Source organism: Paenibacillus konkukensis (genome assembly GCF_023523925.1).
Classification (GTDB): domain Bacteria; phylum Bacillota; class Bacilli; order Paenibacillales; family NBRC-103111; genus Paenibacillus_S; species Paenibacillus_S doosanensis.
The window spans coordinates 2535162-2592832 of sequence record NZ_CP027059.1; the positions used below are offsets into that span (position 1 = coordinate 2535162).

At 53.0% G+C, this 57671-nt stretch carries 51 protein-coding genes and 1 tRNA gene (1 of these 52 only partly in view); 14 read left to right on the forward strand and 38 right to left on the reverse strand.

Annotated features, from left to right (window positions below):
- Positions 1-521: 521 nt before the first annotated feature.
- From SK3146_RS10810 to SK3146_RS10835, 6 genes are all read right to left on the reverse strand, one after another.
- Positions 522-836 (reverse strand): hypothetical protein, encoded by a 315-nt coding sequence (locus SK3146_RS10810; RefSeq protein ID WP_249865079.1) that lies wholly within the window; start codon positions 834-836, stop codon positions 522-524.
- Positions 837-1496: 660 nt separating this feature from the next.
- The gene (gene ltrA / locus SK3146_RS10815; protein ID WP_249865080.1) at positions 1497-2789 is read right to left on the reverse strand and encodes a group II intron reverse transcriptase/maturase; all 1293 of its coding nucleotides are present in this window, start codon (positions 2787-2789) and stop codon (positions 1497-1499) included.
- 576 nt (positions 2790-3365) lie between these two features.
- Complete coding sequence (locus SK3146_RS10820) at positions 3366-3758, reverse strand: VOC family protein (RefSeq protein WP_249865081.1); 393 nt, start codon at positions 3756-3758, stop codon at positions 3366-3368.
- Positions 3759-3806: 48 nt separating this feature from the next.
- Entirely contained in the window at positions 3807-4223 is a 417-nt protein-coding gene (locus SK3146_RS10825; RefSeq protein WP_249865082.1) for a YciI family protein, read from the reverse strand.
- 107 nt (positions 4224-4330) lie between these two features.
- Positions 4331-5590: an RNA polymerase sigma factor gene (locus SK3146_RS10830; RefSeq protein WP_249865083.1), complete on the reverse strand. Its 1260-nt coding sequence runs from the start codon at positions 5588-5590 to the stop codon at positions 4331-4333.
- Positions 5587-6000: a YciI family protein gene (locus SK3146_RS10835; RefSeq protein ID WP_249865084.1), complete on the reverse strand. Its 414-nt coding sequence runs from the start codon at positions 5998-6000 to the stop codon at positions 5587-5589. The genes SK3146_RS10830 and SK3146_RS10835 overlap by 4 nt, the downstream gene beginning before the upstream one ends.
- Before the next feature lie 232 nt (positions 6001-6232).
- Here SK3146_RS10835 and SK3146_RS10840 point away from each other — a divergent pair, with 232 nt between their 5' ends.
- Positions 6233-6403, forward strand: coding sequence for a hypothetical protein (locus SK3146_RS10840; protein ID WP_249865085.1), 171 nt, complete (start codon positions 6233-6235; stop codon positions 6401-6403).
- 302 nt (positions 6404-6705) lie between these two features.
- On the opposite strand, the gene SK3146_RS10845 is transcribed toward SK3146_RS10840, so the two are convergent.
- Both SK3146_RS10845 and SK3146_RS10850 read right to left on the reverse strand, forming a co-directional pair.
- The gene (locus SK3146_RS10845; RefSeq protein WP_249865086.1) at positions 6706-7866 is read right to left on the reverse strand and encodes a metal-dependent hydrolase family protein; all 1161 of its coding nucleotides are present in this window, start codon (positions 7864-7866) and stop codon (positions 6706-6708) included.
- A gap of 58 nt (positions 7867-7924) precedes the next feature.
- Positions 7925-9232, reverse strand: coding sequence for an MFS transporter (locus SK3146_RS10850; RefSeq protein WP_249865087.1), 1308 nt, complete (start codon positions 9230-9232; stop codon positions 7925-7927).
- A 237-nt stretch (positions 9233-9469) separates the two neighbouring features.
- Here SK3146_RS10850 and SK3146_RS10855 point away from each other — a divergent pair, with 237 nt between their 5' ends.
- A complete protein-coding gene (locus tag SK3146_RS10855) occupies positions 9470-10126 on the forward strand; it encodes a TetR/AcrR family transcriptional regulator (protein WP_249865088.1) in 657 nt (218 codons plus the stop codon).
- 112 nt (positions 10127-10238) lie between these two features.
- Here the strand turns inward: SK3146_RS10855 and SK3146_RS10860 are convergent, their stop codons facing one another.
- From SK3146_RS10860 to SK3146_RS10875, 4 genes are all read right to left on the reverse strand, one after another.
- Positions 10239-10592, reverse strand: a complete 354-nt coding sequence (locus SK3146_RS10860) for a hypothetical protein (RefSeq protein ID WP_249865089.1) — start codon at positions 10590-10592, stop codon at positions 10239-10241.
- 157 nt (positions 10593-10749) lie between these two features.
- A complete protein-coding gene (locus tag SK3146_RS10865; protein WP_249865090.1) occupies positions 10750-11319 on the reverse strand; it encodes an SF0329 family protein in 570 nt (189 codons plus the stop codon).
- Positions 11320-11709: 390 nt separating this feature from the next.
- Positions 11710-11964, reverse strand: a complete 255-nt coding sequence (locus SK3146_RS10870; protein WP_249865091.1) for a hypothetical protein — start codon at positions 11962-11964, stop codon at positions 11710-11712.
- Between the two features lie 207 nt (positions 11965-12171).
- Positions 12172-12975, reverse strand: coding sequence for a hypothetical protein (locus SK3146_RS10875; RefSeq protein WP_249865092.1), 804 nt, complete (start codon positions 12973-12975; stop codon positions 12172-12174).
- 906 nt (positions 12976-13881) lie between these two features.
- On the opposite strand from SK3146_RS10875, the gene SK3146_RS10880 reads away from it, so the two are divergent.
- Entirely contained in the window at positions 13882-14730 is an 849-nt protein-coding gene (locus tag SK3146_RS10880) for an Rpn family recombination-promoting nuclease/putative transposase (RefSeq protein ID WP_249866264.1), read from the forward strand.
- Between the two features lie 71 nt (positions 14731-14801).
- On the opposite strand, the gene SK3146_RS10885 is transcribed toward SK3146_RS10880, so the two are convergent.
- From SK3146_RS10885 to nrdR, 3 genes are all read right to left on the reverse strand, one after another.
- Entirely contained in the window at positions 14802-15347 is a 546-nt protein-coding gene (locus SK3146_RS10885; protein WP_249865093.1) for a hypothetical protein, read from the reverse strand.
- A gap of 358 nt (positions 15348-15705) precedes the next feature.
- Positions 15706-15778, reverse strand: a tRNA-Ala gene (locus tag SK3146_RS10890).
- A 70-nt stretch (positions 15779-15848) separates the two neighbouring features.
- Entirely contained in the window at positions 15849-16325 is a 477-nt protein-coding gene (gene nrdR / locus SK3146_RS10895) for a transcriptional regulator NrdR (RefSeq protein ID WP_249865094.1), read from the reverse strand.
- A gap of 115 nt (positions 16326-16440) precedes the next feature.
- Between nrdR and SK3146_RS10900 the strand changes: the two genes are divergently transcribed.
- The gene (locus SK3146_RS10900) at positions 16441-16665 is read left to right on the forward strand and encodes an alpha/beta-type small acid-soluble spore protein (RefSeq protein WP_249865095.1); all 225 of its coding nucleotides are present in this window, start codon (positions 16441-16443) and stop codon (positions 16663-16665) included.
- A 64-nt stretch (positions 16666-16729) separates the two neighbouring features.
- Here the strand turns inward: SK3146_RS10900 and SK3146_RS10905 are convergent, their stop codons facing one another.
- From SK3146_RS10905 to polA, 5 genes are all read right to left on the reverse strand, one after another.
- Positions 16730-17308, reverse strand: a complete 579-nt coding sequence (locus tag SK3146_RS10905; RefSeq protein WP_249866265.1) for a lytic transglycosylase domain-containing protein — start codon at positions 17306-17308, stop codon at positions 16730-16732.
- A gap of 2 nt (positions 17309-17310) precedes the next feature.
- The gene (gene coaE, locus SK3146_RS10910; RefSeq protein WP_249865096.1) at positions 17311-17907 is read right to left on the reverse strand and encodes a dephospho-CoA kinase; all 597 of its coding nucleotides are present in this window, start codon (positions 17905-17907) and stop codon (positions 17311-17313) included.
- Between the two features lie 46 nt (positions 17908-17953).
- Positions 17954-18643 carry a sporulation membrane protein YtaF gene (gene ytaF / locus SK3146_RS10915; protein WP_249865097.1) on the reverse strand — a complete coding sequence of 230 codons (690 nt, stop codon included), beginning with the start codon at positions 18641-18643 and terminating at the stop codon, positions 17954-17956.
- Between the two features lie 91 nt (positions 18644-18734).
- Positions 18735-19586 carry a DNA-formamidopyrimidine glycosylase gene (gene mutM, locus SK3146_RS10920; RefSeq protein WP_249865098.1) on the reverse strand — a complete coding sequence of 284 codons (852 nt, stop codon included), beginning with the start codon at positions 19584-19586 and terminating at the stop codon, positions 18735-18737.
- Positions 19587-19604: 18 nt separating this feature from the next.
- Positions 19605-22265, reverse strand: a complete 2661-nt coding sequence (gene polA, locus SK3146_RS10925; RefSeq protein WP_249865099.1) for a DNA polymerase I — start codon at positions 22263-22265, stop codon at positions 19605-19607.
- A gap of 169 nt (positions 22266-22434) precedes the next feature.
- On the opposite strand from polA, the gene SK3146_RS10930 reads away from it, so the two are divergent.
- On the forward strand, positions 22435-23181 hold the full coding sequence (locus SK3146_RS10930) for an HAD family hydrolase (protein ID WP_249865100.1): 747 nt from the start codon (positions 22435-22437) through the stop codon (positions 23179-23181).
- Here SK3146_RS10930 and SK3146_RS10935 read toward each other — a convergent pair.
- The 3 genes from SK3146_RS10935 to SK3146_RS10945 all read right to left on the reverse strand — a co-directional run bounded on the left by SK3146_RS10935 (position 23160) and on the right by SK3146_RS10945 (position 31077).
- On the reverse strand, positions 23160-24980 hold the full coding sequence (locus SK3146_RS10935) for a bifunctional diguanylate cyclase/phosphodiesterase (RefSeq protein WP_249865101.1): 1821 nt from the start codon (positions 24978-24980) through the stop codon (positions 23160-23162). The genes SK3146_RS10930 and SK3146_RS10935 overlap by 22 nt on opposite strands.
- 282 nt (positions 24981-25262) lie before the next feature.
- The gene (locus SK3146_RS10940; RefSeq protein WP_349655218.1) at positions 25263-30752 is read right to left on the reverse strand and encodes an S-layer homology domain-containing protein; all 5490 of its coding nucleotides are present in this window, start codon (positions 30750-30752) and stop codon (positions 25263-25265) included.
- Complete coding sequence (locus SK3146_RS10945; protein ID WP_249865102.1) at positions 30640-31077, reverse strand: hypothetical protein; 438 nt, start codon at positions 31075-31077, stop codon at positions 30640-30642. Before SK3146_RS10945 ends, SK3146_RS10940 begins: the two co-directional genes overlap by 113 nt.
- Before the next feature lie 51 nt (positions 31078-31128).
- Between SK3146_RS10945 and SK3146_RS10950 the strand changes: the two genes are divergently transcribed.
- The 3 genes from SK3146_RS10950 to SK3146_RS10960 all read left to right on the forward strand — a co-directional run bounded on the left by SK3146_RS10950 (position 31129) and on the right by SK3146_RS10960 (position 33280).
- The gene (locus SK3146_RS10950; RefSeq protein ID WP_249865103.1) at positions 31129-31410 is read left to right on the forward strand and encodes an ArsR/SmtB family transcription factor; all 282 of its coding nucleotides are present in this window, start codon (positions 31129-31131) and stop codon (positions 31408-31410) included.
- Positions 31411-31476: 66 nt separating this feature from the next.
- Positions 31477-32670 (forward strand): MFS transporter, encoded by a 1194-nt coding sequence (locus SK3146_RS10955; RefSeq protein WP_249865104.1) that lies wholly within the window; start codon positions 31477-31479, stop codon positions 32668-32670.
- A gap of 151 nt (positions 32671-32821) precedes the next feature.
- Positions 32822-33280: a hypothetical protein gene (locus SK3146_RS10960; RefSeq protein ID WP_249865105.1), complete on the forward strand. Its 459-nt coding sequence runs from the start codon at positions 32822-32824 to the stop codon at positions 33278-33280.
- Between the two features lie 53 nt (positions 33281-33333).
- On the opposite strand, the gene phoU is transcribed toward SK3146_RS10960, so the two are convergent.
- From phoU to SK3146_RS10985, 5 genes are all read right to left on the reverse strand, one after another.
- Positions 33334-33993, reverse strand: a complete 660-nt coding sequence (phoU, locus tag SK3146_RS10965; protein WP_249865106.1) for a phosphate signaling complex protein PhoU — start codon at positions 33991-33993, stop codon at positions 33334-33336.
- Between the two features lie 20 nt (positions 33994-34013).
- Positions 34014-34772 (reverse strand): phosphate ABC transporter ATP-binding protein PstB, encoded by a 759-nt coding sequence (pstB, locus tag SK3146_RS10970; protein ID WP_249865107.1) that lies wholly within the window; start codon positions 34770-34772, stop codon positions 34014-34016.
- A complete protein-coding gene (gene pstA, locus SK3146_RS10975) occupies positions 34759-35634 on the reverse strand; it encodes a phosphate ABC transporter permease PstA (RefSeq protein WP_249865108.1) in 876 nt (291 codons plus the stop codon). Before pstA ends, pstB begins: the two co-directional genes overlap by 14 nt.
- On the reverse strand, positions 35631-36560 hold the full coding sequence (gene pstC, locus SK3146_RS10980; RefSeq protein ID WP_249865109.1) for a phosphate ABC transporter permease subunit PstC: 930 nt from the start codon (positions 36558-36560) through the stop codon (positions 35631-35633). The genes pstA and pstC overlap by 4 nt, the downstream gene beginning before the upstream one ends.
- 289 nt (positions 36561-36849) lie before the next feature.
- The gene (locus tag SK3146_RS10985; RefSeq protein ID WP_249865110.1) at positions 36850-37761 is read right to left on the reverse strand and encodes a phosphate ABC transporter substrate-binding protein; all 912 of its coding nucleotides are present in this window, start codon (positions 37759-37761) and stop codon (positions 36850-36852) included.
- Between the two features lie 247 nt (positions 37762-38008).
- On the opposite strand from SK3146_RS10985, the gene SK3146_RS10990 reads away from it, so the two are divergent.
- Positions 38009-40138 carry a methyl-accepting chemotaxis protein gene (locus SK3146_RS10990; RefSeq protein WP_249865111.1) on the forward strand — a complete coding sequence of 710 codons (2130 nt, stop codon included), beginning with the start codon at positions 38009-38011 and terminating at the stop codon, positions 40136-40138.
- A 307-nt stretch (positions 40139-40445) separates the two neighbouring features.
- Complete coding sequence (locus SK3146_RS10995) at positions 40446-40994, forward strand: MerR family transcriptional regulator (protein ID WP_249865112.1); 549 nt, start codon at positions 40446-40448, stop codon at positions 40992-40994.
- A 273-nt stretch (positions 40995-41267) separates the two neighbouring features.
- Here SK3146_RS10995 and SK3146_RS11000 read toward each other — a convergent pair whose 3' ends face one another.
- Positions 41268-42293, reverse strand: a complete 1026-nt coding sequence (locus tag SK3146_RS11000) for a Gfo/Idh/MocA family protein (protein ID WP_249865113.1) — start codon at positions 42291-42293, stop codon at positions 41268-41270.
- Positions 42294-42391: 98 nt separating this feature from the next.
- Positions 42392-43222, reverse strand: a complete 831-nt coding sequence (locus tag SK3146_RS11005) for an MBL fold metallo-hydrolase (protein ID WP_249865114.1) — start codon at positions 43220-43222, stop codon at positions 42392-42394.
- Between the two features lie 307 nt (positions 43223-43529).
- On the opposite strand from SK3146_RS11005, the gene SK3146_RS11010 reads away from it, so the two are divergent.
- The 3 genes from SK3146_RS11010 to SK3146_RS11020 all read left to right on the forward strand — a co-directional run bounded on the left by SK3146_RS11010 (position 43530) and on the right by SK3146_RS11020 (position 47851).
- Positions 43530-45359: a cache domain-containing sensor histidine kinase gene (locus SK3146_RS11010; protein ID WP_249865115.1), complete on the forward strand. Its 1830-nt coding sequence runs from the start codon at positions 43530-43532 to the stop codon at positions 45357-45359.
- Positions 45352-46173, forward strand: a complete 822-nt coding sequence (locus tag SK3146_RS11015) for a response regulator transcription factor (RefSeq protein ID WP_249865116.1) — start codon at positions 45352-45354, stop codon at positions 46171-46173. Before SK3146_RS11010 ends, SK3146_RS11015 begins: the two co-directional genes overlap by 8 nt.
- Before the next feature lie 352 nt (positions 46174-46525).
- On the forward strand, positions 46526-47851 hold the full coding sequence (locus SK3146_RS11020) for an ABC transporter substrate-binding protein (protein WP_249865117.1): 1326 nt from the start codon (positions 46526-46528) through the stop codon (positions 47849-47851).
- A 147-nt stretch (positions 47852-47998) separates the two neighbouring features.
- Here the strand turns inward: SK3146_RS11020 and SK3146_RS11025 are convergent, their stop codons facing one another.
- The 5 genes from SK3146_RS11025 to SK3146_RS11045 form a co-directional block, all read right to left on the reverse strand.
- Complete coding sequence (locus SK3146_RS11025; protein ID WP_249865118.1) at positions 47999-48445, reverse strand: hypothetical protein; 447 nt, start codon at positions 48443-48445, stop codon at positions 47999-48001.
- A 21-nt stretch (positions 48446-48466) separates the two neighbouring features.
- A complete protein-coding gene (locus tag SK3146_RS11030) occupies positions 48467-49099 on the reverse strand; it encodes an iron-containing redox enzyme family protein (RefSeq protein WP_249865119.1) in 633 nt (210 codons plus the stop codon).
- Positions 49100-49572: 473 nt separating this feature from the next.
- Entirely contained in the window at positions 49573-50436 is an 864-nt protein-coding gene (locus SK3146_RS11035; protein WP_249865120.1) for an alpha/beta hydrolase, read from the reverse strand.
- A gap of 180 nt (positions 50437-50616) precedes the next feature.
- A complete protein-coding gene (locus SK3146_RS11040) occupies positions 50617-52017 on the reverse strand; it encodes a M23 family metallopeptidase (RefSeq protein WP_249865121.1) in 1401 nt (466 codons plus the stop codon).
- A 176-nt stretch (positions 52018-52193) separates the two neighbouring features.
- Positions 52194-52523, reverse strand: coding sequence for a DHCW motif cupin fold protein (locus SK3146_RS11045; protein ID WP_249865122.1), 330 nt, complete (start codon positions 52521-52523; stop codon positions 52194-52196).
- A 592-nt stretch (positions 52524-53115) separates the two neighbouring features.
- Between SK3146_RS11045 and murI the strand changes: the two genes are divergently transcribed.
- Complete coding sequence (gene murI / locus SK3146_RS11050) at positions 53116-53886, forward strand: glutamate racemase (protein ID WP_249865123.1); 771 nt, start codon at positions 53116-53118, stop codon at positions 53884-53886.
- Between the two features lie 100 nt (positions 53887-53986).
- Here the strand turns inward: murI and SK3146_RS11055 are convergent, their stop codons facing one another.
- The 3 genes from SK3146_RS11055 to SK3146_RS11065 form a co-directional block, all read right to left on the reverse strand.
- Positions 53987-55402 (reverse strand): HEAT repeat domain-containing protein, encoded by a 1416-nt coding sequence (locus tag SK3146_RS11055; RefSeq protein WP_249865124.1) that lies wholly within the window; start codon positions 55400-55402, stop codon positions 53987-53989.
- Between the two features lie 248 nt (positions 55403-55650).
- Positions 55651-57141, reverse strand: a complete 1491-nt coding sequence (locus tag SK3146_RS11060; protein ID WP_249865125.1) for a sulfatase — start codon at positions 57139-57141, stop codon at positions 55651-55653.
- A protein-coding gene (locus SK3146_RS11065) for a sulfatase family protein (protein ID WP_249865126.1) crosses the window boundary here: on the reverse strand, positions 57138-57671 show its 3' portion. Its footprint extends 789 nt past the window's final position; 534 of the gene's 1323 nt are visible here — the last part of the coding sequence; the start codon falls outside the window, past its right edge; its stop codon occupies positions 57138-57140. Before SK3146_RS11065 ends, SK3146_RS11060 begins: the two co-directional genes overlap by 4 nt.

Genomic DNA, 57671 nt, shown 5'->3' on the forward strand with positions numbered 1-57671 from the left:
TAAGTCGTTTTCATAAAAGATCGCATAAAAATAACCAACCCAAACACAAGCTTGGGTCGGTTGCACTACTAGCTTTCTTGCTATTCAAGTGCCCAGTTGAGAATAGCTGCTCATCGCTTCCACAAGGATTCAATTTAGGGTAAATATAAAATTTTCATAGGCCAATGGAACTATTTCAGTATACCAAATCTAGCAATGATTGCAATATATCCCCATTAAATTTTCTTTATAACTTATAAATGCATCATTTTTGACCATAATTTTCACGTCAACGGCTTAATATTACATGATATTTTCACTAATGAGGCGAAATATAGCTAGCGTAAGAGACTATAATTCTAATCTCGCTCCAATGATGAATTAGGCATTTATACCTATATACAAATTTAAAAAAGCCTTTAAACACTTGGGAACTCTCTGTTTAAAGACTTTTACATAGAGATGGCATATCCAGACAGACCATTAAAAGCGTTTTGACAAGTCGCGGGGGCTTTCCCTCTCTAGTCCCCCGTCATGCAGCGCTACCTTTTAAGGAGCTCATCCACTTTCACTTTCATGCTTCGTATGGTCGTTTTCTTATACTGAATTCCAAGTCGAAGCACCTTGAGCTGCTCTCGGCGGGACAACTTTTTGAATCTGGGCTCCTGTCTCAAAAACGAGCGAATAATGGACCAGCTGTTGCCGGCAATATGATCCGTGTTGTTGTAGGGCAATTCATAGGGCAGATTTCGTTTTCGGAAAAGGTTCAATAACGATGCAAACGTCGATACAATTTTCCCTTCGTCCACCAGACACGGCACGGCTTTTTTCTTCGTATACTTTTTGTAGTATTCCAAGTGATTATTTCCGCCTACAAGGACATAACCCTTATCTTTTCGGCTTTTCCGGACGATCAACAGCTGCATGCAGTCCTGGGCGACTTTGCGAAGCTCCTTGCTTCGCTTTGTTGGTTTTGCGGCCAACTCCGTCTTTATTTTGGTTAGAGGTATATATTGCACCGTATATCCCATGCGGCAGCACCCCTCTTAAAGTTTGGTTATTGTAGTTTATGCCATCCTCCTTTAAATGTACCGTTTACGGAATTCGCCCACCGGCTCCAAAGACGATCGGAAGGGAATATGTTCTGGCAATCGCTAATGACACCGCCTTAGCCTATAAAAGAACAAATCCCCCAAAAGCCATCCATGCCGCTACGCGGCACCACAGACAATGGAAATGGGGTACCAAGAGTAATTTCCAGGGTAGTGACGTGATGCTCTGAAGCTTATTCCGTCCGCATCCGGCCTAAGTTGGATCGGCGTCTAACCATTCCTCTGGGATCGTTCTATGGTATGGTTAGACATTACTTTCGGGGGAGAACCCGGATATCTACAGGATATGGCTGCGCATCATTTCCCTAGAGTAAAGGGCAGAGAAATCTGCCCCTCCTCATCAAACCGTACGTGAGGTTTTCCCTCATACGGCTTTTCGATGTTCGTCATTCATGTGCATGCAGATTACAAGAGCGTTTTAAGTCCATATTGACTACTTAGGAACCTCACTTCTTGTAGCGAACTCATCCATCTTGCGCGTTGCCTCTTCTTGGCATACCATCTCGTGAGCCTCTGCAAAATGTACCAGTCCAACTTTGCCAGCTTTAATTGGCTGTAAGCCGTGTAGTAATAGTTCCTCCACCCCTGAATCTTAGGATTTAGCCATTCCACATGTTCGAGAAATGATTTATGCCTCATGTTCGGCGGGGCCAGACGTTCTTTTACGACCTCCCGGATGCGTTCTTCCGCTTTCCGGGCCAACCATTGTTGGGTTGTATAGTACACCTTCCCTTGAGAAGTTTCCGCTTTCGTTTTGCGATGGTGCATGCCAAGAAAATCAAAGCCTTCTTCTCCTGTCCAAAGTCCGACGATGCGTGTTTTGGTCGGGTGTAACGTCAATTCAAGACGATTCATAATGGCACGAATAAGTTCGTATGCCCGGTCTGCGTCTTTCTTCGTCTTACACACGATCACGAGATCATCCGCATAACGCGTCAGTTCCCCGAATTCGCTACCATATCGTTCCCACAGGATATCGAAGTAGTTCAGATCGATGTTCGCTAAAAGTGGAGAGATGACTCCCCCCTGCGGCGTTCCTAAATCCGAACGTCGAACCGTTCCTTCTTCCATGACCCCTGCATTTAGCCACTTCCGTGCCAGTTTCAGGATACGTCTGTCACTGATTCGCATCTCCAGCAGTTTCATCAGCTTTTCCTGATTGATGTTGTCGAAGTAACCTTGGATATCGACGTCGACCACCCAATTGCCTTTGCGGTTACATGCTTTTCGGATTCGGTCCAGCGCTTGCTTGGCGCTTCGCTTCGGTCTGAATCCAAACGAGGATTCTTGAAAATCCGCTTCAAAGATCGGTTCCAATACCAGTTTCGTCGCCATCTGTATGACGCGGTCTCGGATGGTGGGAATGCCTAGCGGCCTTTGCTTTCCATCTTTCTTCGGAATGTAGTGCCGTCTTACGGGCTGGGGATGATACTTGCCTTCTTTGAGGATTTGATGGCATTCATACAAGAAAAGATACTCCCCTTGCTTTTCGATGTCCGCCAGTGTCTCTCCGTCGATTCCAGCCGACCCTTTATTGGCTCGTACTCTCTTCCATGCTTCCCACAGAGTATCCATCCGGTAGATCTTGTCATAAAGCGCATGGAATCTACGCTTCTTGTTTTCCTTGGCCGCATGACCTAGTTTCTCTTGGAGTTGTTGAACGTTTTCCTTTGGTGTTGTTAGCCTCTCGGCATTCACTGACTCGTACCTCCTTAAGAAACATGAACAAAGCAGGACCCCTTCCCTCCCGCAGGTTGTGTTGTCCTGCGTTCCTCGGTAGTATGAGCCCCTCGGACTCCCTTCCTGCAGACCGTTCATTTCACCGGCTGGGCTTATAGAACGTCTCGTTACGAAAAAAAAATTTCGTGCAGGGGAGGGTCTCCCCAGTTCACTGCATCTTCTTTCATACCATACCGATCCCCGTACGCCGGAGGATTCTTCGCTGCCGCTCCAAGTTCCCAGCAGCTTCCTTGGTCTTCACCCATATCCACGAGGTTCGACTTCCTCTCTCCCCTCTTGCGAGGCCTTTTTGACGACGCGGCAGGATTCACTTCATGTTACGGTCTGGTATCTTGCTCGCCCTATCTCTGACAGGTACTTTCGTCGACGCGCTTCTACGCACAGATTTCGCCGTACGCAGGCATCCTAGCTACGCGGGGGCTTGGCCCCTCCCGCGACCGGATTTTCACCGGCTAGAAGATGCGTGCCTCTGGGCACGCTAAACAAGAAAAAAGCCGCATCTGTGCGGCTCTTCATGAGTTTGCTTCTGTTTCACTATTTTACGATTTGCCACGTGACGCCGTAACGGTCTACGACCTCCCCGTAGTAGGCCCCCCATGGCTGCTGGTCGAATGGAAGCTTGATCGTTCCACCCTCGCCGAGCTTCGCATAGGCATTACGTGCTTCCGCTTCCTCGGCGAAGGTTAGGGAAAGGCTCATATTCCGGCCGCCTTCCGCAGGCTGGAAAGAATCGGACAGGAATAACGTATTACCTCCGGCTACGGTGAGAACCAAATGCATGACTTTATCTTTAGCCGCTTCAGGCGTCCCCGGAACTTCTCCCAGCGTTTTAATAAAATGAATTTCTCCGTCTAGCGCATTTTGGTAAAACTCCGCTTGCGTTCTTGCATCCTCCGACATCAAATAAGGTACCAGTTTTGCTGCCATATTCATCAACAACCTTTCAAGTTTTTTGGGGTTCTTGCATTTTCCGATTTAAATTTGTTCCCGTAAATTCGCCTCCATGGCAGCGATGATGGGGTTATGATAGGTTTGTGCCGGATCTGCCAGCTGACGCAATTCAACGACGACTTCGCCGCGCCCCTCGGGAACGGGAAGCTTTAGCGCCCACTCCATCGCTTCGTCCATAGTACGAGCATCCAGGATAAGAAACCCTTCCAACAGGTCGCTCTCCATGGAAAATGGTCCGGCTGCCACGGCGGCCCTGCCTCCGTCCGGCGGCAACGTGATCCTTAGCCCGCTCGAGCTTGGAAGCAGCGATTCATCGGCGAGCAAAATTCCTGCATTGGCAAGAGACCTGGCATACGCTGTCCGGCGGGCCGCAAAATTCGGATCATAGGCCACGCCCGCTTCCGAAAACGCTGTCGATTTAAACATCATCAAATATCTCATAAAATAGGCTCCCTCAGGCAGGGATCGGATTTGGCAGCCATCTGCCTTAACCTGCCTCTACCTGAACGACGAACGCGGGAGCTCCGATTCGACAACCGGCATGAAAATCATGATTCATCCCTGCATTCGGATGCCCGTGCGAGCAAAAGCTTCCGCTCGCGGCTGTTTTTCGTCAAGGAAGCCGCTCGTTCAAACTCGAGGCGCGCTTCTTCGAACCGATTCAATTTGTACAACAGATCGCCGCGAACGCTGGGCAAAAGATGGTACGCGGATAACGAAGCCTCTCGGTTCAATTCGTCGACGATTTGAAGGCCGTAAGCCGGACCGAAGGCCATGGATATCGCCACGGCGCGGTTCAATTCCACGATCGGCGAAGGCATGACGCGCGACAAAGCTTCGTACAAGGCGGAGATCCGGACCCAGTCCGTGTCCGCCGGTGTCGCCGCTTGCGCATGGCAAGCGGCGATAGCTGCCTGGAGCGCATAGGGGCCGTACGGCTTCCCTAACTGCTGGCAGCGATGAAGAGCTGCCAGCCCGCGGCGGATCAGGAGCTGGTCCCACCTGGCGCGGTTTTGGTCCATGAGCAGGATCGGCTCCCCGTCCGCTCCGACCCTCGTCTTCAGACGCGAGGCTTGCAATTCCATCAGCGCCGCGAGCCCGTGCACTTCGGGTTCGGCAGGCGCAATCTCCGCCAGCATGCGGCCGAGCCTCAGCGCTTCCTGGCATAGAAGCGGCCGGACCCAATGTTCGCCCGCGGTTGCCGAATAACCTTCGTTGAACATTAAATAAACGACCTCTAGAACCGTAACCAATCGCTCCTTCAGTTCTTCGCCTGCGGGAACCTCGAACGGGACCTTCTTGGCGCTAAGAGTACGCTTCGCCCGAACGATCCGCTGCGCAATCGTCGCTTCCGCTGCCAGAAAGGCACGGGCGATCTCTTCCGTTGTAAGCCCGCACAATAACCTTAACGTGAGCGCTACCCTGGCCTCCTGCGACAATACCGGATGACAGGTCATGAAGACAAGACGCAGGAGATCGTCCCCAATCTCCCCGTCCATGCGGCGATCCATATCTTCTTCCGTATACAATTCGGCGGTGCGGGTCAGCTCTTCGTATTTCCGGTCGCGAAGCTTGTTTCTTCGCAGCAGATCGATGGCGCGGCGCTTCGCCGTCGTCATGAGCCATGCTCCCGGATTGTCGGGGATTCCCAACTCCGGCCAGCGCTCTAGCGCGATCACCAAGGCGTCTTGAGCCAGATCCTCCGCCAGCCCTACGTCTCGAACCATGCGCGTTAATCCGGCGATTAATTTGGGGGACTCGATCCGCCAAATGGCATCGATCGTCCGTCCCGTATCTGATCGGCTCACAACCTGAACTGCCCCCTGATTTTTACTTGCGTTGCTTCATCCGAAGCCAATTGTTCCGGATCGAAAATTTGCCTCAATTCAATCTCACCTTGCCCGCCGCCATGCGGATCAGGCATGCGCATCGCCCACTTGATCGCTTCTTCCCGCGACTTTACCTCGATCAGCGTAAAGCCTGCAATAATTTCCTTCGCCTCCGTAAACGGCCCGTCCACCACTTTCGGCTTGCCGCCCGGCTCCGGATACGAAATACGAATGCCGCCGGAGCTCGGCTGCAGTCCGTCTGCGGCAAGCAGCACCCCCGCCTTGGCCAGCTCCTCGTTATATCTCAGCATGGCATCGAGCAATTCCTGGCTAGGCATTACCCCCGCTTCCGAATCCGTTGTTGCCTTCACGATCATCATAAATCTCATGTTTAATCTCCTCCATATCATGTATAGTGGACCTATTTTTCGTTCGTTTCAAACCGCTTGGGCAGGCCTCTATATAAACAACGAATGAATGCCGGACCAATCGACACATCTAAAGAAATTTATTTGTATTATTTGAATGCTTATCATTCGATGCGACCAGCAACTGGTATTTCCATTGGGTTGGAAAAATATATAAAAGTATACTTCAAAATGAAATTGGAGGTCAATTTACTTGACATTCCAAGCCGAAAAAGGCGATAAACATATGATTCGTACAATTTTAACCGATCCGTTTGCTTACGGATATTTGACCATTATCGAAGTTGACGCTCCCCAAGCCCAGCCCCAAAAAAACAAAATTGAGCCGCAGACTGCTGAAATTGAATTTTTATGCAGGGAGTGAAAAATGTTTTCAACCTAAAGAACAACGCCTAAGATGAGGAACCCCGCTTAGGCGTTGATATTGAGCCAAGAACAAGATCGGCTTTTTAACATGCAACAAAAACGGGGCCTCCAGAAGTCAGTTTTCACTGACTTTCTGAATAACCCCCTCTTCTGTGTGCGCTTTTCATCGATCGCAGAGTGTTATTTCGTGGAAACGGTGAACTATCGGGTTCATGCCGAATGCCTTGCGCTAGCTTTGCTTTGCGACCCGCAAGGCAGTCCGATCAACGCTCGGAGTCTCTTGATCTTACGATTCAACGATTATCGAATGAATGCCCCGCTCTTGATAACATGCGCGGGGGGAGAATACATTACGCGAATATCTGCAATCGGATCGCCGTCAATCACGATTAAATCGGCCTGTTTTCCAACCTTTACGCTGCCGATTTTATCCTCTAACATTAACAATTTGGCGCTGTCTATTGTCGCCTGCTTCAAAATCTCGACGTTCGAATATTCCAGGAATTCTTTACGCATTTTAAATTCCAATCCCGGATTTTTCTTGTATGACGCATAGGATACGTCCGTTCCCCAGCCGATGAGCACATCGTAGCTCACCGCATTCATGAGAGAATTTTTCACGGTATCTTTCAATTTATTTATTTTCTTTGCGGCTTCAGGGAAATCCGTATAATCGCTTTCGATCAAATCATGCATGATCGCCAGCGTCGGTACAATGCCGACATCTCTTCTACCGTTCATATACTGCAACGTATCATCCGAGATCATACTTGCGTGTTCAATGGTACGAACACCTGATTTGACGCCAACATCGATCGCTTCCGCACCATGGGCATGCATCGCTACATAAGATCCTCGGCCTGAGGCAATGTTCACCGCTTCCCTGATCTCATCTTCCTCCAGAATGCGAACGCCCGGGTCGCCTCCTTGCGACATCATCGAACCGCTTCCGTACAGCTTAATGAAGTCCGCGCCCTTTTGGAAATTTTGTCGCACTAATCTTCTCATTTCAGTCGGGCCGGTTACATATTCCAAAAGATTCTCCATGATTTCTACGCCGGGTTCGTGCGGACATAAGGTAGCTCCTGAAGCAATGACGGTTGGTCCTGCGACGACCCCCTCCTCAATGGCATTCCTTAAAGCGATAGTTGGACATGATTTGTCATCGCCTACGTCCCGCGCGGTCGTGATGCCGATACTGAGCAGATATTGCGCGTATTTCAAGCAATCAAACGCAAAAGCAGGCTTGCTGAGCTGCAAAATTTCTGCTTGCGTTGGACGAACAAAGGCTAAATGCACATGCATATCGATGATACCGGGCATTACCGTGGAGCCTTTTACATCCACTTCTTCATAACCTTCGCCGTTCAATGTTCCGACTGGGGCGATTTCCTTGATAATTCCATTTTCGATGAGGATGTCTCCCGTTTTCAAATCCGTACCTTCTGTCAGTGCCTCCACAAAATTGCAATTTCTTAAAATGATCAACCGTATCATCCTTTCATATCGCAGTTTATGTTTAGATCGCGTTGGTATTTGCTTGTAAATCTTCTTGTTGCACATGCTCTGACTTTTCACGTGCAATTAATTTTTTCGATTCATAGTTCAGCCAAAAAACGCCGGTTAGCATAATCATCATGCCGATGACCATAATGCCGAATACATAGTTGTAACCCGACACGCCATACATATCTAAAAAATGTCCGATAAGCTTAGGTAAAAATAAATCGGAACAATAACCAAACATGAGGGCTAACCCGGTAATCGTACCGGCAAGCGCAAGCGGTGCCTTCAATTCCGCCAGCGGCATATTCGCCGCCGTGTAACTTAACCGGCTGATGAAAATGGCCAGGAAAATCAAACTGATGACCAGAATGAGATATTTGTGATCCCGTGGAATGAAGCTTAAAATGATGATAATCAACAATGCGGGCGTAACGGTCGAATAAACTAAAGGCGCCGTTCTTCCGATTTTGTCACGAATAAGTCCGCCGATAGGGGCAGCCAGAATTTTAATGCCGTAACGAACGATCGCGGCGAATGCCGTCGTCCAGACAACGGGCATCCCGTATGCTGCATTTAAATAAGGGCTCATATAGCTAAGTGCAGTGGACTCGACGTAAACTCCAAAAGAAATCATCGCGATGATCCAGGTTACGGGCATTTTTGCCGCATTCCACAGCGATTTAAAAGTGATCCTTTCACTATCGTCCGAAGAGCTTGTACCATATTTTTTATTGTCATAGAAGAAGAACAAGCCCAATCCAACCAAAAAGAAAAAGCCGCTGAAACCTAATATGACTGTGCGAAAACCCGCAACCGTATCGATGTTTTCTCCGATCAGATAGGCCAGTCCCAAACAAAATCCTGCTGAAATAATCCCGTCAATCGCCATGGAGTAGCCGAAAATTCTGCCTTGCTCCGTGTTATCTCCGAGCATTCGAAGACATTTGATTTGAGCGCTCCATAAAAATAAACCTAACGTAATTGACATAAGAAAGAAGATGAATAATAACGTGTTATAGCTTGGAATCGTAGACATCCAAAAGCCCAAGAGCGATGTACTTAATACCGACGTTGTTACTAAGGTTTTCGATGAAAACTTGTCGCATAACCAACCGCCCACCACATAGCCTGGCACTGCCAAACTTGCATAAGCAGCCAATAAGGACCCCATTTGTTCATTGGAAAGCTCAAAAACGGCTTGGAACGGCACATAAAATATAATCGGTAAAAACAATATATTCACGACTGAAACGGCAGCAGACAATAAAAATAGCGGTATAATGCGATCCCTTAAACCTCTTTTACCAGAAGTAGCCCTCATAAATCCTCCCCCATGATTAATTTATACATGTATAATTTTAAATATAATGCAAATCAAAAGAAAGTCAAATTTTTTTTGAAGCTTTTGCGACTCCAACGAAGCTCTTCCTTTTTATTGCAGTACGATTAGCCTTATTCAGCTCGGTTCATTGACTGTCCAGGGAGCAAAGGGTATACTTTAAAAAAATCAATTAGCGAATGCGGAATAATCTTTATACATGTACAAGGATGATGCGCGATGAGATATAAAAAATACATACAAGCCAATGAAGAAGAACCTATAGATAATTCCACGGCAAAGGTCATATTACAGGCTGCGACGGAACTTTTTATGAGACAAGGCTACCACTCCGTAACCATGCGCGACATTGCCTCGCACGCGAATGTGAACCTTGGCTTATTGCCCTATCACTTTACGTCTAAGGAAAATTTAGCTAAGCATGTGTACCTCGGATTAATGGATCGGATCTACCGACAAATCGGCACGATTGATATGAGCCGCGTGTCCAACGCCGAAAAAATATATATTACTACTCTCTTGTCCTGGAAATATGTAGAAAATAGCGAGGAATATTCTAAATTCTTCTATGAATTCTATGAATCGGCCGGTCCCTTTGAAACGCCAAGCAAATTATTCATACAGATGTCTTCTACAGTTATATTAGAGCATGGGCTGCAGATAGGACGCGAAGAAAATGAGCTTTATTTTACCGTGATGAAAGGGGCCGAGTGGCTGTTAATTCAAAAACGGTACAAAAAAGAAATCCAAATCACGCTGGAGGAAATGCTGAACATCCTTTATTCCAATTATTTATACAACATAGGGCTATCGGACAAGATCATTGCGGAAACGATTCAGAACAGTTTGAACTTCTTAAAGAGCTTAGAAACATAAAAAAATGCACTAGGACCAACCTAAAGAACAACGCCTAAGATGGGGGACCCCGCTTAGGCGTTGATATTGAGCCAAGAACACCTAGCTCGATAGAAATTATGATTATTCATCCTCATACGATTCTTGTCAATTCACTGTTAATGACTCGATGTGCGGCAACATAACGATCTTTCGGACTAATCCCAAACGATGCAAATTGAACTTTCGATTGATTTGTAATAAATTGGACTTCATACTGCTTCGCATTTCCTACAAAAAGGCTAGTGTATGTGGAAGCATTCGGTTTTACCATAAATGCAACGTTATGAATCAATTTCTTTTTACCGTTTAATGCGTACACTTTAATTCTTACTCTTGCAGTATTATGTTGATCCTGGTTTAGTGAGTTCACAACAATACTGCGGGATACAGTCTTGTCTTTCTCCGTTAGGTTATTCAGAGGTCCAGTCGTATACTTACGAATCATTCATCCCCCGCCCCTTTCACAAACAAGATATTATGATAAAAGTCAATGTCACTGTAATATCTTATTCATTCAAAGGTTTATCTGATTGGACGAACTTAAAGCAAAATGAATCGCCCTGCCTACAAAAGAGGACAGGGCGATTGTTTTTCATCCGTGTTCACAACTTTCCAAGCCTTAAATCAAAAAAATATTGCACAGCCGGATGCTTTAGCTTGATTTTTTCAGACATGTTTAAAATCCGCTTTTTCCCAACTCGTCTGTCGATCAATGCCATAATATTTAATAATATATCGTTACTCTCGAGGCTATCTTCAATAGAGGAGGACAAAAACGTATTAGCCGCATCCATAAAATTGGATTTACTGAGTGAAGATTGCGCTGCCCAAAGCTCCTTGGCCAACTGGGATATTGCTCGGCTTCGCGCAATCGCGATTAAACGATCTTCCGGAATCTTCCCTTGCATATTCATTCTTACAGCTTCAATTTGTTCATGACCGATCGGAATATCGATACCCGAGTCGTTTTTTATTTCCTGCTCCGATTGATACCATGTGATAAAGGTAGTCGCATCGCTCATGTTCAGTATATTTTTTTTATCAACCGCGATATAACAAATCCCCGCTTTATCGGGCAAATAACGATAGCCAGTTGCGCGGTATTCCACTTTCCCTTGTAACGAAGGACTGAGAAAGCTCTCCAATTGCTGCTTCAATTTGCTCCAGGACATGATCTTCTCCTATTTTAAAAAAAGCCTTATTGTCTAATTCGGAATGGCTGCCTTCCGTTTAATTTACATTACTAGACCCGTTAGAATAAATCAAACAAATCTTTTACGTCCGCGCCGACTGAACCCTCGGGGTTCGGGACGGCAGGCAAATAAAAAAACCGCCACTACGGTAATCGTAGTGACGTTTTTGTTATGGAGCCTAGTGAATTCAACCTCTGGCCTCATCGTTGCCAGCGATGCGCTCTCCCACGGATTTACACACCTATAAATACCTTCGACGAGTGAAAAAATTACCTTGTATTGAAAAGGTTCCTTAACGAATCAGGAATCTTTTCAATATAATTGGCGGCGGGGCACTAATATATAGATCAAATTAATATGTCTAATCGGTCAAATAAAGTTGAATGCCTTTGCAAAAGCATCAAGGTCATCAATGATAAACAAATCACTGCTCCAATTACCTGGCCATACAGCATATAATGTCGTTGTGTTATTATTGACCCTATGATAGGTTTCCAGAAGCTTCGGCCTATCCGACTTATTTTTGTGATAAACTTGTGACACATTACCGTTTTTATCTACCTCAAAATAACAAACTGTACCCATACTATATGGGAAGCTACCAGCTTCTTTAGCACTTCTCATCAATAACACTCCTTTATAGCTATACTACAAAGAAATCCATAATTTCCCACAAACAGACACTGCCTTGTGCTTACGTAAATCTAAATGAGTATATTGATATGTAGTGTATTGAATCGGTATAGTGATAATTTCTAATAAATTTTTGGATTTTTCAATCCTGCTATCACCGCATGATTTCATTTTTAAGCCAGCGATAAAAACCATCCTTTAGTAGGCTTCAGAAAAGCTGTCCCTAATTACTTTTACTCCCATTAAAGAACAATCATCAATCAACTGCAAGTGATTCAAGGCCTCAATGTCCAGTATTTCATGTGTGAAAATTTTCGATGCCATCGTGTTGCTGCCCATTGAAAGCAAGACATCAACATGACGGTAGAACCCGTATAACGAAACATGAGAATAGATATAACCATCACCATTAAAAGTTATATACGGAAATTGTGGCGGAATCCATAATCCCGTAATGTCACAAAAATTATCTTTTTTCATTGATCTTGTAATTCTTGGATATTGTACATAATCATTAAAAATCCCTAGTCGTTGAGCATAAATTCCCACTACTTGTTTAAGTTCGTCATACGTCAGACCAAAGCAAGCACGGGACATTAATTTGTTCTCTTCAAAAAAGAATGAATGCTCAGAATTGATCCTCTTTACGATACCAAATTCGCACGAACTCGCTATAGGCAAACTCACAATATAATTTTCAAGACGTTTGAACCTTGCCTTACCATATAATTCATGATCCAAGAAATTAGTCAATAATATACAACCCGCTTGCAGTCTATAAAAACCTCTTATCAGTTGTTTGCTTTTTTTCGCCGACTTACCACGGAGGTAATACGGCCACCCATTTAAATGCGCTCCTTTCTCTTCCCTACCAACAATTCCCATGTAACAAAACAATGCTCCGCTATCAGAGAGGTACAACGCTGGACCATGATCCGGAATTGATATATTTTCCCCTAGTTCTTCTGATGCATCAATTGTTTTATAGAATTCAGCCAACATTATGCTATCGCTCCCTTCTTAAATTTTAATCGCTTATATTCTAACTCCATTTTTTTGTAGCGTTATAGGATCAATACTTTGTGCTATACCTACAGTAAGCATAGACTATTTCCATTCCAAATTCCAGAAAATATCCCCATTTCCGACAATAGAAAGCCCCCGCAAGTGTCAGGACCTCCTCATTTTCATTAGTCCTGCCATCTATGTATGTTTTTGGTCGAGCATAGGGGGATGTTTGAATCCTTCATCTTTCCTGCTGACGTAGCTTAATCGCCGATGACAACCTTAACGGTTGATTCCAACGCCGTGCTCGTCCGCTTCGCTCCCTGCGTGCGGACTGAACCCTCGGGGTTCGGCCCCCGCCTAGCATAAAAAAAATCCCCGGAACACTAATTGGTCCGAGGACTTTTTTTTATGGAGCCTAGGGGGATGTTTGAATCCTTCATCTTTCCTGCTGACGAAGCTTAATCGCCGATGACAACCTTAGCGGTTGATTCCAACGCCGTGCTCGTCCGCTTCGCTCCCTGCGCGCGGACTAAACCCTCGGGGTTCGGCTCCCGCCTAGCATAAAAAAAATCCCAAGAACACTAATTGGTCCGAGGACTTTTTTTATGGAGCCTAGGGGGATCGAACCCCTGACCTCATCGCTGCCAGTGTGGTATGCGCGGTGTCCTGCTATGTACCAATATGTCCGAAAGCCTGCTGTAGAGCGGGTTTTCGGACTTCGCTCTGTCTTCCTGTTTCCTCGGATTTCCGTCGATAATCCAGGGTTAGTGATCATGGATGTGATCACGCCATCCCTCAAATTCCTTTGAGGATGAGATCATGTGAAGTGCGGTGCGTCACTATGCAACAGAACTGGAAATCATGATATAATACTAATGATAAGGATTGGAGTTGATTCGGATGCACGACCTGCTTGACCCCAAGAATGATTTCGTCTTCAAACGCATCTTCGGCAGCGAAGAGAACAAAGATATCCTGCTTGCCTTCCTTAACAGAACCTTTATAGAAGCTGGGGAGCCGCCGCTGACCGAGATCATCCTGATGAATCCATACACGGATAAGGATTCGCCGCGCGATAAGCAATCCATCTTCGACATCCAAGCCAGGACAACTGAAGGAAAGCTCATTAATGTGGAGATGCAGCTATTCAATAAGTACGATAATGAGAAGCGCACACTTTACTATTGGAGCAAGCAATACGCGGGACAGCTTGAAGAAGGACAGTCCTACAAACAGTTGAAAAAATGCGTCACAATCAATATTCTCAACTTCTCCTTACTGTCTAACGACCGTTACCACAACATTTTTCATCTACGGGAAGACCATAGCGGCATTACACTGATCGACGATATTGAAATCCACATCATGGAGCTTTCCAAGCTGAGTTCGCAAGACATACCGAACGAAGGTGGTTTGCTTAACTGGTTACTGTTCTTGAAAAGCGAGGATACAACGAACTGGGAGGTGTTGAAGGTGAATGAACCTGCTCTGGGTAAAGCAATGACCGCATTAGAATACCTGAGTCAAGATGCTGAAGCACGGCGTCTGTACGAGATGCGACAAAAAGCTCTGCATGATGAAGCTTCGATGTTGGAAGGTGCAAGGGCGGAAGGCGAGTCACTTGGCAATTTTAAAGGAAAATTGGAGGTTGCCAAGAACATGCTAACTAAAGGTATGGACGTACCAACCGTAGCGGAACTGACTGGACTTTCAACAGAACAGTTGGAACAATTGAAACGAACACATTGAATCCTTTAGGCTGTGAGGGACTAGTTCCCCACAGCTTCTGTTTATTTATGGATTAACAGATTGAGCTTGCTTCAAATGCTACTTTCGTTTGCTACGGGGTCTGGCAGACACTCCAATCCCCAAACTTTCTCCCCCATGACAAAGTTATCCTCTCCAGCCTCAGGCCAGTATTCAGGATGTATCATATCTAATCTGAAAGGTATTTCTGCCTTATCATCCATGCGGCTTCCACAATACTGGGTTAATTCATGTAATCCTTCATATTCATCTAAATCTGTAGCCAAATAGCCGATAGGGGGATATTTGAGTATGCTGAACATACCGACACCCCCTCTACTAAAATCGCTCCATTCACCTCTGTATCTAGGCATTGCTATATCTCTAATTACCTTTAGGCTCATGTATGGATATATCCAGTAGAACACCTTTATTCCTTTAGGAATAATCATCGATTCATCTAATACGTAATCCCGATACTTATCGTCAATCTTGCTCGTGCCGAAATCTCCAGTTGCTGAAAGCATGTGACCGAGTAGAGATTTACAGATTAGTGCTGGTTTAGTCTTAACATGATCCGTCGCTTGTGGCAGTGTTAGCCTAGTTTTAATCATAAGCATGACATCGGCTGCAAGTTCATTAAGAACAGGGTCGGCTTTTGCTCCTAATAAAACGCCGTGCTAGTCCGCTCCTTCCTGCGCGCAGACTGAACTCTCGGGGTTCGGCCCCGCAGGCAAATAAAAAAACGCCACTACGGTAATCGTAGTGACGCTTTTTTTATGGAGCCTAGGGGGATGTTTGAATCCTTCATCTATCCTGCTGACGAAGCTTACTCGCCGATGACTACCTTAGCGGTTGATTCCAACGCCGTGCTCGTCCGCTCCGCTCCCTGCGCGCGGACTGAACCCTCGGGGTTCGGCCCCCGCCTAGGCACAAAAAAATCCCCGGAACCCTAATTGGTTCCGAGGACTTTTTTTATGGAGCCTAGGGGGATCGAACCCCTGACCTCATCGCTGCCAGCGATGCGCTCTCCCAGCTGAGCTAAGGCCCCGCGGCGACAAGAATGATAATATCACAGGTGCAATAAGCTTGTCAACAGTTTGACTCGCTGCACCTGCAAATTATTTTTTATCATCGCCTACCTGATGCTTGGACAATATGTCCGTAAGCTCTCGCATGAACATACTGATGTCCTTGAATTGACGATACACGGAAGCAAAGCGGATATAAGCGACCTCATCCACAGGGTATAGCTGCTCCATGACGATCTCGCCGATTTCCCGGCTGTCGACCTCGGCGCTGGCGGTGTTGCGGATTTGCTTCTCCACTTCGGAGACGATCATATCGAGCTGCTCGACGGATACCGGACGCTTCTCGCAGGCGCGTATAAGACCGCGCAGCATCTTCTCGCGGCTAAATTCCTCGCGGCTGCCGTCTTTTTTGATTACGATAAGCGGGGTTTCCTCCACCATCTCGAACGTGGTGAACCGCTTGGCGCATCTTTCGCATTCTCTGCGGCGCCGGATCGATTTATTCTCATTGGCCGCGCGGGAATCCAGTACTTTCGTTCCGGAATAGTCGCAATAAGGGCATTTCATTTTTCAATATCTCTCCTCTTGATTACAAATGAACAATTATTGCCAGTGAATCCCTGTAATGAACTTCTGTGAAAAGCACATAATAGGATTACAAACGACAAGGAGGTGAACAGACATGGGTGCAGGACAATCTCGAAGCAGCAACCAATTGGTTGTTCCACAAGCTAACGCAGCTTTGGATCAACTGAAGTATGAAGTAGCACAGGAATTGGGTATCGCCATTCCTCAAGACGGTTACTACGGTAACATGGCTACTCGTGACACTGGTGCTATCGGGGGACATATTACACGTCGCCTGGTACAAATCGCCGAGCAAACACTTGCTGGCGGGAACCGATAGGTAAAGGTTAGAGAAGTATTGGACAAAGCTTCCGTGAAGGGGCCTGTCCAATACTTCTTTACTTTCAAGAAGCCATTCCCCAATCCTTCGCGTATAACTTGTGATACTTATTATAATAATACAAAACACGCTGAATGTAATGTCTCGTTTCTCCATACGGGATCGAATTCGAATTTTCCAAGGTTCCGTCCCACTCTCTGTTTTGAATCCATCTGGTTACTTTGCCTTGCCCGGCGTTATATCCGGCTATAATAGCGACCGTATTGCCGTTGAACTCCTTATGGAGCCAGTTAAGGTACCAGGTTCCGAGCTCTATGCTGACAGAAGGATTGTCCAGATCGTTTTTGAACGAGGGAGAAAACTTGCCGGCATCCACAATCCACTCGGTCGTATCGGGCATAAGCTGCATGAGACCGTAGGCGCCTTTTTTGGATGAAATATTCGTTTTATAATTGGATTCTACTCGAATGATAGCTGCAACCAATAGCGGATCGACCTCGTAAGCTTGAGCATGCTGCCTTATTTCTTCCTCATAACGGATAGGATACAACCATTTTCCGACCTTATCGCTGCTGATAAACATGAGGATCACGAAGGTGATGAAAAGTAGAGCAAACACTCGCTTTTTCCGCCAAAAGCTGATGCTCATAGCAGCCTCCTTCCCTTTAGAAACGCCTCCACCTGGTATTCCGTCTGCACAAGCGTTCCTTGATTGTCTATGAGAATGTCGGCCATCGCTTTTTTGTTTTCGATATCCATTTGTGCTTGAAGACGGGCCTCAGCCTGTTCTTCCGTCAGCCCATCGCGCGACATAAGCCGCTTGAGCTGCTCTGTTCTGGGTATGTACACGACCATGACGGCCTCGAACATGGATTGCAGCCCCGATTCGTATAACAATGGCACGTCCACCACGACAAGCTTGTCCGGGTGCTGCCGTTCGTATTGCTCCATTCTCTCCCGCATCAGGGCGCGGATCGAAGGGTGCATAATGCCCTCCAAATCCTTACGCGCCTGCGGGTTGCCGAATACCGCCTCACCCAGCTTTTTGCGGTGCAAAGAGCCGTCGGGGAGCAGCATGTCCGCGCCGAAGCGTTCCACGACCAACTGCAGCACGGGACTACCCGGCTCCACGACTTCCCTGGCAATGCGGTCGGCATCAACCAGCATCGCCCCGCGCCGCACCAGCAAATCCGCTACAGTGCTTTTGCCGCAAGCGATGCCTCCGGTTAAACCGATATTCATATACATTCTCCTACGAAAAAAGTTAGTAATCGCCTGCTGTTTTTCACTACATCAATTTCATGATACCCATAACAATCAATACAAATCCGGGGAATACCGATAATCGGCGAATCCAAAATAATTCCGAATACTTATAACCTATTCGTAAGCCGCTCGCCAGGAAGGTCCCGCTGGCCAAAGCAATGACAGCCGAAGTCAGCAGCGGGGCAAAACCGATCAAAGCCGCCCCGATCCCCGCGCCGAAGGCGTCCAAGGATAAAGCGACGCCGAGCAGCAGCGCTTCGTACGGCGAAATGTTGCCGGAGCGGTCCATATCCGCGATAGACGGCTTGCGCAATATTTGAATGACCAAGCCGAGTCTTTTCAACTCGATGTAAAATACTTCCCGCGGACTTGGAGCGGCGGATTCCTCCAACGAAGCCTCCGCCGGCCCTACCGGCTGGGGCAAGCCGTCCTCTTCGTCTTTTTTCTTCGATACGACCTGGTAGACGGCCCAAATTCCGATGCCGATCAAGATGACGCCGCCGATCGCTTTGGCAAATTCAGGATCGACGAAGCGGCTGATAAACACGCCGATCTGCATGGACACATAAATGATGCATCCCGAACAAAGCGATATAATCGCCACCGATAACAGCGGCATTCGGATTTTGCGCAAACCGTACATGACGCCTACGCCGAATCCGTCCAGACTGACAGCCAGAGCCAGTATCAACAAGGAGACAAAAGGCAGCATAGAACTTCCCCTCCCGACCGTTTTACTCCTACTATATGGCATAGATGGGCGGAGGGTGCAGCCTACTCGTCGTACGTTTGCCCGCAGGCGGTTACGCCTTGCGGCTTCGTTGCTTCTTCAAGGGCTGACAGTTCGGGCAAACATGCGTCCCCCGTCCTGCCACCACCGACTTCTCAATGTGCGCCCCGCAAACCGGGCAAGGCTCGCCTTTATGCCCGTACACTTTGAGCTGATGCTGGAACAAGCCGATCTCGCCTTGTCCGTTTACATATGACTTGACCGACGAGCCCCCGGCGGCAACCGCATCGTTCAACGTGCTGAGTATCGCCTCGTATAAGGAAGCCAGCTCCTGCCGCGACAAGGAGCCCGCTTCCCGCTCGGGGTGAATCCCGGCAAGAAATAGGGACTCATCCACATAAATATTCCCGAGCCCTACGATATATTCCTGATTCAGCAGGAGCGGCTTGATCTTGGTCGAGCGCCCCGCCAGCTTGCTCTTGAACGCATCGAGCGTGAACGCATCGTCCAGAGGCTCCAAACCCAGCTTCTTCAGCGGCTGTTCCTCCAGCTCCTGACCTAACGGGAACAAATGCATCGTCCCGAATTGGCGCACGTCCTTATATCTCAATTCGCTGCCGTCGGTAAAATGAAACACCACGTGCGTATGCGTCTCCAGCGGATCTTTGCTGTCGTAGACGCCGTACCGCCCTTCCATGCGCAAATGCGAAACCATTGTATAGTTGTCCATCAGAAAGCGGAGAAATTTGCCCCGCCGCTCGACGGAGCGTATCGTTTCGCCCTGCAGCATCATGCTGAACTCCAGCGGTTCTTCCGGCCGCTGAATAATTCTGCGCAAATGCACCGTGACATTCCCTATCGTCTTCCCGACGACCAGCTGACTTAATGTTCGTTTGACTGTTTCGACCTCCGGAAGCTCCGGCATGTTGTTTCACCTCGGTTATTACTTGGCTTCGTACCAGTTGGAGCCGGTATCGACTTCCACTTTCAGCGGCACATCCAGCTTCAGCGCATTCTCCATCACTTCCGCCACCGCCGTTTTCATCGTTTCGATTTCGTCTTCGGGCACTTCGAACACCAATTCGTCATGCACCTGAAGCAGCATCCGGCTGCGCAAGCCGTCGCGCTTCAATCGTTCGTCCATCTGCACCATCGCCAGCTTGATAATATCCGCCGCGGTGCCCTGAATCGGCGTATTCATCGCCGTACGTTCGGCGAAGGAGCGCAGATTGAAATTGGATGCGGTAATCTCAGGCAAATAGCGGCGGCGCTGCAGTAGCGTCGTGACATAGCCGTCCTGGCGCGCTTTTCGGACGATATCGTCCATATATTGGCGAACGCCCTGGAACACGGCAAAATATTGCTCGATAAACTGCGCCGCTTCTTTACGGGTAATATTTAAGTTCTGCGACAGACCGTAATCGCTGATACCGTAGACGATACCGAAATTGACGGCCTTCGCCTGCCTTCTCATATTGGAGTCCACTTGCGACTCGGAGACGCCGAACACATCCATCGCCGTCTTCGTATGGATATCCAGGTCGTGGAGGAACGCCTCCATCAGCTTCTCATCCTGGGATATATGCGCAAGCACCCTCAGCTCGATCTGCGAGTAATCCGCAGTCAAGATCGACCAGCCCGGCTTTGAGGGAACGAAGACTCTGCGGATTTTGCGGCCTTCCTCCAGACGGATCGGAATGTTCTGCAGATTCGGATATTGGCTGCTGAGCCGCCCGGTCGCCGCGATCGTCTGCCGGTAATAGGTATGCACCTTGCCGGTATCTTTGCGCACCTCCTTGAGCAGCCCTTCCACATAAGTAGATTGCAGCTTGGACAGCGTGCGGAAATGCAGAATATGGCCAATGACCGGATGATACGGCTCCAGCTTTTCAAGCACTTCCGCATCGGTAGAATAACCGGTCTTGGTCTTCTTTACGGTAGGAAGCTGCAGCTTCTCGAACAACACTTCGCCGAGCTGCTTAGGCGAGTTAATATTGAACTCCATCCCTGCGGCGTCATAGATCGAATGCATAATCGTCTCCAGCTGCGAGCCCAGCTCTTCGCCGTACTGCTTGAGCGCTTCCGTATCGACCTCGATGCCCTTCTCCTCCATCGCGGCAAGAACGCTTGCCAGCGGCTGCTCGAGCCCGTAAAACAGCTGATGCATGCCGCTTTCTTCCAGATCCCGTTTCATCGGCTCCGTCAGCTGATGAATCGCCGCCGCCTTGCGGCATAAATAGTCGCATAGAACGTCCAACGCGGGAATTTGGAATTTGGCTCCCTTGCCGAATACATCCTCATCCGCTTTAAGCGCCGGCAGTCCGTACTTGACGGTAAGACCGTTAAGCGTAAGCGCCGACTCCGTAGGATCGAGCAAATAAGCGGCAAGATGCACGTCGAACTCCGTTCCGCGCAGATGAATGCCGCGCCATGCCAGCAAGATCTCGGCGCGATGCTGATCGTAGACGGCCAGCGCTTTGTCCGAGGACTGGAGCCACGCCTTCACGGCTTCCGCTTCTGCAGTGCCTTCCTGCAGCCGCTCGAACGGCACATAATAGCATTTGGCCTCCGTATACAGCGCCAAACCGATCATCTCCGCGTTATGCGGATTATCTCCGGCCGCTTCCACATGCAGCGCCGTCACCTGAGGCAGGATGCCGACCAGCTCGGCCATGTCGTCTTCGCCGACAACCGCCGCTTCGATAGAAGCCTGCTCCCGCCCGGCTTCAGCCGAATCTCCGCCGGAGAAATCCATCTTCTCAAGCAGCGATTTGAACTCCAGCTTGCGGAACATGCCCGCCAGAGCCTGTCCTTCGTAACCGGAGTAAGCCAGCTCCTCCCACTGCGTCGTCAGCGGCACTTCACGGTAGATCGTCGCCAGCTCCTTGCTCATTCGGGCCTCGTCCGCATGCTGCTCGACTTTCTCCTTCATCTTGCCTTTGAGCTGAGCGGCGTTCTCAAGGACGCCTTCGACGGACTCATACTCGTGCAGCAGCTTCAGCGCCGTCTTCTCACCAACGCCGGGAATGCCCGGGATATTATCCGAGGCGTCGCCCATCAGCCCTTTCAAATCGATAATTTGATGCGGCTTAAGACCGTACTTTTCCTCAATCAGCGCCTTATCGTACAGCTCAACCTCGGTAATGCCCTTGCGCGTCAGCGCGATCTTCACGCGATCCGAGACAAGCTGAAGCATATCTTTGTCTCCGGTGACGACGATCACCTCGATATCGCCTTTCTCGTCGGCAATGCGGGTCAGCGTACCGATAATATCGTCGGCTTCGTACCCTTCCAGCTCGAACTGCGCCATACCGAAGGCGCGGATCAAATCGCGAAGCAGCGGAAACTGCTCGGACAGCTCGGGCGGCGTCTTCGCCCTTCCGCCTTTATATTCTGCATAGTCTTTATGTCGAAACGTCACCTTCCCCGCATCGAACGCCACGAGGAAATGGGTCGGCTGCTGCTCTTCCAGCAGCTTGAGCAGCATCGTCGTAAATCCGTACACCGCATTCGTATGCAGTCCGCTGGAGTTGCTGAGCGGCGGCAATGCATAGAACGCCCGATTGGCAAGACTGTTGCCGTCAATCAATATCAATTTCGACACGCGCTACACCTCATTTTTTTCATAACATCACATACTCCATGATAGCATAGGACAACGAAAGAAAAAAAGCTTACGTCCACTTTGCCCTTCATAGGGGTGACGCCGACGCCCGTAGCATAAGCATAGATTATAAGGCGATGCTTTTCGCGTAAACGGAGGTAGAACGTTTATGAGCACCTCAACCCGTACAGCAGGCAAAAAGGCGATCTGTTTCGATGTCAATCAAACGTTGATTCATCAAGGCATTCACTTCGAGCAGGCCTTCCGTTCCGTATGGAACGATTACTACTCCCGCTCGGTCCAAGGCAGCTTTCCGACGGCGGAAGCGCTTTGGAGCAAGTACCAGTTTTACTGGCAGCAGCATAAAAAAAATAAAACCGCCCGCCTCCAGCTCGACGACCTGCAGCAGCAGTGCCTGCAAAGCGCCATTAAGGAGCTCGAAGTCCCGGTTCATCAGCAGTTCGCCCGCGATTTCTTCCAGCTTGTCCGCAGAGAGAGGCTGGCGGCCAGGTCGCTCGCTCCCGGCGTGGAAGAAACGCTCCGGTCGCTGGCACCCCGATTCAAGCTGGCGATCATCAGCAACAGCCCGCGCAGCGAGGTCAAGCATTTGCTGGAGCGGTTTGGGCTCCATGATTTTTTCCCCGAGGACCGGATCTTCACCGCCCAGCACAGCTCGGAGAAAAAACCGAACGTTCCCTTGTTCAAAACCGCGATCAGAACGCTCGATCTGTCGCCGCGGCAGCTGGTGATGGTCGGTAACTCCTGGAAGCATGACGTGTGCGGCGCCACCAAAGCCGGGCTCGATGCGGTCTGGGTGCAAAGCGGGGCCTCGGCCAAAAAAATTACTCAACAAAAGCTCGGAAAACGAAACGTGTACTGCATACAGCAGATGGATCAGCTGCTCGAATTGTTCTGAACGTCTTCCCCTCCAAGCCCGATGCGTTCGGAACGGAAGGCGCTGCCGATGACGCTTTTGGACTGTTTTTTCAGCTTGGCGGCGACTTGGGAAATTTGCTCCGGCGTAACGGCCGCTTCCCGCTCGCACAAAATCAGCGATAACGAGACGGTTACGCTTTTCGCCTCTACCCGGTTGCCGCTGCGGTCCTCCACGAAGATCCCTTTGTCGCCTTCCACGAACAGGCAGGCACCTTGATCGAACCGCCTTATCAATTCCTTGCACAGCTTCTCGGGCTGCTCGGCCGAGGTGATGACGATGAAGTCGTCGCCTCCGATATGGCCGACAAAATCGAACGGATGGCCGCAGACCACGACCGACTGCTGAATAATATCCGCCGCAAATTGAATAAGCTGATCGCCTTTTTGAAATCCGTAGCGGTCGTTAAACCATTTGAAATAATCCAGGTCGGCATAGATGACCGCAAACCGTTTATTGTCCGAGAGGCGCTTGTTCAGCTCGCGGTAAATCTGGATATTGCCCGGCAGTCCCGTCAGCGGGCTGGCCACCTTGGCGTTCTCCATCCGGGCGTTCGTAATGCATTCCAGGATCGCGCGGATCGAGGCGGCTCCGGCCATTCGCCCTTCGCGCGTAATCACGACCAGGTCGTACAAGTTGTTGATGGCCCGGGAAGTCGCCAGCGTGGAGACCGTTTCTACCGGCATGTGCTCATCGACGATCAGCGGATGCGCATCCATGAATTGATCGATCGTTCGATGCCAGAACAGCGAGAACCCGTACTGCCCGGCCAACTGCTGGAACAATCGCTCCCGCATCATTAAGCCTACCGGGATGCCGTCCGATACGATGACGACGCCTTGGGCATTCAGATGATTTTTAAAGTAATCGGCAACCTCGGAAATTTGCGTCTGGCGGTCGAACGCAGCGGCCGGCGAGCACAAATCCCCTATCGTCCAGGCGCTGCCGGCCGTATCGTGAATTTTTCTGTGCTGCACGATATGACGCACCAGCCGGTCGCTGACGACGGCCTGCTCCGATCCGGGGGCGCCGAGCAAATAGCCTTGGCCGTAATGAACTCCCATCCGGGTCAAATAAAGCAGTTCCTCCTGCTGCTCGATGCCTTCGGCGATCATTTCAATACCGAGCTTGCGGGCAAAAGAGACGAACGTCTCCAAAATGGCTTCCTTCGTCTTATGATGTTGAACCCCCTGCACCAAAGAGCGGTCCACCTTAATAAAATCCGGCTGCAGCTCGGCTATCGCCTGGAGCGAGGAATAGCCCGCCCCGGCGTCGTCGATCGCGATCCGGTAGCCTTGATTGCGATAATGCTCCAATATTCTCTTCGCAGCCGAGAAATCTTCGATCGAGCTTCGTTCGGTCAGCTCGAATACGATCCGCCCCGGGTCCATCCCCTTGGCCTCCAGCAGCTCCAGCGTTCGGCCCGGAACGAACTGCGGATCGTTCAATACGGCTGCGGATATGTTAAGAAACAACAGCTCGCGGCCTTCTGCAAAGAACGCGCCGCGGATCGCCTTCTCTCTCGCCAGTCTGTCGAGCGGGTAAAGCAATCCGGCCCGCGCTGCGGAAGAGAACAGGCGGTCCGGCGAATGAAGCGGGCTGCCGGCGGGCCCGCGGGTCAGCGCCTCATAGCCTAAGATCCCGCCGTCTCTAAGCGAAACGATCGGCTGATAAACGGAATGGATTCGCTGGCATTGCACGATGTCCCCGATGTCATGTTCACCGATTTCAAATTCCGGGCGTTGCTCCGCCCCGTAAGAGTCCGGTTTGCTAGTGGTCATGCTCCTCATCCCCGCCTCACCGCTAAGTAGTTGTCGATTGCAGAAACGGCGTTTCTCTCGCGCCTTATCCCGCCTATATACCTACTTGCACTATAGCATAGGAAATTTATCTCAGTGTTAAAGTCCTATTCGGATTTTGTTAACCGATTGTAAATAACGGGCTGAATACAAGGAACCAGGGCCTATGATCTGAAAAGCACAACCATTGGCGACGGCAAAAAGCACCTCTAAAGCGCCCGATACGCCTGTCGGCATATCGGGGCCATAGAGGTGCCCGATCGGTTAATTCATAAGCTCCGCGTACTGCAGAAGACGTTTGACCATCACGGCCGCTTCCGCGCGCGTTGCATGGTCAGTTGGCGCGAAGTTGCGGTCCGTCATGCCGTTCATGATGCGCGCGTTCAAAACTTGCGCGACCGCTTCCTTAGCCCAGCCGCCGATCGCCGGACCGTCGGCGAATGCCTTCAAGGCTGCGGCGTCGCCAGAGGCCGGTTTGCTCACAAGCTTCAGTGCTCGCGCCGCCATGACGGCCATTTGTTCGCGGGTTATATTCGCGTCCGGCTTGAATGTGCCGTCTTCGAAGCCGTCGATCAGACCGGCCTTAACGGCAGCGCCGACGACGTCCGAATACCAGTCCGACGATGTTACGTCGGAGAACCGGGAAGCGCCGCTACCGGACAATCCCAGGGCGCGAACGAGAATCGCCGCGAATTCGGCCCGGGTAATTCGGCTGTCCGGACTGAAGGTTGTATCCGTCATGCCGTTGACGACCAGCTTCGATGCGAGCAGCTCCACATCGGCGCGGGACCAGTGGCCGGCCAAATCCGGGAACGATTTGCCCGACTCGGCAACGGCATAGATGCTGTTGCCCGGACGCTTGATCGTAACCTGCGTCCCGCTGCCGCCGGTGCTGAATATCGCCGGAACGAAGCTGAACTTGCCGGTCGAAGGATTGTACAGAACAGCCGTCGACCGACTCGCGTCCAGCGTCTTGCCGACGCTCATCGTCCGCGAGACGTAGTTCGTACCGAAGTCCGTTACGGAGACCGATTTGCCTTTGGCTTCGGCAGTCACGCGGAAATCGACCACCTCGGAGACGATCTCCAGCCCCGCTTGCTTCGCATTATCTTTGACGGCTTGCAGCGTGTCGTTATTGACGCGCTCCATCGACAGCGTCAGCTGCACGTCCTTCACTTCCGTTCCGAGCTGCTTAGCCAGGGCCGCGAAGTCGACCGCGCGGATCGGCAGGCTGTACGTCGTACCGCCATACTTCACGCAGACGACCAGCTGCGGCAGCTTGCCCAGGGCATCCGCCAATACTTGAGCCGGAAGCTGGAACACGGCTGCGTCGGCATCGCCGCTTGTGGCTTCGATTGTAATTTGAGGCGCTGCAGATGCATCCGCGATCAATGCTTCGATCGCATTGGTTACGGCAGCTTCATCCAAGGTGACTTTGGCTGCGGTTCTGCCGTCCGCCATCTTCTCGATAACCGGGTCGACGTTCAAGAACTGCGCCCCGTCCTTGCCGGACTGAACGATCGGAGCCGCTGCCGAAGAGCCGCCTCCCCCGCCGCTTCTTCTGACTATCGTCCGATTAGGCTTCGCGGAAGCTTCGTTGGAATAGGCGCTTTCGCCGGCATCATTGGCCGCCGTAACGACATAATAGTAGGCGGCCCCGTTCGTCAAACCGAGGTCTTTGTACACATTCGACGTCACATTCGCAGCAATGTTGACATAGCCCGTTCCTTGCATCGTGCTGCGTTTGACGTTGTAATAGGTCGCTCCGCTCACCGTATTCCACGTCAGCGACGCCTGCGCGTCTCCCGCCGCGGCGCTTAAGCCCGCTGGCGCATCAGGCACTTGCACCGTCATTCCCGCGCTCGGCACGGCCGACGCTTCATTGGATTCCGCGCTCTCGCCTGCGCTATTCGCCGCCGTGACGACATAATAATAGGTCGTTCCGTTGACGAGCCCCGTATCCGTGTAATGATTGTCCGTCACATTCGCAGCAATGTTGACATAGCCCGTTCCTTGCGTCGTGCTGCGCTTGACGTTGTAATAGGTCGCTCCGCTCACCGTATTCCACGTCAGCGATGCCTGCGCGTCTCCCGCCGCGGCGCTTAAGCCCGCTGGCGCATCAGGCACTTGCATCGTCATTCCCGCGCTCGGCACGGCCGACGCTTCATTGGATTCCGCGCTCTCGCCTGCGCTATTCGCCGCCGTGACGACATAATAATAGGTCGTTCCGTTGACGAGCCCCGTATCCGTGTAATGATTGTCCGTCACATGGGAAGCAATGTTGACATAGCCCATTCCTTGCGTCGTACTGCGCTTGACGTTGTAATAGGTCGCTCCGCTCACCGTATTCCACGTCAGCGACGCCTGCGCGTCTCCCGCCGCGGCGCTTAAGCCCGCCGGCGCAGACGGCTTACCTATACCGTACGGCTGCGGCTGGATCGCCTTAACGGCCTCTTCGCCGAGCCGGTCCTGAAGCTGTTGTAAATATAAGCTGGGAGGATTGACATGGCTGCCGAGATGATCCCAATACGCATCCTTTCTCGGACGCGTATCGTAGTCGTCGGGAACGATCCCCGGCTCTTTCGCTCCCACATGGCCGATCGCATAGTTTTGCGCCGTAGGAGGCTGCTGTGCCGTCAAAATGCCTTCGGTGTTCCACGTTACGTAGTTCGCTCCGGCCCACGTATGTCCGCTGCCCAGCCAAACGCGGTCACGGATCACGATATGACCTTTGACCTGATCGAACAAGCCGCCTGTCGACCAGCGGTGATGCGGTTCGCTGGAGTTGTAATTTTTCTGCGATTCGCTGTTATGAATTACATTCGGGCCCGGAACCCGGCTGTCGAATACGAACGCATGGCGCTCGGTTTCCGAATAAGAACGCTGTACCAGGTTCAATTGGCCGACAAAATAATAAGCGTATCTTGTCCCGCCGGTAATCGTACTGACAAAGTCGGTGACTTTGCAGTCCTGAACGGTCACCCATTTGGCGTTTCGGTCGATTTTGACCAGTGAGGTCGCCAGATGCTTGCCCGTCACATCGCGGACCCAGCTATTTTTCAAACCGTTCATCGCGACGAACGTTTGCAGGTGATTATCGTCCGCATAATACGGGTCCGTCGTATCGTTGTCCATAACGGTACTCATAATCGAAGGATCGAAGTCGGAATCGACGGCCATATTTTCGACGCCTATATTTTCAATACGGCCAGGGTCCGAATACTTCATAATTTGCCCTCCGCCCCATCGTCTTTCGATGGAATTGGCGATCGGAGCGTCTACCGTAATGACGTTGCCCTCAATCTTGGTAATTTCCCGGTCAAAATCGAGATTGAACGGCGTCATCTGTGACGAAGATCCCGGCGGCAAGCCCGGACGGTCGTAAATTTTGTCCATATCGGTCGCATGAATCCAGCTCTGGTTGCCGACGCGGCGCACAATAACCGTATCCTTTACTTTGAACCCGCTGGCGTCGGCAACCCGGAACGAGCGCGCTCCCGCCGGCACGAACATATCGGTTATGTCCTGCGCCGTGGCGGAATCGACCTGTACGCCGGCCGTACTGCCCGCTTGAATTAGCGTTCTTGCTTCACTGCCGGTTCCGAACAGAAGCGTACCGTCACGCTCATCCTGTCCTTCGCCCCGCAGGACGACGCCGCCGACCGGCATGCTCAGGGAACCCGCAATGTCGTATCTGCCCTTCTTCAATAAGACGGCGCCGCGAATTCCGCCCTCATCCTCCGGCATCGCTGAAACTTGATCGATGGCATCTTGAATCAGCTGCGTGGCATCGCCTTGAACCGGTTCGACGACAACCTTCACCGGAGCGTCCGGGAGCGCTGCGCCGCCGCCTTGATAACCGACGTTCGAGAAATCGAGCACGCGGTTTCCTTTGTAGTCCGGCACGTAGACCAGTCTTCCATCCGGTCCCAAATAGACGATATTGCTTTGATCCGTCTTGAGCATCGCCGGGTCCAGCACCGTAAAATAGAATGTGTCGTACGCCGATGGATTGCCTGCCGAATCGATCGTCAGCCGAATCTCATATTGACCGTACTGCGAGACCGCGCCCGCAAACGGGATGCTCTGGCTGTCACCGGCCTGGAATTGACGAGCTGGAATCGATTGCAGCGTTTGAATCGTTTCATGGTCGTGCAGCACCAGCTCCGCGCTGATCGCAGCGTCGACATACGGAAGCGCCGTAACCGACGGATACGCGTCCCCGATCTGCAGCAAAGCCGGCTGCCCGATATCGATCGTCATGCTGGGATGAGCCAGCTCCAGATCGGCAAGCAAAGGCTTGAGATCCTTATTCGGATTGGCGACCTCCACCCAAATACTCGAATACACTGTTTTTTCATTCAGCACCGCCGTCGCGTACACGAGAACGACGCCTTCGTCCACCGCTGTAATTTTCGCGTTGCCGTCGATCGTGGCGACCTTCGTATTTTTCGAAGTGTACGTCACCGTCGCTTTGGACAGATCCGCCGGCTCATCGCCTCGGGTCAGCGTCCCTTTCAGCTTGAGCTGGGCCGTATCTCCCTTGTTTAAGTAGATCGTGTCGTTCAGCTGCGCATAAGTTTGCTGACCGTCGTAAAATTGAACGGTCTTCAAAATATCCAGCAGGCTGCCGTAAACTTCAAATTCCTGCACGCCCGCCCCTTCGGACAGATGAGACAGCTTGAGCCGAATAAAATCGCCGTTCGTTTTCGGGAAAATAACCGATTCGGTCGCGGCCACCGTTCCTGTCTTCGCATACACGTCCTTCCATACCGTTCCGTCGCTCGACGCTTGAATCGCGTATCCGCTCAGCTTCTCCGGATTTACGAATGTAAGGAGCGCGCGGTTGAACGAATACGTATCGGTAAGACTCGTCTGCAGCCAGGAGGCTTGATCATCGCCTACATCCGCCGCGCTTGGAATCCACGCAGCATTCGTGCCGTCGACTGCCGCCGCCGCATTGCCTGAGCTCGCCGTCGCCGGTTTGCCTTGGACCGCATTGATCTGCTGCGCCGGATCGTACACTTCAAGCTGGATGCTCGTCCCGATCAGCGTACCGCCGACGATGGCCTCGGCTGTAATTTTCGTCTTCCCGTCCTTGAGCGCCTTGATTTTGCCGGTATTATCCACCGAAGCGACCGACGGATCGGAGCTTGTAAAATAAGTCGTGCTGCCGTCCAGTACGGCATCGCTGCCGTTATCGAGCTTGCCGGAGAGGATGAGGGACTTCTCGGCGTTCACCGCAAGAGGCACGACTTCGTCCTGTTTATACAGATGCGGGCTCGCATCCGTCAGCGTTACGCTGCTCAGATGCTCCGACGGCGGCGCCGCATCCGGGTTGTTGTACACCTCGAATTCATACAATTGGAAGTTTTTGCTGTCAAAATTCATCTGCAATCTTACGGAAGAAGAGGTCACCGATTGAAAATCGATCGTATCGACGGCTTGATAAGGAGGCCGCTTGACGAAAACATCCTTCCATTTGCCATCGCTGTCCATATACTGAATCGAAATCTGCTTGACGTTCGTCGATCTCCAGTTCAGCTTCACCTCGTTAAAGGTCGCAGGCTCTCCGAAATCGACTTGAAACCAGGGACTTAAATCTTTGCTGTTGGAATTCCAGCTAGTGCTGACGTCGCCGTCAACGGCCAAGCCCGTTCCGTTTTTTTCGGCATTCGACGTCGTGCTGGCCGACACTTTCTTCCCCAGCGCCAAATTGGCAAGCTGGGCCGCCTTCGCCCCCGTAGGCTGCACGATCAACCCGCTCGGCAGCAGCAAGGAAAAAACGAGCAATGCTATAACCGCTAGCTTGAAACGATGGATCTTTTCCCTCAATTCCCAACACCTCTCTCCATAAAAATGAAAACGCTAACATCAAGAATTCATTATAGGTCTCGTCCCCAAAGGAATGATTATGCTTTCTTATGCGGGCATACGTTCTTTTATTGTGTTTTTTTGCTTGTGTTTTTTTTATGGCGGGCTTATTCGGATATTTCGTTTGAAAAACAGTATTTACTTTCACCGAAAACTGTGCTATTTTAATTTCCATACTTGTAGAAATAACGAATAAAGAGTCCATGCGCGAAAGTAACTCCGTCGGGCAGACTTTATAAGCAAAGGTGAGGTTAGTATGGTCGAGGATAACGCAGAAGTTCGGCAAGCCGTCAAAGTATATAAAGCGCTCGGCGAGCCGACCCGGATCAAAATCGCTCTGCTGCTGACTGAGGAAAGGAATCTGTGCTGCTCGGATATTATGTCTAAGCTGGAATCCGTCGCCGGTTCCACGCTGTCGCATCATCTGAAACAGCTCACGGACTGCGGCTTGCTGGATCTGCGCAAAGACGGGACGTACATCTATTACAGCGTAAACCGTGATATTGCCCAAAAATACGCGCCTTTTTTGCTGGAGTAATTTTTTTTATCGTTTATTTCTATATTTGTAGAAATATAAAATTAGAGTGGAGAGAGGAGCAATACGATGAAGTCTTATGTATGGAAAATTTATATACTTGCCGCCGTCAGCTTCCTGGTCGGCACATCCGAATTTATTATCGCGGGGATTTTGGATAAAGTGGCGGCGGATATCGGGGTTCCCTTATCTGCTGCGGGTCAGCTTATCACTGTATTTTCACTTGCTTACGCCTTCGGGACGCCGGTGCTCATGGCCGTCACCTCGCGGCTGGACCGCCGCAAGCTGCTACTGTACTCCCTGGGCGTTTTCGTGCTCGGCAACGCAGCCGCCGTCCTCTTGTCCGGCTTCGCCTTCCTCGTCGCCTCGCGCATCATCCTGGCGCTCAGCACTGGCGTATTCGTCGTTACCGCGCTAACCGTCGCTTCCAAGCTGGCTCCCTCCGATAAGCAGGGAAGCTCCATCGCCACGCTTGTGATGGGCTTCTCGACCGCACTGATCGTCGGCGTCCCGATCGGCCGAGTCGTCGCTTCTTACTATGATTGGCGAATGGTGTTCGGAGGCATCGGCGTGCTCGCCCTGCTCGCGATGGCCGCCGTAGCGCTGACCATTCCTAAGTCGGGAGGCGAGGAGCCCGTGCCGATCGGCAAGCAGTTAGCCCTGCTTAAGGAGCCGAGAATTGCGGTCGCATTGCTGATCACTTTCTTCTGGATCGCCGGTTACGCGATAGCTTATACGTACATTTCGCCGTTTCTTCTCACCGTGACCGGAATGAGCGAGCAAGGGGTCAGCATCGGGCTGTTCGCCTTCGGCATCGCCAGCTTGCTCGGCTCCAAATTCGGAGGCTACAGCACGGACCGATGGGGCGTATCCCGCACGCTGATCTCAGGCATGCTCGTTCATGCCGCGGCCCTCGTTCTAATCTCCGTGGCGGGAGCATCTCCCGCTCTCATGATGCCGCTGCTGGCGCTATGGTCTTTCGCCGCCTGGTCGTCAGGGCCGACCCAGCAGTATAATTTGATCCGGCAGGCGCCGGAAGCTTCGGGCATTATGCTCAGCCTGAACAGCTCCGTGCTGCAGCTCGCCATGGCGGCGGGCGCAGGCATCGGCGGCGTTGTCGTCGAGCAAGCGTCGCTGACGTCCATCAGCTGGATCGGCGCCGCCGGGGTAACGATCGCGGCCGCAACCGCTGCCGCCTCTGCGGGCATGTCGCGCTCGCAAGCTCGCCGCAAGACGGAGAAGCGTAAGCTGCAAAGGGTGTAAGGGATAGAATGAAAAACCGTCAGGGGGTTGGCCCTTGACGGTTTTGTGCCAAATCATGCAACATGGCGTATTCATTGTGCGTCTAATTTGAATGGAACGATTTGTAAATCATTCAAATAAACAAAATCTTTTCCTAGAACGGAGGCTCACAATGAACAAATACATGCTTAGCGTTTTCGTTTTGCTGATTGCTTTGTCCGGATGCTCAACCGATAGCGGTAGTTTCAATGATAAAGACATTCGCTTCAAGCTTGTCGATAAGCAATTAAATAGTGATTCGAGGTCATATTCAATTGAAATTAAAAATAGTTCCAAGTTTCAGCTTACCCATTTACACTTGAATTTAAGTTACCCAATTAAACAAATAAGCGGCGCGAAAAACAACCCTTTTGTAGTTGAAGGGAAAACAGAGAAAAGACCGGTCCATCTGAATTCTGATGAAACCGCGAATTTTACAATCTTCGCTCCGATTAAAGAGGTGTTTGCAAATTCGAATACAATCGATATTGAACATCCTGACATTGAATTGCAAGGTTTCGTAAAGGCAGGGAAGCAGGAAATCCCCTTCCAAATAGCCGGAGAATTAGAAGCAATCATTGGAGAATGGTAAGCATGTATAAAAAAGAGACCTCTCCGGTCTCTTTATTTACTCCAATATTCAATCTAAACATTCAAATCCTTCCGCTTGCCGGCAACGATATAAATGACGCCTTCGCCGATGTTCGTGCAATGATCGGCCACACGCTCCAAGTAATGGGCGACGAACATCAATTGCGACAGCTGGCGGTTGCGGGCAAAATCGCTGTTCATCATGCCGATAATTTCGTTCATCAGCGTGCTGTACAGCTTATCGACCTCGTCGTCCTTCTCAGCCAGCGCCGCGGCGCGATGGATGTTGCGCTCGGTATAAGACAGCAGGCTTTCGCGCAGCATATGTCTTACCATGGCCGCCATCTGCGGAATATCTTCGAGCGGCTTGATCAGCGTTTCGCCGGACAGCCGGATGCAAATCTTGGCGATGTCTACTGCATGGTCACTGATCCGCTCCAGGTCCGTTGCGATTTTCAAGGCGGTGCCGATAATTCGCAAATCTCCGGCCATCGGCTGCTGAAGCGCGATCAGACGCAGGCAGCGCTCTTCGATCTCCAGCATCATATCGTCGATCACGTCGTCATGGTCGACGACGTCCCTGGCCAGCTTCTCGTCGAGCGCAGCCAGCGCGTCGACCGCCCGCGCAATGGAATCCTCCACATGGGTTCCCATCGTAAGCAGCGATTGCTGCAGCTCGTCGACATTTTGATGAAAATTCGATCTCGTATCCATAATAGCCCCCTTATGATCCGTTATCCGAAGCGTCCGGTAATATAATCTTCCGTTCTTTGATCCGTCGGAGCGGTGAAAATTTTATCCGTTTGGTCGGATTCGATCAGCTCTCCGTTCAGGAAGAACGATGTGTAATCGGAAATACGCGCAGCCTGCTGCATGTTGTGCGTGACGATAATGATCGTATATTTTTCTTTCAGCGTTTGCGTCAGCTCTTCCACCTTCAACGTAGAGATCGGGTCCAAAGCCGAAGTAGGCTCATCCATCAGCAGAACGTCGGGCTCGACGGCAAGCAGTCTGGCGATGCAGAGCCGCTGCTGCTGGCCCCCGGACAGTCCGAGCGCGGACTTGTGCAGCCGATCCTTGACTTCATCCCACAGCGCTGCCTGGACAAGGCTCTTCTCTACGATCTCGTCGAGAACGGCCTTCCTCTTCGTACCGTGGATTCTCGGCCCGTATGCAATGTTGTCGTAAATACTCATCGGAAAAGGATTCGGGCGCTGGAACACCATCCCGACTTTTTTGCGCAGCAGGGCGACGTCCATTTCCTGTCCGTAAATGTTTTGCCCGTCGACATAAATATTGCCGTTGATCCGCACGCTATCGATCAGATCGTTCATTCGGTTGAGCGTCCGCAAAAATGTTGACTTGCCGCAGCCGGAAGGGCCGATCAGCGCGACGATGGAGTTGTTCTTGATCTCCAGGCCGATGCCGTGCAGCGCTTGATTTTCTCCGTAAAACAGGTTGAGCTTCTCTACTTTGATTTTATTTTTCTCCACCACGGTTATTTCCCCCGGAAAGTCGTTTTTGTAGGATGCGGCTCGGGATGCCGATCAGCAGGTTGAAGATCAGCACCACGATGAGTAGGAGCGCCGCGCTTCCTTTGGCGATTTGCTTGGCGTCAGGGACGAGCGCTTCCGACTGGACGTACCACAGATGGGTAGCCAGCGTCTCCCCCATCGCCAGCGGGTTCCAATCCGGGAAAAAGCGCGATACCGACAGCCCTGCGGTATAGATCAGAATCGCCGATTCCCCGAGAGCCCGTCCGGCTACAAGCGTGATTCCCGTGATCAGGTTCGGCAGCGCGGCGGGCAGCAATACTTTGCGGATCGCCTGCCAGCGGGTCGAGCCGAGCGCCAGCGAAGCTTCCCAGTACGATTCCGGCACCGAACGCAGCGCCTCCTCCGTTACGCGGACAAGCACGGGCAAGTTCAGCAGCGATAGCGTCGCCGCGCCGCCGATAATCGAGAACTTCAAGCCGAATAAATTGACGAACAGCAGGAAGCCGAACAGACCGAAGACGATCGACGGAACGGAAGATAGAGCTTCTACGGAAATTCGAATGAAATCGGTAAACTTGTTTTGCTTGGCGTAAATCGTCAGGTAGACGCCCGCTCCGATCCCGATCGGTAGCGAGAACAGCAAGGACAAGAACAAGATATAGAACGAGTTGAACAGCATCGGCCCTACGCCGCCGCCGGCCATAATCTCCTGCGGCTTGCCCGTGATGAACTTCCACGACAGCTGCGGCAGCCCGTCGCCCAAGATGCGGATAAGAAACCAGGCCAGCAGAAGCATAATGGCGATGCCGGTCAGCCAGAAAAATCCGGTAGCGATGCGATCGGTCGTTTTGCTCGTCATTTCACTTCACTCCTCTTGGCTACGAACCGGATAATAATGATCAACGACAAGGAGATCAGGAGCAGCACAAGCGCCATTAGATACAAAGCGTTATTCCATGTCGTGCCGTAATTCGTATTGCCCATATCTTTCACGATCGCCGTCGTCAGCACGGTTGTGGACTCCAGCAGCGAGCCCGGCATTTGCGGCGAGTTGCCGATGACCATGAATACCGCCATCGTCTCCCCGATCGCTCTGCCCATGCCCAGAATAATGCCGGTAATAATTCCCGGACGCGCGGCCGGAAGGAGCACTCTCCAGATCGTCTGCCAGCGGGTCGCGCCGAGCGCCAGCGAAGCTTCTTCCAAGCGGCCCGGCAAGGCGCGGATCGCGTCCTCGGAAATCGAGAGAATCGTCGGCAGGATCATGATCGCGAGAATAATCGCGGCCGGCAAAATGCCGTACCCTATCGTACCGGTCGTTTTGGCGAGCATCGGCACGATCACGGTCAGACCGATCAAGCCGTATACGACCGAAGGGATGCCGACGAACAAGTCCGTCGCGGGCCGCATGATTTCGCGCACCCATTTCGGCGCGATCTTGGCCATAAACATCGCTCCCGACAAAGCCAGCGGCACGGAGAGCACGACGGATAGCAGCGTCAGGACCAAGGTGCTGTACAGAAAGGCGAAAATGCCGAATTCATTTTGGCTCGGCGTCCACTCCTTCGAGAAGAAGAACGTCCAAGGAGAAACGTCGGCGAACGTCTTCACTCCCTGCATGCCGACGAACGCGATAATGGAGAAAATAATGGCCGATACCAAAACGGCCGAGCCGACGAACAGCCATTTCATCAACTGGTCGGTACGGTTTTGCTGTTTCGTCCACCGGCTTACCTTTTTGTCTACTGTGGCCGTTTCATTAAGCTTGTCAACGAAGGAATTCACGATGCAGTTGCCCCCTAATCGATTGAATAAATGAACGAATCACGGCAAGCTTCACCGTCGTTCAACGTTTTGTCCGCTTCGTGCTGTTCTTTTTCATCATAGAGGACATTTGTAAAAGCCATGCAGGCGGATTGTTAAGACAATGTAAAATTTTCGCGCAAGCCGCGCCGCTCTTATAAACGCGATGAAATCACCGCCTTTTTGCTCACCATCGTCCCATTCGTCCGGCAAACGGCAATAGACCCGGCCATATGACCGGGTCTGAGAGGTTGATTCTGCGCTGGAAAGCTTATTTTTTCAGCAGGTCGGCAGGCAGGAACTTCAGCTCTTCGACCTTTTTGCCTTGGAAGTCGGAGCTGGAGATGTAGTCGATGAATGCTTTTACCGCACCTTTCGCTTCGCCCTTCGTATACATATGCTCTATGCCATACAGCGGGTATTTGCCTTCTTTGATCGTATCTTTGCTGAATGCTACGCCTTCGAATTTCAAAGCTTTGATCGTATCGTTCAAATAAGGAGTGTCGACATAACCGATGGAGCCTGCGGTGGAGCCGACTGTCGTCGCTACCGCGCCGCTGGACTCTTGCGTAACGCCGTCTTTCGTAAATTCTTTATTGTCAAGCACGATTTGCTTCACGAGCGTTCTGGAGCCGGAGCTTTCGGGACGGTGAACGACGACGATTTTTTCGTCTTTGCCGCCGACTTCTTTCCAGTTCGTAATTTTGCCCATGAAAATATCGGCCGCTTGCGCTTTCGTCAAATTATCGACAGCTACGTCTTTATTCACGATCAAGGCAAAAGGAGCGATAGCGACGACATGGTCAACCAGACCTTTGTCTTTATATTCATCGCCTGCAGCTACGTCGGAGTTGCCGATGTCGGAAGTGCCGTCGGCTACGTTTTTCAAGCCTGTGCCGGAACCGCCTGCCGTTACGTTTACGGTAACTTTAGGATTTTTCTCCATAAACTCGGTCGAAGCTTGTTTAACGAGCGGAAGCAGAGCGCTGGAGCCGGATGCGGTAACGGTGCCGGTCAATTCGGCCGCAGGCTCGGGCTTTTTCTCTCCGGCCGGTTGAGCGCCGTTTGTCTGTGCGTTTGTCTCCGGTGCAGCCGGTTTCGTGCCGCATGCCACGAGAACCCCCATTAATAAAATCGCGATGAGTGCAAAGCTGAATCCTTTTTTCGAGAAATGTTTCAACATCTCTGTTTGTCCTCCCTTTGTTTCGGTTCGTTTTTGGTTTACTTGGACATCGTAACAAGCCAATGTAAAGTTTGAACCCGCAAAACGTAAACGGAATGTAAAAGTTCATTCGGCGCCGTTTTGAATTGATTTTTACAAAAAAAGGACTTTGTCTTAATACTTGCTTCCTATAATGTAGGCAAAAGGATTCATTGACTCATACGGGGGTCCTATGTATCCGGCATAAAAACTACTGGAGGGATCGAACATGCCTATCCGAAACAAAACGCTGCTCCGTTTGTCCGGCCTTACTTTCAAAGTGAAGCTGGCGCTGGGACTTACAGCTATGCTCGCTCTGTTTGTGTCCGTCGCGTTGTACAATCTTCAGCAGGTGGGAATGATGAAAGCCTACTTGAAGCAGCAGAACGACAAGGTCGAGCTGAAGCTGATGGCGCTGGAATTGAAGGAAATGGTGCAGGAGCTGAACATTATCGCCTCGGGGCTGGAAATATCGAAGAAAGCCGACTACATACCGACATATAACGAGAAGAGAAAGGTATTCGACGGCATGATCACAAAAATCGGCGACACCGCCTCCACCCCGGAGCAGGCCAAATGGCGCAGCCAGCTTATCTCGCTTACCGTCGATTATACGAATACGTTCGACGTCGCGGCCAAACTGGTGCAGGAGAAGAGCTTGTCTCCGGCCGATCTGGATAAAAATATGGAGTATTTATATAACGAATCGCAAAGACTAATGAGCGATATCTTCTTAAACGTCGACCATTTCTATATCGCCTATTCCGAAGATGCGCAGGAAGCCATAGCAGGCACCGAGGCGCTGCTTCACCGTACCGAGCTGGTCATGTGGGCCGCTTCGGCGCTCGTTTTCGTCGCGGGCGCGGCCATCGCAGCCTTGCTGATCCGCTCGTTCGCCAGGCCGATCCGCAGGCTGCAGCAAGCCGTCCATTCGATCGCCGCGGGCGATCTGCGCAGCCGGATCGGCAGCAGCTCCCGCGACGAGCTGGGAGAGCTAAGCCGCAGCTTCGACCGGATGGCCGACCAGGTGCGCGGCATGATCGCGGGCACGCGCGGCATCGCCTCGACGCTGTCCGGGCATTCCGGCTCGCTGCACCGCTTCTCCGTCTCGACGGCCGCCGCCAACGCCGACATCATTCGCGCGATTCAGGAGATTGCCTCCGGGGCCGATCAGCAAGCGACGCAGTCGGAGCAAGGCGCCTATCTCATCTCCGAGCTGGAGCGAGAGATCGAAACGATCTCGGAATACGCCGCCACCGTGCAGCAAAAAAGCCGCGAGGCCGCGCTCAACACGCACACCGGCTCCGCTTCGATGGAATCGCTCCGGCAGGCCGCCCATGCGTCCGAGGCCGTGCTGGATAAGGTCTACGCCGCGATGGCCGGCCTATCGGGAAGCACCGTGCAAATTCATCATATCGTGAATACCATTACCGATATTTCCCATCAGACGAACGTGCTCGCGCTGAACGCCGCCATCGAAGCCGCGCGGGCCGGCGTGCACGGACGCGGCTTCTCGGTCATCGCCGAGGAGGTGAGGCAGCTGTCTTCGCAGACGAACGAATCGTCCCGCTCGATCGCCGCGATCATCCGCTCTCTGCTCGATCAGACGAAGGAGCTGGAGACGTATTTGGGCGGCGCCCGCCAATCGTTCGAGCAGCAAAGCGGCAAAATGAACGAAAGCCTGGCCTCCTTCGGGCAAATCCGCGCTTCGATGGACGAGCTGTCCGGCCAAATCGACCGCATTCAGGAGCAGATCGCACAAGCAAAAGATAAGAACGGCAAGCTCGTCGGCTCCGTGCAGTTCGTCGCCGCTATCGCCCAGGAGACCGCGGCGGCCGTCGAAGAAGTGAACTCCACCTCCATCCAGCAGGACGCCTCGATCCAGCGGATCGCCGGGCAGGCGGACGATATGTTCTCTCTGTCGCAGAAGCTGTTTGATGAAATCAGCCGGTTTCAAATCGACGAAGCCGGCACAACCGCAGAGCCCGCTGCTCCGAATGCGCAGCACGGCGGAGACGGCAACAACGCCGGCCTTGGCGGCGCCAGTAACGGCGGCGCGGCCGACGAAGCTGCGAAGACGCCGGAGCGTAATGCGGGGGCGATGGAGGCGCAGGCGGAAGCTCCGCTGCGCGAGCGCACGCCGGGCAAGGCGGTCTCCGGCGAGCCGGGGCGGGAGCCTGAGCCGGCGCAGGAGCGGGGGCTGAGCCCGGTAGCGCTGCCAGGGAGGAAGCGCCCGGAGCGAAGCAGTCCGCTGTCCCCGAAGCGTCGTCGGAAGGGGCCGGTTCCCGGGCGGAGGATTCCGCTTCGAAGGAGCCTCAAACTCCTCCCGCAACGGAGGAGAAAGAAAAGAAGCTGGTAATGGTCTAAAAAACCGAATAACCCGCGGGTCGGCACGCTCCGACCCCGCGGGTTATTTTTATGCACCAATCGCCGCAGCGGCAAGTCCCCGCTAAGGATTGGAGCCGTTTCAATGTTCGACGCCATTCCGTACGTCTCGCGCCGAAGACACCCGATGCTTCAAAGTCTGTCGCAATAACGATGAATCGTGTGAAAAACTACTTTCTTTAGCGAATGGACACTACCTTTGTCACCCTTGCAGGGAGTTGGAAAAAAGGGGCGAATAGCTTATATGAAAACCTAAAGCACAGGACGGAGGAGGCGCTAAGATGGAAGCAATGACTACCAAGGAAGTCGCTCTGAAGCTGGGGGTGAGCCCCACCACAGTTAAACGTTGGGTTGCTTTTTTTCAAGGCTGGTTTCAAAAGGATGAGCTCGGTCACTACATCTATTCCGAGGACGATCTGCAGCGGCTTCGTTCCATTCAAGAACAGCTGCAGCAGGGCAAGACGATGCAGGCGATTTGGGACGGCGATTCCCGCACGGTGAAGCCGCGCACCCTTCCGGTAGCCGAGCTGCAATCCGCCGGCGCTGCGATCAGCCACAGCGCCGCACAGACGGACGCACTTCTCCAGCGCATCGCCGACCTGGAACTGCGGCTGGAGCAGAAAGCCAGCGATATTGTATCCACGCAAATACTGCAGCATCGCAATGAGCTCGACGAAATCCGCAAATCCGTTCAAACGCTCGCAGCCGAGGTCGAGGTTATTCAACGATCCTTGTCGCGCCATTCCGAACGCACCCTCGCCAGCCTGCGCGAAACGCCTAAACCGTCCAAAAAGAAAGGCTTCATCAGCATGCTGTTCAGCATGTTTTAAATGCGCCTCTGTTAGTACAGGCTGTTTCCACTGTCTTCGTCTACTTTATCGTCACTGATTATCCCTTATCCGGAGGTTGTACGATGCGCATAAGAAACCGCCAACCCCGGCCTCGGCAAGACGACGGGCCGTATTTCACGACAGGATTTGCCGCGAACAAACGCTTCTTTTCCCTGCACAGACGTCTCAGCAAATTTCAACCCGGTCATAAGGCAGCACAATGCCCTGCATCCTCAAACGGATTGCAGGGCATTTTTTTCGCCTTCCCTTAGCTCAAGAAATCTCCGCGACTGCTACGCGCCCGCCGGTGCGAATTGAGTCCGCAACCGCCTGTGTAAAAGCCATATATTTGGCGCCGTCGCGAAATGACGGATCGCCCTTGCGGCCCTGCCGCACCGCTTCGATAAAATCGCGCTCGACGGTCCATTCCTTGATCCGGTCCGCCGGAACGTCCAGCCGCTTCTCGCCCTCCACCGTTCGGAGCAGCAGATAAGACGCTTCCGGATAGCAGGTCAGCGTACCGCGGCTGCCGTGAATCGACAGCTGCGGGGTTCCGCCCTGCACCGCGCCGCTGAACAGTGCGGTAAGCTGCGGCCCGCGAGCGAACCGCCCGATCACCGTTACGGAATCCGGCAGCTCCACCCGGCTGAAGCCCTCGTTATCCTGCGGCCGTTCTGTAACCCAAGTTTGCCCCTCGGCATACAGCGTTTTGACCGGTCCGAACCATTTGTTCAGCACCTCTCCCATAATGCCGACATCGAGCGCGTTGATTCCCTGCAGATCCGCCCGCTGCCTCCAGTGGAGCGGCTTGCGGGGATCGGAGTACTGCCCTGAAGGATGCGTCAGGCTGACATGGCGTATGTCGCCGAGCGTCCCTTCCGCCAGCAGCTGAAGCGCGTAGGGCTCCACCTTCATATAATTCGGCGGCGGGCAGAGCATCGTGGTCAGCCGGGTCGACTCGTCCAGCTTCAGCATCTCCAGCGCCTCCGGCAAGTTCATAGCCATTCTCGCCTGAGAGAACACATGCTTGCCCCGGGCCAAACAATAGGCCGTAATTTCCTTATGCAAATACGGCGGGGTGCAGACGAACACCGCATCGACGGCGGGATCTTCGGCCACCTCCTGCCAAGTCCGATAAGCCTTGCCGAAGCCGTACTCCTCGGCGGCCTTCAGCGCATTGTCGTAACGACGGTTCGCCACTGCAGCCAGTTCCACGCCTTCAAGCTTTTGCAAGCCCGGCAAATGCCGCGAGCGCGCAATCCCTCCGGCTCCGATCAATCCTATGCGTATGGTCATCATGTGTTCTTCCCTCGCTTTACAAGATTTCCGATTCGAGTACTTTCTGCTGTCCGGCCGGAGCCTCATGAGCCGCTTCAATGACCGGCGGCCGTTCATCCTTACTTCATATAAATAAACCGTTCTCCGGCCGTCATCATATGGAATTTTTGCGCCCGATAACGCGTATACAAATAATCGACGAAATAGGCCGGGTTCTCGTCATTATGCGCGAACATGCCGAAATGCATCGGAATGACCATATCCGCTCCGATCGCCGCCGCCAAATCGGCCGCCTCTCTGTAATTGCAATTGCCGACGATCCCTTGAGCGGTTCGCGCATAATCTCTGCCGTTGATCGGGATCAGCGCGATGTCGATCCGCTCGTCCTTCAGCCATTCCGCCAGCTCGGGAAATCCTATCGTATCCCCGGAATGGTATATCGTCAGACCGCCGCAGCGGATCACATAGCCGAGGTATCGATGATTGCCCTGATCGTCCTGCTCGAAGCGGTCGTGCATCGCGGCGATTGCCCGGATCTCCACCCCGTTCACCGTCGCGCTTTCCATATGATTCATCCCGATAATCCGCTCGGGCCCCAGCCCCCACGAAGCCATAAGACCAGCATGCGCGCGCGGAATGATGAACTGAGTCGTCTGTCTCGGATACAGCTTCGCTAACGTCGAGGCGTCCATATGATCGTCATGCTGATGCGTACACAGCACCGCTTCAAGCTCCGGCAGCTGCTCGGGAGTTACCGGTGCCGGAAACTGCCTAACCCAGAGCCCTCCCGCCGTTTTATTGCTCAAGTAAGGGTCTATAACCAACCTTTTATCCTCGATTTGAATTAAAAAACCGGCCTGTCCGAGAGCCCATAAAGCCGCCGTTCCCGGAGGAAGGCTCGTCTCCTTCATTTCCTGCTGCAGCGCAGCGTCGCTTCGATAAAGCTTCATTGCGTATCGCTCCTTCCTGTAAACGCTTCATTCCTAGTATAGCATGTTTCGTTTCCTTCAGGACGCATAAGAAATGTTGTTTATTGAAAAATGCGGCGAAACCGACGGCTTGCGCATACGGGAACGTCTTCCGATCGCTGGCGCTTCTCCAGATTCAAATGGCCCCTCCGCTCTTTTTCCACCACCCTTTTGAAGCGATGTGGTAAAATAGGTCAAGCAGGCGGCCTTCGGCGCCCGCCATACGGCCCATCATGCCGCAAGCCCCGTCCTGCCTCATTTTAACGGAAAGTGTACAAGGTACTTAATCATGGACCAACGATTCGAATGGAAAAAGACGATTGCGCGAATGTCGCTGCGCAGCAAAATCGTCATCGTCTTCCTGCTGCTGATTACCGTGCCTCTCGTCGTGCAGGGAACGGTGACTTATCTCGATTTCTCCAATTCGGTAGAGCGGACGACCGTCGATTATACCGTGCAAATAGTGAGTCAAATTAACCGCAGTCTCGACCAAACGCTCAAGGAAGAGATGCAATCGCTCTCTCTGCTGCCGCTTTATAACGAAGATGTCACTGCGATTCTGGAATCGTACAGCAACCCCGGACTTACAGGGCAGATGCCTACGGTGGACGAACAGAGCCGGATATTTGCCGGGATAGCCGGCTCCACCTCTTACCACCCCGAAGTCAGAGGCATTCAGCTGATTGCTAACAACGGCTACATATTCTCCAGCATGGACCCTTACCTGGTTCGCCCGTTCATCCGCATCGACCGCGAGCCGTGGTACGCCGCCGTTCAGCAGGCCGCAGGCACTTGGGTCATGATTCCCCAGCACCGGCCCGATTATTTGAAGGAAGCGCCCGATGCGGAACCGCTCATCTCCGTTGCGCGCCTGATTCGCGAGCCCGGCTCCCGGCAAGTGATCGGAATGATGAAAATCGATTTTCGGCTGAAAGTATTTCAGGAACTGGCCGAATCGTACACCTTCGGGCAGATCGGCAATCTGGTCGTGCTTAACGACCGGAACGAGCTGTTCTACGAACAAAATCACGACGGCTTGACTGCACCCGACCAGACGCTGCTGCTGAAGACGGAGCTGCCTGCTCAAACCGGCGTTTGGCACAGCCAAGCCGGCCGTTCGTCCTTTTTGACGATCGTGAACCGCTCCTCTTATTCCGGTTTGAAAATCATCAGCTTCATTCCGGAAGCCTCCCTGCACCAAGCGACCGAGCGTGTCCGCTATGTCACCCTGACGACGTTCGCCGTCTGTCTGCTGGCAGCGGGCGGACTCGCCGTCTTAATATCGTACAGGCTGATCCGGCCGATCATGCGGCTGAAGGAAAAAATGCATTTGGTGGAAATCGGCGATCTCCGCCAAACCGTCCCCGTCCGCTCCGCCGACGAGATCGGCCAGCTCGAGCAAGGGTTTAACCGGATGTCGGAAGAAATCGACCGGCTCGTCAACGAAGTATATGCGGTTCGGTTGAGAGAGAAGGAAGCTCAGTTGTCCCAGCTTCTGGCCCAAATGAATCCTCACTTCATCTACAATACGCTGGAGTCGATCAACATGATGGCGATCCGCAGCGAAAATTACGATATTTCCGATATGGTGTCCTCCCTCGGCGGCCTGCTGCGTCATTCTATCGGCTCTTACGACCAGCTCGTCTCGGTCGAGGAGGAGCTTCGCTCGATCGGCTCGTATGTGAGCATCCAGCAGGTGCGCTACGGCGAACGGCTGAAGGTCGTCCTATGGGCGGAGGAAGAGCTCTATCCGCTCTATATTCCGCGGATGCTGCTGCAGCCGCTCGTGGAGAACGCCATCTATCACGGCATCGACGAATCGGGCCGGCCGGGCACCGTCTGGATTTCGGTGAACCGCTTCGAGAACGATCTGCTGCTCGGAGTCCGCGACGACGGCAAAGGATTGACGGAAGAAGAGATTGCCCGGCTGCAGCGGCTGATTACGGAGCCGGCGGGAGACGAGGCTTCGCTCAAAGGGATGGCGCTGCGCAGCATTCATCAAAGGCTTGCGCTCATGTTCGGTCCCGGATACGGACTGCATATCGACGGGAGTCCGGGACAAGGAGCTTCATTCACGCTGACGCTGCCGGTCATAGAAAGGAAGGAAAGCCATGTATAAGGTATGGCTGGTTGAGGATGAATCGCAAATACGGGAAGGCATCAAACGGATGATCGAGCAGCTATGCCCGGATTTTGGCGTAACCAGGGAAGCGGCTCACGGCAAGGAAGCGATGGAGCTGCTCGGCAGCGACATTCCCGACCTGATCATATCCGACATTCGGATGCGGGAGATGGACGGGCTGACCTTTATCAGGGAAGTGCGCAAGCGCTATGCCGATCTGCCCGTCATGATTATAAGCGGCTATCAGGATTTCCATTACGCCCAGGAGGCCATCCGGTGCGAGGTCGCGGATTATTTGCTTAAACCGGTCAGCCGCAAGGCGTTCCTCACCGCGCTGGAGAAAATCCGCAATAAGCTGAACGCCGCTCGCGGCATACTCCCTCCCGTTTCCCCGCCACCGATTGCGCCTGCGGATTCCAGTCCCGAATCCGGTTCAGGGTCCGGGGCGGCCGGACAGCCCGAAGCTCACCGTTCGCCCGCGCAGGATAAATATACGATCCGTACGATCAAGGAATATATTATCAACCATCCGGAGGACGATTTAAGCTTGAATGCGCTCGCCTCCCTGGTCGCTCTGCATCCCGCTTATGTCAGCTCCTTGTTCAAGGCGGAAACGGGACAAAACTTATCCGATTTTATTACGGAAGCGCGGATGGAGCGGGCCAAATATTTGCTTACCCATACGCAGCTAAAAGTATACGACGTGGCCCGCTTGTCGGGTTATCCGAGCCCGAAGCATTTCGCTCTCGTCTTCAAGCAGCAAACCGGCATGCCTCCGGGCGCCTACCGGGATCAGTTTGCGGCGCAATAACGGCTTGCCGGATAGGCCGCGACAGGGCAGCCGGCCGCGATCATGAATCGTCAAGAAAGGCTGCTGCACGGGCTGGAAGCTGCGTTGCATTTGCCCATCGTTTGATCTATACTAAACAGCAATTCGGCGCGGGCCTCTAAAAGCGTGGTGAAAAACGAGCGGAGGGGCCATTTGAATCTGGAAAAGCGTAAGCGTTCGCCTTTGAAAACGGATTCTCTCTACAGAAAAACGAAAAAACAATCCAAAGAATCCGTTTTCAACAGCGATTGGAGGATCAAATGGACGCCGCAGCGGACTTTTTCACCACCCTTCTAAAGGCCGCGCCATAACTATCGGCGAAGGAAGAGCGCGGATGAATCTCAATAAGATCGGATGCCTCATCATCATGCTTGCTCTAATCTCCGGCTGCGGCAGCGCAAGCTGGCTTCCTCCGGCAGTGCCGGACGGCGCCTCTCATGACGACGGAGCGGATACGGTCGAGCTTTCTTTCTATTATCCGGTCGACGTAGGCGGTCCTTTGACAACGACCATCGAAGAGATGAGCGAGCAGTTTATGAAGGAACACCCCGGCATCCGGATTAACCCCGTTTATATGGGCGATTACCAGGATACCGCCATCAAAACGCAGGCCGCCGTTCAAGGGAACAATCCGCCGGACGTGGCCGTGCTGCAGTCGACTCAGCTGTATACCATGCTCGACATGGATGCTATCGTTCCGCTTGACGATTATATTAATCAGGCCGGCGGCGACGCATTTGTAAGCGATTTTTACCCTGCCTTTCTGGCCGACTCCCAGGCGGACGGTCATACCTACAGCATCCCGTTCCAGCGCAGCACTCTGCTGATGTATTACAACCGCGACGCCTTTGCGGAGCAAGGCCTGAGCCCCGACGCGCCTCCGCGCAATTGGGACGAGCTGCTCCGCGCAGCAGCCGGGCTAACGACCTCACAGCGGTGGGGACTTGAAATTCCGTCCTCCGGAGGCGGGATGGCGACCCGGATCTTTCAAGCTTTTGCGATGCAAAACGGAAGCTCGCTCATGTCGGACGACGGGAAGCAGGTATATTTGGATACGGCGGCCAATGCCGAAGCGCTCCGCTATTGGCGCGATTTATCCCATGCTCACAAGGTCATGCCCGAATCGCGGATCGAATGGGCGTCGGTGCCGGATGACTTCATACACGGGAAAACCGCAATGATGGTATATACTTCGGGAAGTCTGACCTATATTCGGAACCAAGCCCCGTTCCGCCTCGGCGTCGGCTTCCTGCCTACCAACAAGCAGCTGACGACGCCGACGAGCGGAGGCAACTTCTACGTGTTCAAAACGGTCGACACGAGAAAACAGGACGCGGCATGGACCTTCGTCCAATGGATGACCGAACCCGAGCGCATCGCCCAATGGAGCATCGACACCGGATATATAGCGGTTAGAAAATCGGCCTATGATATCCCTTCATTGCAAGCTTACGGAAAAGAGTTTCCCGAGTCGCTCGTGGCGCGCAACCAGCTGGCTTACTCGGCCAAGGAGCTGGCGACGCATAATAACGCCAAAGTCCGCGCGGCGCTGAACGAAGCGATCGAGGCTTCTCTAAGCGGCGCCATGCCGCCGGAGGAAGCTCTGAAGAAAGCTCAAGCCAAGGCGGATCAGGCGCTCGCTTCGTTCCGCCGGCCTTAAGCCGCCTCAGCGGGACGTGGCCCTGACGATGGCGGGCAGCAGCAAGAGCACCGCTTCCTTGACCAGAAGGATGCGGTGCTCTCGCTATTGTCGATGAAGGCTTACATACGGGACCGTCCCGCCCCCGCGCTCTGCTTGTCCGCCTCTTTAAGCTTGAACGGTATGCCGGTCGATCAGTTCATTTCCCGTCACTCCGAGAAACTGGTAAGCGTCGATTCTCATCGTATCGCTGTCGTCGCTCCAGAAGCTCTGCAGCACTTCGATCATCCCCGAAGCCCGGGCGATGCGATCCATCTGCATCTTCATAATGACGCCGCTGCATAAGATCGCGCATTTGCTGACCTTGGGCAAAATATCGCTCTGCAGCTGCTCCCAAATCATATTGACTTCCGGAGAAAATACGATAGGCCTCCCCTTGCTCACCATAAAACGGTTGTCTACCAGCAGCTTGGCCTCATTCATTACAGCCAAATTTTGCTTGACAAGCGCGCTCGCTTTCTCCGCATCCTCTACGGTCAGCGCATCTCTCACCTGCCAGGACAAAACGTTGTTCGCCCGATCCGCATGATATAAAAATTTATCCTCGAATGCCATATTGACAGCCCCTCCTTCGGTTTATCGGAACCACGAAGCGAGCATGGCATTCAAAGATTCGCAAGTATACGCAACCAGATGCTCCGCTTCTTTAAGCTCTTTTTCGTTCATTTCCTTAATCAGGTGGTATACGTCGCTGTGCTCTTCATCGGCTTCGCAGTGAACCTCCCAATATTCCAGATTGGTAAACCCGGCCTTCTGCAAAATGTCGAATGCGTGCAAATACATCGCATGGGCGTACCCTTCGGCCGTGCTGTTCACCAGCAGCAAAGACAAGTTCTCGCTCATCGAGCTTACCGCGCGATACTGCAGGGAGATGAAATTTTCGGTTTCGTAATTAGGAAAAGCTTCCTCCGGATCGTCCAGCCCCAAATCCAGCATCCATTTGCGCAGCATCTCGGCATGATCCTTCTCTTCCTCGTAATGTGTCGAGAACACATCGTGGTCTACGTTCGGGAACCGCTCCCAGCGCAGCTTCAGCAGCTCTCCAAAATGCTTGGACAAATGATAAAGATGCATACACCATTTAAAATCTTCGGCTTTGGCCGACTCCGGAAACCGGGTAAAAAAAGGGTTGGTCTGTTTCGCTTTCTCGAGCTCGCTGGAAATTATCGCCGAAATCGATTCTACCACTTGCACCTGAACTTGGGTCATCACTTTTCTCTCCCTGTTTTTTATTTTCTCCAGTATGTCCTGCTGCGCATATACATCCTTTTATTACCTTACATGTATGTTATCGGTTTGACAATCCTTAATTTTAATATTTTTACATAATATTCATATTTTTTCGCAAAGGCCATAACTTCTTCGACGGCAAATGACAAAAAGAACCTCATTTCCCGCTTTACGTCAGGGATACAAGGTCCTTTTACCACTTTTTTTCCATCCGACTTCTAAAAGGGTGATGAAAAAGTCCGCTGCGGCGTCCATTTGATCCTCCAATCGCTGTTGAAAACGGATTCTTTGAATTGTTTTTTCGTTTTTCTGTGGAGAGAATCCGTTTTCAAAGGCGAACGCTTACGCTTCTTCAGATTGCTCTCGCTTAGCGAAGTTTGCTTTTTCACCACGCTTCCAAAAATGCCTGGGAAGACCGCGCAGGCGTAAAACGTCTGCGGAGGCCGCCCCGGCTATGGGCGCAGCGCAAAGCGCAAAGCCCGGCTGATGAGAACCGGCAGGACGGACACATGGCCCTCGTCCTCAAACTGTTTGAACTCCGCCCGCACGCCGCGGTTCGCAAGAGAAGCAAGCCGCTGCGCCATCTCCATGGCATTCCCGTTCATTCCGCTCGGATGGCGGCCCTCCAGCTCACCGACCGCTATCAATACGTCCACATTGCGCTGCCCCGGGGAGTGAATCTGCTCCAGCTTCTCCGGAAATTGCCGCTCCTCTTCAAGAATACATCGCCGGTTCCAATGAATGGACGGGCTCCCTGCGATATACGTTTGAAAAGCTTCGGGGCGGGTGAACAGCGTATGCAGCACAAAAAGCCCTCCCAGCGAATGGCCGAAAATCGTTTGCCTGCCGGAATCGACAGGATAGCTTTGTGCGATTTGCGGTTTCAGATCCTCTTCGATAAAAGTCAGAAAAGCGTCGGCTCCGCCCTGCTCCGGCCATGGAGTGCCGTCGGGCTTCGCCGGAAGCTCTTCAATAGGAACGGGCAGCGTGAAATCGTAATACCGTTCAGGGGCGAACGGCTCTTCGGTCCGGTAGCCGATGCCGACGACGATAGCGGGTACGACTCCGGTCTTCTCGGGGCGGCGCGACTGCACTCGTACCGCCTCCACCATCGTAGCGAATACCGCATTGGCATCCAGCAAGTAAATGACTGGAAATCCCGATGGCGGCGGCTCCTGAACCGGCATCGCCACGCTGATCCGATATTCGCGGCGCTCGCCTCGGGAAACGATGCTGTAACGCCGTGTATGATGCAAAGCCGCTTCGCCGCTTTCCCGCACGAGGTTGCCGGCTTGTTCGTTGGATATACGAGCCATTGGATGCAGCTCTCCTCTCCAGTTGATGTTTCTCCATCTGACTGACTCGCTAAGGCAGTCCGTTCTATTATAGAACTTCCTTATATTGGCTGACCATGGACGATATACGGAATTCATTGTGACGTTTTCCCGATCGGAGCTCCTGGCAGACGGGCCGGCTCCGGCAGGCCGTCCTGCCCGCTAAGACTTGTCCGTCCATTGAAACGGAGTCGTATTGAAATACAAATCCGGATTCACCGGCACATTATGCGCCCAGAACGTAAAATGCAGATGAGGGCCCGTCGAGAAGCCCGTCGACCCGACCAAGCCGATAATATCGCCGCGCTTCACGCGGTCGCCCGTTTTGACGCGCAGCTCGGACATATGGGCATATTGCGAAAACAGCCCCATCCCGTGGTCGATATAAATGGAGTTGCCCGTCAAATACAAGCTGTCCGCCAAGGCCACAATGCCGTCGTTAGTCGCCTTGATCGGCGTCCCCTGCTTCGCCGCCAAATCCAGCGCCAGATGGGAGCCGCTCAGCTTGCCGTTGACATAGCGCATATGCCCGTACGGCGTCGTCAATATCCCTTCGATCGGCTTGAGAAACGGCTCGGTGAACAAAAAGTCGGGCTGCGACTTGCTTCTCGCCGCATCGATTCTCTTCTGATCCGCATCGATCCGCTTCGTGTCCTGCCGCATGCTGTCCAGCTCTTCCGTCACCTGAAGATACTGTTTGGGAAAATTTTTGGCAAGCACCTTAAGCGTTTGATCGCCGATCGGATAATCCCCCGGCTTCACGTCTGTCCCTACGGGCAAGTAAGTGAAGTATCCGGCTCCGGACGGCTGCAGCGCATAGGTTTTCCCCTGCCACTCCACTTCGCCCGGCTTATCGCGGCGAACGAGCACCGCATCGCCCTGGCTGACGGAGCTTGGCATCAAGTACCATTCCGAGCCGATCGCTTGCTTGGCCTGCCCAGCCGAAGCGTAGCGCGAAGCCTCCGCGGCCCGCTGTTCGATCAGCAGCTTCTCCCGCTCCAGCGCTTCCTTCACCTCTCCGGTAACTTCCGCCTTCCACGTCGCTCCGCCGTCGGTCGTAATGAACAGCTTGCCGCCCGCTTCACCGTCGTCGTTCACGAGAGCCCAGCCGATCCGGTCGGTCCAAAACTGCGCTTGCTTCACCGTATACTCCCGGGATTGATACTGCAGAGCCGTTATCGTCTTAGCCCCGTGCAGCAGCCGCATATCTCCTTCATCCGCAGCGGAAGCCTGCTCAAGCTCCGGAACGGCGTCCGCCGCCTTCCAAGTCATCCCTCCGTCGGAAGTGATCATAACCGCGTCTTCGAACCGGACCCAGCCGTGCTCCAGATCGTTCATCTCGAACTCGGCAGCTTGTTTATACTTCGGCGCTTGTGCCTGCGCGTTCTGCTGCCGCTCCCCTCCGGCATGTCCTCCCATAGGCCAGGCAATATACTGCCCCTTCCATAGACCGTAGCAAACCCCTACGCCGAGCGCCGCAACGAGCACCCCCGACAGCAGCAGCCCGGTCCGTCTTGATTTGCGTGCTCTAGCCGCTTTGCCGCGCTTGCGTGATTCCATCATCTTTACCCCCGATGCATTCCATAATATGGAGTAATATACTCTATATTCTATCATATTTTCGGACCGGTCGTTCTGGCGGAGCCTTGGCCCGATGACGTTACCAATGAAAAACCCTCGCAAAGCGGCTGTCCGCTTCATGAGGGTCCCTTGCGAAGCTATTATTCCATGATCTTCGCCTAGTCGACGATAAACAGCTTGGCTCCCGTTTCGGTCGAGGAACGGTGCGGTTCCGCCTGATCCGCCACCTGATAGCTCATGCCGGACTTTAATACAAAAACCCTTCCGTCCTTCAGCTCGGTTGTCAATTCGCCCTCCAGCACAAGCAGAACATGGCCGCGGCTGCACCAATGATCGGCGACATACCCCGGCGTATATTCAACCATGCGCACGCGTATGTTTCCTATCTCAAGCGTTCTCCAGTAGGCTTCTCCCGTCTCGCCTCGATGCTCGGTCGGTTCTACGGCGCTCCAATCCATGGTGCCGAACGGCACGTCTACGATGTTCATCTTTTTCTCCTCCCGGTTCGTTTTCACTCTGAACCCCTGCGCCTCATCCCTAATACAATGAACTTAAGATGTCGCATCAGGCGCGTAGCATAGCCTTAGGGGAAAAACTCGAATAATCCGCTAACCGCAAATCCGCAGTTGTCGGCCGGAGCCGTTTTCTCTATCCGCTGCAAGCTTTCCCCTTCGCCCATCCCCGCCGGTTCCTTTCTTTGGTCCGTAAATATCATTATATCACGTTCGCAAGAAACGCGGGCGACGCGGCAAGCTCGAAACGAGCTTTGCGCTCCAACGTAAAACGGCGGATTAAAGAAAGCGGAGGCCTGCCGATACGAAAAAGCCAGATGAACGTGCAAGGCCCGCCAAGGGCGTCCCATTCCTGCTTTGCACTCGAAATGCGAACCTGTTAACCTTATAGTCGGGGTCTTTTTGCGCTGTAGACCTCCTAAACGCCAGGCATCGAACCAATACTGCAAACTGCCGGCCCCGACGGCCCCGCGCCCGGGCGGTGCAAACCGACCGGTAGATTTTTGCAGATGACGGATATATAGGAATCATTCACGAATAATTGTTGTTGAGAGGAACGGTGAGTACGATGAAAATAGCATTTTTCGATTCAGGATTAGGGGGACTGACCGTCTTATCGGAAGCGATGAATCAGCTGCCTCATGAGGATTTTCTTTATTTTGCCGATACGCTCCACGTTCCTTACGGCCCCAAACCGAAGGACGAGGTCAGGAAATATATTTTGGATTCGATAGATTCCATTATCCATGAGGAGATCAAGGCGATCGTCATCGCCTGCAATACGGCTACAAGTCTGACCATACAAGAGCTGAGAGGTCTCTACGACATTCCTATTATAGGAATGGAACCCGCCGTGAAGCCTGCGGTGGAGATGAACCGTTCGACGGGAAAAAGGGTGCTTGTATTCGCCACGCCGCTGACGCTCAAGCAATCGAAATACAACGACCTCGTTTCGCGCATCGATAATTTACATATCGTGGATTCGCTTCCTTTGCCCGAGCTGGTCGAATACTGCGAAGCGCTTTGCTTCGATAAGACGATCATCAGCGACTATTTCCTGGGCAAGCTCGCTCCCTTCAATCTCGACGATTACGGGACGATCGTGCTCGGCTGCACGCATTATCCGTTTTACCGAAGCTTGCTTCGGGAGCTGCTGCCCGATCATATCCGAATCGTGGACGGAAGCGCCGGCACGGTCAAGCGGCTCATTCAGGTTTTATCCGAACGGGAGATGACCAGCCTGAACGGCAGCTGTCGGATCAAATTTCTGAATTCAAGCGGATCTGCGGAGTATACGGACAAGATGAAGCGGGCGCTCGGCCTGCTGAGGAATGAATAGCGGCTGTCCGTAGCGCGCAAAGCCCCCGCTCCCCTAAGGAATAGCCTTAAGGGAATGAGGGCTTTTTTACCGATTCAGATGAACGTCATGAAACGTTTTTTTACGGATAAAACGTGCTTTGCGGCGTCGTTGTCGGGCACCAGCGGGATTTGAGCAAGAAGTCGATCAGCACGTCCTTGGCCGCTTCCGTACCGATATAATGCAGCGCTTCCGCGGCATGGCCGCGCACGTAGCGGTTCTCGTCCTCCAGCGCGATCTCCAGCTGCGGCACCGCGGCGTCGGCGGCCGCTCCCATACGGCATAGCGATAGTCCGGCAATGAAGCGCACCTGTACATCCTCATCCTTCAAGCAGCGGATCAGTCCGTCCACCACTTGGTCGGCAGGCGTTCCGACCATGGCCAGCGCCTCGGCTACCGTCTGGCGGACGACGACGTCCGTCTCGGGCTCCAGCAGCCGGATCAGCTGCGGCACGGCCGGCGCCGCAAAATGCCCCAGCTCGCCGAGCGCGAACGCGGCATGGACGACGGTTTGCGCCCGCTCGTCGGAGAGCGCCGCCGTCAGGCCGTCCACTGCGCCCGCTCCCGCGGCGGACAAACCGTACGCCGACGTGCGCGATACGTTGACGCTGTCGTGGCGCAGCCCCTGCAGCAGAGCCTGGATGCCCGCATCGCCCATGCCGGCCAGCGCGTACGCCGCATTCAGCGCCGTCGGCTCAAAGGCGTCTTCCAGCCGCGATGCCGTCTCGCGCACCTTGGCCTCATCGGCCTCTACCGAATCGGCCAGACTGCCGACCTCTCCGCACAGCCAGTTCCAGGTATCTCTCCACATCTCGTCATGCTGCGCAATATCCGTACTGAAGGAGGCCGGCTTTTTCCATTCGCGGTCGAGACAATCCCAGCTCGGCTCTGCAGGCGCTTCTGTCCGCATAAATTCGAACTTCAGCATATAACGCGGCTTGCCGAGAATATTCGGAGTCGAGCGATGCCATATATCGTAATGAATCAGCGCGAAGGTGCCTGCGCCGCCGCTGGCCACCGCTTCGCCCTGCACGTCGTCTTCGACGAACGTGCGGCTCTCGTAATTTTGCGTGCCCGGCATAACGCCCGTAGGTCCCAGCTCTACCGGAGTATCCTGCGGGAAGTACATGATCATCGCCCACCACGGATGATGGTTACGCATTTTTTTGTAGCCCCAGTAGCTGTCTTTATGCCAGCCTCCGGCTTTCGGCGAAGCGTTGAAATGGCCGTGCCGGTGCGTATGCATCAGGTAATTGGGACCAAGAACGCTGGTGAGCGCTCCCGTAACGACCGGATGGTCGAACAGCTTCTGCACTTCGCGGATACGCGGCAGCAGATTGTTGCCCGGATTTCCTTCCTGTTCATACACATGGTTAAGCTGTTCGGTCAAACGCTGATGAAATTCCGCAGGAAAATCGGTTTGCAGAATCAGAAACCCTTCGGTAACGAATGTTCTCATTTGCTCGTCGGTTAAAAGCACTGGCATTTGGCGACCCATGAATACAACCTCCTTAAGTGATCTTGATTCACATTATAATCATCCCGGAGCCAAGAACACATGGAGAATGCTAAGTCAAGTTTGCACAAAAGTAAGGATTTATCGAACAAAAGCCCGGACGCGTGCCGAGTTAATCCGCAGGCGGAAGCTGCGATAGCCTCTGTCCCGCCGTTCATCCGTACGCGCGCCGCAGAAGCCTGCGAGCCCCGGCAAGCCGCTCATGACCGGCCGCAGCGTCGGCTTAAGCCTTATCCGTCCGCGAGCCCCAGCCTCTCGTACTGCTCCGGCGGCGCATCATTGCTCTTCATCAGCCGGAGCATGTGCGCGGTCATCCGCTCTTCGATCTCTTTGTCCTGAATCGGCCGCTTCTGCTCCGGGTCCGCCTGAATATCGAAGAGCAGCGTGCCGAACCGGTGCGCCGGGATGTAGCTTCCCGACTTAATCTTGAGCGTCCGGACGCCTTTAGTAAAAGAAAACGGCTCGGACAGCTCCAGCTCCTGCAGCTCCGCGGGGCTGAACATCGACGCCATATGCGCCGGCATCAAAGTGTAGTTATAGAGCGGGCTGTTGTCCGGCCGCACCGGCGCGCGCATGTACACGTACCGCCCGTCGGTGCAATTCACATGCGCCCCGTGGATGCCGAACAGCGCCGCCTCCCGGCCAGGCTCGGCCGCAGCTCCCGCCTCCGCTTCCCACGCCCGGGTCAGCGGCACGCCCTGCATATCGGTCGGCGTCTCCGCGCCGAAGTAGTCGAGCAGCGTCGGCGCGATGTCGATCATCTGCGTCAGCGCGCCGCAGCGCTCGCCGCGCCTGCCGCTGCGCGGGTCCCATACGAACAGCGGCGTCCGGGCGATTTCGTTATAGAACGGCATTATATTTTTAGCCCACCAGTCGTGCTCGCCGAGCAAAAAGCCGTGATCCGTCGTGACGATCAGCATCGTATCCCGCCACAGCTCGTATTCGTCCATCGCGTCCATCACCTTGCCCAGATAAGCGTCGCACATGCTGAGCAGCGCAGCGTATTCGTATTTGCAATGCTCGGCTTCTTCCCTGGTCTCGCTCACCTTCTGATACTGGGGCCAGTCGAAATGTTTGCCGGTGTAATCATGGGGATATAAATCCTTATAGGCTTGATGCGAAAAGAACGGCTCATGCGGGTCGAAGGCCTCGATCTGCAGCAGCCAGCGGTCCTCCCCGCGGTTCGTCCGGATAAATTCGATGCCCTCGGCGAATGTTTTGGCCTGAGGATGCGCCTCCTCCTCCGCCATATACTTGCGGTTGATCCAATCCTGGCGGAACAGCTGACCGCGGTAGCCTTCGTAGCTTCCGACATGCTCGGGGATCGGCGGGTCCGCCACCTCTCCTTTCCAAGGGTCGCCCTCCTGGCCTCTGACGAAATCCCAGGTCGTATATTGACTGTGATACGTCGCGCCTCCCGGCTCCCAATAGTGATAATGATCGCTGATCAGGTGAGAGTGCACCCCCTGCTTGCGCAGAATGGCGGGCATCGAGTCGTCGAACGGCTCCAGCGGTCCCCAGCTGCGATGCAGAAAGTTAAGCCGGCCCGTCAGCAAATCGCGGCGCGCCGGCATGCACGGCATGCTGCCCACCCAGTTGTTGTCGAAGGTCACGCTCCGCTCCGCCAGCCGGCTGAAATTCGGCGCGTGCGTCCAGTCGCAGCCGTAAGGCGGCAGCATATGCCGGTTCAAGGAATCGAACAAGATCACAATCGCTTTCATGGGCGAACAGCCTCCTCCCGTAAGTTGTCGTACCATTGCCGCACTGCAAGCTCCAGCCTCCGCACGATGTTCGGATGCCGCTCCGCCAGATTGACCCGCTCGCCCGGGTCCGCCTCCACATCGGACAAATGCACGGCGTCCGCCGCCGTCCGGCTGAAATCGAGCTTGCCGTTCAGCACCAGCTTCCACTTGCCTTCGCGTACCGCCAGCTGCTCCCCGTACTCCCAGAACAGCATGCGCTCTCCGCCCGCCGGCGCCGATCCGCTTCCCTCGAGCATCGGCACAAGGCTCGTTCCGTCCAGCCCGCAGCCTTCCCCGGAGACGCCCGCCAGCTCCAGAAACGTCGGAAAAATATCCATCATCGCGCACACTTCGCCGTTCGTCTGTCCTCCCTCGATCAAGGCCGGATAGCTGAGTATCGCCGGTTCCCTCACGCCGCCGTCGAACAGACTCGCCTTATGTCCGCGGAATACGCCCGCGCTGCCTCCGTAATACAGATCCTCCGTGCCGTCCAGCCAGTTGCGCGACTC

Bases quoted from the DNA above. Each gene is read 5' to 3' on its own strand.
- SK3146_RS11015 (WP_249865116.1), top strand. From the start codon at position 45,352: ATGTATAAGGTATGGCTGGTTGAGGATGAATCGCAAATACGGGAAGGC.
- SK3146_RS10945 (WP_249865102.1), bottom strand. From the start codon at position 31,077: ATGGACTCTTTATTCGTTATTTCTACAAGTATGGAAATTAAAATAGCA.
- SK3146_RS11055 (WP_249865124.1), bottom strand. From the start codon at position 55,402: ATGGGTCGCCAAATGCCAGTGCTTTTAACCGACGAGCAAATGAGAACA.
- SK3146_RS11010 (WP_249865115.1), top strand. From the start codon at position 43,530: ATGGACCAACGATTCGAATGGAAAAAGACGATTGCGCGAATGTCGCTG.
- coaE (WP_249865096.1), bottom strand. From the start codon at position 17,907: ATGAATATCGGTTTAACCGGAGGCATCGCTTGCGGCAAAAGCACTGTA.
- SK3146_RS10850 (WP_249865087.1), bottom strand. From the start codon at position 9,232: ATGAGGGCTACTTCTGGTAAAAGAGGTTTAAGGGATCGCATTATACCG.
- SK3146_RS10950 (WP_249865103.1), top strand. From the start codon at position 31,129: ATGGTCGAGGATAACGCAGAAGTTCGGCAAGCCGTCAAAGTATATAAA.
- SK3146_RS10835 (WP_249865084.1), bottom strand. From the start codon at position 6,000: ATGAGATTTATGATGATCGTGAAGGCAACAACGGATTCGGAAGCGGGG.
- SK3146_RS10820 (WP_249865081.1), bottom strand. From the start codon at position 3,758: ATGGCAGCAAAACTGGTACCTTATTTGATGTCGGAGGATGCAAGAACG.
- pstA (WP_249865108.1), bottom strand. From the start codon at position 35,634: ATGACGAGCAAAACGACCGATCGCATCGCTACCGGATTTTTCTGGCTG.
- SK3146_RS10825 (WP_249865082.1), bottom strand. From the start codon at position 4,223: ATGAGATATTTGATGATGTTTAAATCGACAGCGTTTTCGGAAGCGGGC.
- SK3146_RS11000 (WP_249865113.1), bottom strand. From the start codon at position 42,293: ATGATGACCATACGCATAGGATTGATCGGAGCCGGAGGGATTGCGCGC.
- murI (WP_249865123.1), top strand. From the start codon at position 53,116: ATGAAAATAGCATTTTTCGATTCAGGATTAGGGGGACTGACCGTCTTA.
- SK3146_RS11005 (WP_249865114.1), bottom strand. From the start codon at position 43,222: ATGAAGCTTTATCGAAGCGACGCTGCGCTGCAGCAGGAAATGAAGGAG.
- SK3146_RS10985 (WP_249865110.1), bottom strand. From the start codon at position 37,761: ATGTTGAAACATTTCTCGAAAAAAGGATTCAGCTTTGCACTCATCGCG.
- SK3146_RS10880 (WP_249866264.1), top strand. From the start codon at position 13,882: ATGCACGACCTGCTTGACCCCAAGAATGATTTCGTCTTCAAACGCATC.
- SK3146_RS10865 (WP_249865090.1), bottom strand. From the start codon at position 11,319: ATGTCCTGGAGCAAATTGAAGCAGCAATTGGAGAGCTTTCTCAGTCCT.
- SK3146_RS10900 (WP_249865095.1), top strand. From the start codon at position 16,441: ATGGGTGCAGGACAATCTCGAAGCAGCAACCAATTGGTTGTTCCACAA.
- SK3146_RS10935 (WP_249865101.1), bottom strand. From the start codon at position 24,980: ATGACCACTAGCAAACCGGACTCTTACGGGGCGGAGCAACGCCCGGAA.
- SK3146_RS10955 (WP_249865104.1), top strand. From the start codon at position 31,477: ATGAAGTCTTATGTATGGAAAATTTATATACTTGCCGCCGTCAGCTTC.
- SK3146_RS11025 (WP_249865118.1), bottom strand. From the start codon at position 48,445: ATGGCATTCGAGGATAAATTTTTATATCATGCGGATCGGGCGAACAAC.
- SK3146_RS10960 (WP_249865105.1), top strand. From the start codon at position 32,822: ATGAACAAATACATGCTTAGCGTTTTCGTTTTGCTGATTGCTTTGTCC.
- nrdR (WP_249865094.1), bottom strand. From the start codon at position 16,325: ATGAAATGCCCTTATTGCGACTATTCCGGAACGAAAGTACTGGATTCC.
- SK3146_RS11035 (WP_249865120.1), bottom strand. From the start codon at position 50,436: ATGGCTCGTATATCCAACGAACAAGCCGGCAACCTCGTGCGGGAAAGC.
- SK3146_RS10885 (WP_249865093.1), bottom strand. From the start codon at position 15,347: ATGCTTATGATTAAAACTAGGCTAACACTGCCACAAGCGACGGATCAT.
- SK3146_RS11045 (WP_249865122.1), bottom strand. From the start codon at position 52,523: ATGAACATCGTAGACGTGCCGTTCGGCACCATGGATTGGAGCGCCGTA.
- phoU (WP_249865106.1), bottom strand. From the start codon at position 33,993: ATGGATACGAGATCGAATTTTCATCAAAATGTCGACGAGCTGCAGCAA.
- SK3146_RS10875 (WP_249865092.1), bottom strand. From the start codon at position 12,975: ATGTTGGCTGAATTCTATAAAACAATTGATGCATCAGAAGAACTAGGG.
- SK3146_RS11030 (WP_249865119.1), bottom strand. From the start codon at position 49,099: ATGACCCAAGTTCAGGTGCAAGTGGTAGAATCGATTTCGGCGATAATT.
- SK3146_RS10930 (WP_249865100.1), top strand. From the start codon at position 22,435: ATGAGCACCTCAACCCGTACAGCAGGCAAAAAGGCGATCTGTTTCGAT.
- SK3146_RS10870 (WP_249865091.1), bottom strand. From the start codon at position 11,964: ATGAGAAGTGCTAAAGAAGCTGGTAGCTTCCCATATAGTATGGGTACA.
- mutM (WP_249865098.1), bottom strand. From the start codon at position 19,586: ATGCCGGAGCTTCCGGAGGTCGAAACAGTCAAACGAACATTAAGTCAG.
- SK3146_RS10860 (WP_249865089.1), bottom strand. From the start codon at position 10,592: ATGATTCGTAAGTATACGACTGGACCTCTGAATAACCTAACGGAGAAA.
- SK3146_RS10855 (WP_249865088.1), top strand. From the start codon at position 9,470: ATGAGATATAAAAAATACATACAAGCCAATGAAGAAGAACCTATAGAT.
- SK3146_RS11040 (WP_249865121.1), bottom strand. From the start codon at position 52,017: ATGATGGAATCACGCAAGCGCGGCAAAGCGGCTAGAGCACGCAAATCA.
- SK3146_RS11060 (WP_249865125.1), bottom strand. From the start codon at position 57,141: ATGAAAGCGATTGTGATCTTGTTCGATTCCTTGAACCGGCATATGCTG.
- SK3146_RS11020 (WP_249865117.1), top strand. From the start codon at position 46,526: ATGAATCTCAATAAGATCGGATGCCTCATCATCATGCTTGCTCTAATC.
- ytaF (WP_249865097.1), bottom strand. From the start codon at position 18,643: ATGCTGCCTTTTGTCTCCTTGTTGATACTGGCTCTGGCTGTCAGTCTG.
- SK3146_RS10995 (WP_249865112.1), top strand. From the start codon at position 40,446: ATGGAAGCAATGACTACCAAGGAAGTCGCTCTGAAGCTGGGGGTGAGC.
- SK3146_RS10990 (WP_249865111.1), top strand. From the start codon at position 38,009: ATGCCTATCCGAAACAAAACGCTGCTCCGTTTGTCCGGCCTTACTTTC.